This window comes from Lysobacter sp. P5_C4 (assembly GCF_054049695.1).
Genome location: NZ_JBFULX010000004.1, coordinates 277,346 through 331,533 on the forward strand (window position 1 = coordinate 277,346; position 54,188 = coordinate 331,533).

General features: G+C 65.9%; 58 protein-coding genes and 1 tRNA gene (2 of these 59 running past the window's edge). 14 read left to right on the plus strand and 45 right to left on the minus strand.

What is annotated here, in order from left to right:
• The 3 genes in view from ACXJJ8_RS11660 to ACXJJ8_RS11670 are tightly spaced (each overlapping or abutting the next) and all read right to left on the minus strand, a layout consistent with a single transcriptional unit that may run on beyond the window.
• Positions 1-779, minus strand: partial view of a lipase family protein gene (locus ACXJJ8_RS11660; protein ID WP_499030154.1) — the 5' portion only. It extends 289 nt beyond the left edge of the window; 779 of the gene's 1,068 nt are visible here — the first part of the coding sequence; it begins with the start codon at positions 777-779; the stop codon falls past the left edge of the window.
• Positions 766-1,971, minus strand: coding sequence for an LssY C-terminal domain-containing protein (locus tag ACXJJ8_RS11665; RefSeq protein ID WP_499030156.1), 1,206 nt, complete (start codon positions 1,969-1,971; stop codon positions 766-768). The genes ACXJJ8_RS11660 and ACXJJ8_RS11665 overlap by 14 nt, the downstream gene beginning before the upstream one ends.
• Positions 1,971-3,254 (minus strand): LssY C-terminal domain-containing protein, encoded by a 1,284-nt coding sequence (locus ACXJJ8_RS11670; RefSeq protein WP_499030159.1) that lies wholly within the window; start codon positions 3,252-3,254, stop codon positions 1,971-1,973. The genes ACXJJ8_RS11665 and ACXJJ8_RS11670 overlap by 1 nt, the downstream gene beginning before the upstream one ends.
• A gap of 172 nt (positions 3,255-3,426) precedes the next feature.
• Here ACXJJ8_RS11670 and ACXJJ8_RS11675 point away from each other — a divergent pair, with 172 nt between their 5' ends.
• Positions 3,427-4,065 (plus strand): SRPBCC family protein, encoded by a 639-nt coding sequence (locus ACXJJ8_RS11675; RefSeq protein WP_499030161.1) that lies wholly within the window; start codon positions 3,427-3,429, stop codon positions 4,063-4,065.
• Positions 4,066-4,135: 70 nt separating this feature from the next.
• Here the strand turns inward: ACXJJ8_RS11675 and ACXJJ8_RS11680 are convergent, their stop codons facing one another.
• The 5 genes from ACXJJ8_RS11680 to ACXJJ8_RS11700 all read right to left on the minus strand — a co-directional run bounded on the left by ACXJJ8_RS11680 (position 4,136) and on the right by ACXJJ8_RS11700 (position 8,521).
• Complete coding sequence (locus tag ACXJJ8_RS11680) at positions 4,136-5,167, minus strand: zinc-dependent alcohol dehydrogenase family protein (RefSeq protein WP_499030163.1); 1,032 nt, start codon at positions 5,165-5,167, stop codon at positions 4,136-4,138.
• Between the two features lie 16 nt (positions 5,168-5,183).
• Entirely contained in the window at positions 5,184-5,693 is a 510-nt protein-coding gene (locus ACXJJ8_RS11685; protein WP_499030166.1) for a (R)-mandelonitrile lyase, read from the minus strand.
• A 90-nt stretch (positions 5,694-5,783) separates the two neighbouring features.
• Positions 5,784-6,155 (minus strand): cyclophilin-like fold protein, encoded by a 372-nt coding sequence (locus ACXJJ8_RS11690; protein WP_499030168.1) that lies wholly within the window; start codon positions 6,153-6,155, stop codon positions 5,784-5,786.
• A 134-nt stretch (positions 6,156-6,289) separates the two neighbouring features.
• Complete coding sequence (locus tag ACXJJ8_RS11695; protein ID WP_499030170.1) at positions 6,290-7,486, minus strand: MFS transporter; 1,197 nt, start codon at positions 7,484-7,486, stop codon at positions 6,290-6,292.
• Positions 7,487-7,492: 6 nt separating this feature from the next.
• On the minus strand, positions 7,493-8,521 hold the full coding sequence (locus ACXJJ8_RS11700; RefSeq protein ID WP_499030173.1) for an alpha/beta hydrolase: 1,029 nt from the start codon (positions 8,519-8,521) through the stop codon (positions 7,493-7,495).
• A 119-nt stretch (positions 8,522-8,640) separates the two neighbouring features.
• Here ACXJJ8_RS11700 and ACXJJ8_RS11705 point away from each other — a divergent pair, with 119 nt between their 5' ends.
• Positions 8,641-9,534, plus strand: coding sequence for a LysR family transcriptional regulator (locus tag ACXJJ8_RS11705; RefSeq protein WP_499030175.1), 894 nt, complete (start codon positions 8,641-8,643; stop codon positions 9,532-9,534).
• 54 nt (positions 9,535-9,588) lie between these two features.
• Here ACXJJ8_RS11705 and ACXJJ8_RS11710 read toward each other — a convergent pair whose 3' ends face one another.
• From ACXJJ8_RS11710 to ACXJJ8_RS11730, 5 genes are all read right to left on the minus strand, one after another.
• A complete protein-coding gene (locus tag ACXJJ8_RS11710; protein WP_499030177.1) occupies positions 9,589-9,795 on the minus strand; it encodes a DUF1330 domain-containing protein in 207 nt (68 codons plus the stop codon).
• Positions 9,734-9,913, minus strand: a complete 180-nt coding sequence (locus ACXJJ8_RS11715) for a DUF1330 domain-containing protein (RefSeq protein WP_499030180.1) — start codon at positions 9,911-9,913, stop codon at positions 9,734-9,736. Before ACXJJ8_RS11715 ends, ACXJJ8_RS11710 begins: the two co-directional genes overlap by 62 nt.
• Positions 9,910-10,620, minus strand: coding sequence for a DsbA family oxidoreductase (locus tag ACXJJ8_RS11720; RefSeq protein ID WP_499030183.1), 711 nt, complete (start codon positions 10,618-10,620; stop codon positions 9,910-9,912). Before ACXJJ8_RS11720 ends, ACXJJ8_RS11715 begins: the two co-directional genes overlap by 4 nt.
• Before the next feature lie 156 nt (positions 10,621-10,776).
• On the minus strand, positions 10,777-11,364 hold the full coding sequence (locus ACXJJ8_RS11725) for a cobalamin B12-binding domain-containing protein (protein WP_499030185.1): 588 nt from the start codon (positions 11,362-11,364) through the stop codon (positions 10,777-10,779).
• Positions 11,277-11,657, minus strand: coding sequence for a MerR family transcriptional regulator (locus ACXJJ8_RS11730; protein WP_499030187.1), 381 nt, complete (start codon positions 11,655-11,657; stop codon positions 11,277-11,279). The genes ACXJJ8_RS11725 and ACXJJ8_RS11730 overlap by 88 nt, the downstream gene beginning before the upstream one ends.
• Positions 11,658-11,741: 84 nt before the next feature.
• Here ACXJJ8_RS11730 and ACXJJ8_RS11735 point away from each other — a divergent pair, with 84 nt between their 5' ends.
• The 3 genes from ACXJJ8_RS11735 to ACXJJ8_RS11745 all read left to right on the plus strand — a co-directional run bounded on the left by ACXJJ8_RS11735 (position 11,742) and on the right by ACXJJ8_RS11745 (position 13,531).
• Entirely contained in the window at positions 11,742-12,290 is a 549-nt protein-coding gene (locus ACXJJ8_RS11735; RefSeq protein WP_499030189.1) for a fasciclin domain-containing protein, read from the plus strand.
• A gap of 40 nt (positions 12,291-12,330) precedes the next feature.
• The gene (locus tag ACXJJ8_RS11740) at positions 12,331-12,552 is read left to right on the plus strand and encodes a DUF378 domain-containing protein (RefSeq protein ID WP_499030191.1); all 222 of its coding nucleotides are present in this window, start codon (positions 12,331-12,333) and stop codon (positions 12,550-12,552) included.
• Between the two features lie 325 nt (positions 12,553-12,877).
• Positions 12,878-13,531, plus strand: a complete 654-nt coding sequence (locus ACXJJ8_RS11745; RefSeq protein ID WP_499030193.1) for an NAD-dependent epimerase/dehydratase family protein — start codon at positions 12,878-12,880, stop codon at positions 13,529-13,531.
• A 265-nt stretch (positions 13,532-13,796) separates the two neighbouring features.
• Here the strand turns inward: ACXJJ8_RS11745 and ACXJJ8_RS11750 are convergent.
• From ACXJJ8_RS11750 to aspS, 22 genes are all read right to left on the minus strand, one after another.
• A tRNA-Lys gene (locus ACXJJ8_RS11750) sits at positions 13,797-13,872 on the minus strand.
• 42 nt (positions 13,873-13,914) lie between these two features.
• On the minus strand, positions 13,915-14,583 hold the full coding sequence (gene queC / locus ACXJJ8_RS11755) for a 7-cyano-7-deazaguanine synthase QueC (protein ID WP_499030196.1): 669 nt from the start codon (positions 14,581-14,583) through the stop codon (positions 13,915-13,917).
• Between the two features lie 8 nt (positions 14,584-14,591).
• Positions 14,592-15,278 carry a 7-carboxy-7-deazaguanine synthase QueE gene (gene queE, locus ACXJJ8_RS11760; protein ID WP_499030198.1) on the minus strand — a complete coding sequence of 229 codons (687 nt, stop codon included), beginning with the start codon at positions 15,276-15,278 and terminating at the stop codon, positions 14,592-14,594.
• Between the two features lie 28 nt (positions 15,279-15,306).
• On the minus strand, positions 15,307-16,095 hold the full coding sequence (ybgF, locus tag ACXJJ8_RS11765) for a tol-pal system protein YbgF (protein WP_499030200.1): 789 nt from the start codon (positions 16,093-16,095) through the stop codon (positions 15,307-15,309).
• Between the two features lie 3 nt (positions 16,096-16,098).
• Positions 16,099-16,626, minus strand: a complete 528-nt coding sequence (gene pal, locus ACXJJ8_RS11770) for a peptidoglycan-associated lipoprotein Pal (RefSeq protein ID WP_499030202.1) — start codon at positions 16,624-16,626, stop codon at positions 16,099-16,101.
• Between the two features lie 78 nt (positions 16,627-16,704).
• On the minus strand, positions 16,705-17,997 hold the full coding sequence (gene tolB / locus ACXJJ8_RS11775; protein WP_499030205.1) for a Tol-Pal system beta propeller repeat protein TolB: 1,293 nt from the start codon (positions 17,995-17,997) through the stop codon (positions 16,705-16,707).
• 92 nt (positions 17,998-18,089) lie between these two features.
• Positions 18,090-19,025: a cell envelope integrity protein TolA gene (gene tolA, locus ACXJJ8_RS11780; protein ID WP_499030207.1), complete on the minus strand. Its 936-nt coding sequence runs from the start codon at positions 19,023-19,025 to the stop codon at positions 18,090-18,092.
• Complete coding sequence (gene tolR, locus ACXJJ8_RS11785) at positions 19,022-19,468, minus strand: protein TolR (protein ID WP_499030209.1); 447 nt, start codon at positions 19,466-19,468, stop codon at positions 19,022-19,024. The genes tolA and tolR overlap by 4 nt, the downstream gene beginning before the upstream one ends.
• 10 nt (positions 19,469-19,478) lie before the next feature.
• Positions 19,479-20,270 (minus strand): protein TolQ, encoded by a 792-nt coding sequence (gene tolQ / locus ACXJJ8_RS11790; protein WP_499030212.1) that lies wholly within the window; start codon positions 20,268-20,270, stop codon positions 19,479-19,481.
• Positions 20,267-20,698, minus strand: a complete 432-nt coding sequence (ybgC, locus tag ACXJJ8_RS11795; RefSeq protein ID WP_499030215.1) for a tol-pal system-associated acyl-CoA thioesterase — start codon at positions 20,696-20,698, stop codon at positions 20,267-20,269. Before ybgC ends, tolQ begins: the two co-directional genes overlap by 4 nt.
• Positions 20,682-21,743 carry a Holliday junction branch migration DNA helicase RuvB gene (ruvB, locus tag ACXJJ8_RS11800; RefSeq protein ID WP_499030217.1) on the minus strand — a complete coding sequence of 354 codons (1,062 nt, stop codon included), beginning with the start codon at positions 21,741-21,743 and terminating at the stop codon, positions 20,682-20,684. The genes ybgC and ruvB overlap by 17 nt, the downstream gene beginning before the upstream one ends.
• Before the next feature lie 39 nt (positions 21,744-21,782).
• Entirely contained in the window at positions 21,783-22,889 is a 1,107-nt protein-coding gene (locus ACXJJ8_RS11805; protein WP_499030219.1) for a DegT/DnrJ/EryC1/StrS family aminotransferase, read from the minus strand.
• On the minus strand, positions 22,879-23,742 hold the full coding sequence (locus tag ACXJJ8_RS11810) for a Gfo/Idh/MocA family protein (RefSeq protein ID WP_499030222.1): 864 nt from the start codon (positions 23,740-23,742) through the stop codon (positions 22,879-22,881). The genes ACXJJ8_RS11805 and ACXJJ8_RS11810 overlap by 11 nt, the downstream gene beginning before the upstream one ends.
• Entirely contained in the window at positions 23,739-25,298 is a 1,560-nt protein-coding gene (locus ACXJJ8_RS11815) for a glycosyltransferase (RefSeq protein WP_499030224.1), read from the minus strand. The genes ACXJJ8_RS11810 and ACXJJ8_RS11815 overlap by 4 nt, the downstream gene beginning before the upstream one ends.
• Before the next feature lies 1 nt (position 25,299).
• Positions 25,300-26,088, minus strand: a complete 789-nt coding sequence (locus ACXJJ8_RS11820; protein WP_499030226.1) for a PIG-L deacetylase family protein — start codon at positions 26,086-26,088, stop codon at positions 25,300-25,302.
• Positions 26,089-26,197: 109 nt separating this feature from the next.
• Positions 26,198-28,123 (minus strand): potassium transporter Kup, encoded by a 1,926-nt coding sequence (locus ACXJJ8_RS11825; RefSeq protein ID WP_499030228.1) that lies wholly within the window; start codon positions 28,121-28,123, stop codon positions 26,198-26,200.
• 13 nt (positions 28,124-28,136) lie between these two features.
• Complete coding sequence (gene ruvA / locus ACXJJ8_RS11830; protein ID WP_499030230.1) at positions 28,137-28,727, minus strand: Holliday junction branch migration protein RuvA; 591 nt, start codon at positions 28,725-28,727, stop codon at positions 28,137-28,139.
• Positions 28,728-28,763: 36 nt separating this feature from the next.
• Positions 28,764-29,288 (minus strand): crossover junction endodeoxyribonuclease RuvC, encoded by a 525-nt coding sequence (gene ruvC, locus ACXJJ8_RS11835; protein WP_499030232.1) that lies wholly within the window; start codon positions 29,286-29,288, stop codon positions 28,764-28,766.
• A gap of 21 nt (positions 29,289-29,309) precedes the next feature.
• Positions 29,310-30,029, minus strand: coding sequence for a YebC/PmpR family DNA-binding transcriptional regulator (locus tag ACXJJ8_RS11840; protein WP_499030234.1), 720 nt, complete (start codon positions 30,027-30,029; stop codon positions 29,310-29,312).
• A 53-nt stretch (positions 30,030-30,082) separates the two neighbouring features.
• Positions 30,083-30,703, minus strand: a complete 621-nt coding sequence (locus tag ACXJJ8_RS11845) for an alpha/beta fold hydrolase (RefSeq protein WP_499030236.1) — start codon at positions 30,701-30,703, stop codon at positions 30,083-30,085.
• Entirely contained in the window at positions 30,700-31,224 is a 525-nt protein-coding gene (locus ACXJJ8_RS11850) for a GNAT family N-acetyltransferase (RefSeq protein WP_499030238.1), read from the minus strand. Before ACXJJ8_RS11850 ends, ACXJJ8_RS11845 begins: the two co-directional genes overlap by 4 nt.
• The gene (aspS, locus tag ACXJJ8_RS11855; protein ID WP_499030240.1) at positions 31,221-32,999 is read right to left on the minus strand and encodes an aspartate--tRNA ligase; all 1,779 of its coding nucleotides are present in this window, start codon (positions 32,997-32,999) and stop codon (positions 31,221-31,223) included. Before aspS ends, ACXJJ8_RS11850 begins: the two co-directional genes overlap by 4 nt.
• A gap of 116 nt (positions 33,000-33,115) precedes the next feature.
• Between aspS and ACXJJ8_RS11860 the strand changes: the two genes are divergently transcribed.
• Positions 33,116-34,186 carry a GGDEF domain-containing protein gene (locus tag ACXJJ8_RS11860; RefSeq protein ID WP_499030243.1) on the plus strand — a complete coding sequence of 357 codons (1,071 nt, stop codon included), beginning with the start codon at positions 33,116-33,118 and terminating at the stop codon, positions 34,184-34,186.
• Positions 34,187-34,192: 6 nt separating this feature from the next.
• Here ACXJJ8_RS11860 and ACXJJ8_RS11865 read toward each other — a convergent pair whose 3' ends face one another.
• From ACXJJ8_RS11865 to clpB, 3 genes are read right to left on the minus strand one after another with little or no spacing between them, the layout of a single operon-like run.
• On the minus strand, positions 34,193-34,498 hold the full coding sequence (locus tag ACXJJ8_RS11865; protein ID WP_499030246.1) for an FmdB family zinc ribbon protein: 306 nt from the start codon (positions 34,496-34,498) through the stop codon (positions 34,193-34,195).
• Positions 34,499-34,525: 27 nt separating this feature from the next.
• Positions 34,526-36,379 (minus strand): ABC-F family ATP-binding cassette domain-containing protein, encoded by a 1,854-nt coding sequence (locus ACXJJ8_RS11870; RefSeq protein WP_499030248.1) that lies wholly within the window; start codon positions 36,377-36,379, stop codon positions 34,526-34,528.
• Between the two features lie 30 nt (positions 36,380-36,409).
• On the minus strand, positions 36,410-38,992 hold the full coding sequence (clpB, locus tag ACXJJ8_RS11875) for an ATP-dependent chaperone ClpB (protein WP_499030251.1): 2,583 nt from the start codon (positions 38,990-38,992) through the stop codon (positions 36,410-36,412).
• Positions 38,993-39,130: 138 nt separating this feature from the next.
• On the opposite strand from clpB, the gene ACXJJ8_RS11880 reads away from it, so the two are divergent.
• Positions 39,131-39,856: a lysophospholipid acyltransferase family protein gene (locus ACXJJ8_RS11880; RefSeq protein ID WP_499030254.1), complete on the plus strand. Its 726-nt coding sequence runs from the start codon at positions 39,131-39,133 to the stop codon at positions 39,854-39,856.
• A 33-nt stretch (positions 39,857-39,889) separates the two neighbouring features.
• On the opposite strand, the gene pgeF is transcribed toward ACXJJ8_RS11880, so the two are convergent.
• Positions 39,890-40,615, minus strand: a complete 726-nt coding sequence (gene pgeF / locus ACXJJ8_RS11885; RefSeq protein ID WP_499030257.1) for a peptidoglycan editing factor PgeF — start codon at positions 40,613-40,615, stop codon at positions 39,890-39,892.
• Entirely contained in the window at positions 40,612-41,601 is a 990-nt protein-coding gene (gene rluD / locus ACXJJ8_RS11890) for a 23S rRNA pseudouridine(1911/1915/1917) synthase RluD (protein WP_499030259.1), read from the minus strand. The genes pgeF and rluD overlap by 4 nt, the downstream gene beginning before the upstream one ends.
• A 114-nt stretch (positions 41,602-41,715) precedes the next feature.
• On the opposite strand from rluD, the gene ACXJJ8_RS11895 reads away from it, so the two are divergent.
• Positions 41,716-42,585, plus strand: a complete 870-nt coding sequence (locus ACXJJ8_RS11895) for an outer membrane protein assembly factor BamD (protein WP_499030262.1) — start codon at positions 41,716-41,718, stop codon at positions 42,583-42,585.
• Between the two features lie 65 nt (positions 42,586-42,650).
• Here the strand turns inward: ACXJJ8_RS11895 and ACXJJ8_RS11900 are convergent, their stop codons facing one another.
• Both ACXJJ8_RS11900 and ACXJJ8_RS11905 read right to left on the minus strand, forming a co-directional pair.
• Positions 42,651-44,294 (minus strand): NAD+ synthase, encoded by a 1,644-nt coding sequence (locus tag ACXJJ8_RS11900; RefSeq protein ID WP_499030263.1) that lies wholly within the window; start codon positions 44,292-44,294, stop codon positions 42,651-42,653.
• A gap of 9 nt (positions 44,295-44,303) precedes the next feature.
• Positions 44,304-45,368, minus strand: a complete 1,065-nt coding sequence (locus tag ACXJJ8_RS11905) for a DNA topoisomerase IB (RefSeq protein WP_499030266.1) — start codon at positions 45,366-45,368, stop codon at positions 44,304-44,306.
• Between the two features lie 785 nt (positions 45,369-46,153).
• Between ACXJJ8_RS11905 and ACXJJ8_RS11910 the strand changes: the two genes are divergently transcribed.
• From ACXJJ8_RS11910 to ACXJJ8_RS11920, 3 genes are all read left to right on the plus strand, one after another.
• Entirely contained in the window at positions 46,154-46,738 is a 585-nt protein-coding gene (locus ACXJJ8_RS11910; RefSeq protein WP_499030268.1) for a hypothetical protein, read from the plus strand.
• Between the two features lie 41 nt (positions 46,739-46,779).
• Entirely contained in the window at positions 46,780-47,166 is a 387-nt protein-coding gene (locus tag ACXJJ8_RS11915) for a hypothetical protein (protein ID WP_499030270.1), read from the plus strand.
• Positions 47,167-47,249: 83 nt separating this feature from the next.
• Positions 47,250-47,498 carry a hypothetical protein gene (locus ACXJJ8_RS11920; protein ID WP_499030273.1) on the plus strand — a complete coding sequence of 83 codons (249 nt, stop codon included), beginning with the start codon at positions 47,250-47,252 and terminating at the stop codon, positions 47,496-47,498.
• Between the two features lie 121 nt (positions 47,499-47,619).
• On the opposite strand, the gene ACXJJ8_RS11925 is transcribed toward ACXJJ8_RS11920, so the two are convergent.
• Complete coding sequence (locus ACXJJ8_RS11925) at positions 47,620-47,853, minus strand: hypothetical protein (RefSeq protein WP_499030276.1); 234 nt, start codon at positions 47,851-47,853, stop codon at positions 47,620-47,622.
• Between the two features lie 183 nt (positions 47,854-48,036).
• Between ACXJJ8_RS11925 and ACXJJ8_RS11930 the strand changes: the two genes are divergently transcribed.
• The 3 genes from ACXJJ8_RS11930 (at position 48,037) to ACXJJ8_RS11940 (ending at position 50,141) form a co-directional block, all read left to right on the plus strand.
• On the plus strand, positions 48,037-48,366 hold the full coding sequence (locus ACXJJ8_RS11930) for a hypothetical protein (RefSeq protein WP_499030278.1): 330 nt from the start codon (positions 48,037-48,039) through the stop codon (positions 48,364-48,366).
• 262 nt (positions 48,367-48,628) lie between these two features.
• Positions 48,629-49,060, plus strand: a complete 432-nt coding sequence (locus ACXJJ8_RS11935; protein ID WP_499030280.1) for a hypothetical protein — start codon at positions 48,629-48,631, stop codon at positions 49,058-49,060.
• 691 nt (positions 49,061-49,751) lie between these two features.
• A complete protein-coding gene (locus ACXJJ8_RS11940; protein WP_499030282.1) occupies positions 49,752-50,141 on the plus strand; it encodes a hypothetical protein in 390 nt (129 codons plus the stop codon).
• Between the two features lie 285 nt (positions 50,142-50,426).
• Here ACXJJ8_RS11940 and ACXJJ8_RS11945 read toward each other — a convergent pair whose 3' ends face one another.
• A complete protein-coding gene (locus tag ACXJJ8_RS11945) occupies positions 50,427-51,305 on the minus strand; it encodes a TrmH family RNA methyltransferase (RefSeq protein ID WP_499030284.1) in 879 nt (292 codons plus the stop codon).
• Positions 51,302-54,188, minus strand: the 3' portion of a protein-coding gene (locus ACXJJ8_RS11950; RefSeq protein WP_499030287.1) for an efflux RND transporter permease subunit. The gene runs 254 nt beyond the window's last position; only the last 2,887 of its 3,141 coding nucleotides appear in the window; the start codon falls outside the window, past its right edge — the gene reads right to left on this strand; it ends in the stop codon at positions 51,302-51,304. Before ACXJJ8_RS11950 ends, ACXJJ8_RS11945 begins: the two co-directional genes overlap by 4 nt.

Consider the following 54,188-nt stretch of genomic DNA (forward strand, 5'->3'; position numbering starts at 1 on the left):
GAGTAGTAGTGGACCTCGCGCGGCAACGGATGTTGCGCAAGCCACGCTTGGCGCGTCGCGGGCCGCAGGCTCTCCACGCCGCCGCCGTCGCCCGGGCCGCAGGTGGCGCCCGGAAAGTGTTGCAGCAGATCGGCTTGGTATTGCTCGGCATCATCGGCCAGCGCCGAACCTCGGATTGAACCTGCCGCGCTCAGCACGGCCGCCACCCGGCTGCGGATCTCCGGATACGTGACGATCGCTTCGAGGATGTCGGGCGCGCCCTTCGAATAACCGATCAACACCAGGCGCGGCGCTGCCGTCGCATCGAATGGCATGGTCATGATCGCGTCGCGGATCTGGCGCGCGTTCGTCTCGGTACCCGACAATGCATCGACCTTGAGCAACGTCAGGTCGTATCCGAACCGACGCACGTGCTCCGCCGTCGTGCCCGGCGCCTCGAGCCACTTCGCGAAGCACTCGTATCCGATGCCGGGGACCAGTGCCGCGATCAGGTGCCGTTTCGACACCCCCAGATCCACAGGGCGACCCGTGCCGACAGGCTCATCGCCGACGCGGGTCAGCGCCTGTTCGCAGGGGCGGTAGTCCGGAAGCGCGCGCCCGTGCGCCTCCAGCACCGCGCAGTAGGTCTCGCGAAAACGCGCGCGCTTGTCCTGCAGGCCCGCGTGGACCTCGGGCGCGACGTCGGTGGAATACGGCACGCCCGTCGTGGCGCACGCGCCGAGCAACATGCATGCCGCAACGATGATCGCGCGGCCGATGCCGAGGTCATTCGTGTGCATCGCGGCCTCGCTCGATGAAGGGGACCCAGTCGAGAATTTGCACGTCGGACAAGGCGAGCGGACGCGTGCCGAAGAACAGCACCGCGCGGAGACCATCGGTGTGGTACTGCGAGCCCTCGAATGTCGTCGTGGTCGACGCGTCGGCATCGCCGGCACCGGTAATGAACCCGAGCTTCTCCAGGCCGCCCGAGTACATCATGTCCTGCACCATGAAGTTCCTGGCTTCGTCGACATCGGCGTGCAGTACGGTGCTGCGCCCGTCGCCGGATTTGAAACTGCCGCCGACCGGCCGCCCGACCTGCGCGACGTAGACGGGCGTGCCGTCGAACAGCATCGGCGTTGCCCACAGGCGTATCCAAGTCGCTGATGCGCCGGCCTGCGCCTGTTTGCGCCCGACGAAATCCGGGGCCCGTGCGAACACACGCTGGTCCCGATCGACCTCGCGTACATCGCGCCGGTAGTTGCGCCGGATGCCTGCAGCACCGATGTCGGCCATCGTGCCGATCAGCACGGCGTTCAACGGGTCGCCCGCCGCCGACCCGCTGGCGTCGACCGCGCAACACGGCAATCGCTCCAGCGCCGATCGCAGCGCATCGAGGTCCTTGAAATCGACAAGCTGCGCCTGCGGATGTTGGAACGTGAGCGGCGCCGGCCCGTCATGGTCGTCCGGAAGCAGGAACAGGGAGAAGGGAATCAGCGTCTTCCTGCCGAACAGATCGATATTCACGAGCGTCGTCCCACGTTGTGGATTGATGAAGATGACGCCTGCGTGCGTCGCGCCTGGCGGAATTGGATTCTCGAACGCAGCGTCCTGGAGCATCTCGTCGATGCGCGCGTTCGTTCCCCCTGAAAGCGCCCGGTGCATGGACCACGCCACTTCCAGCGGCGAGAAGTAATCCGGGTCGGTTCCCGACCGCAGCAGCCACAGCGGTTGCGACGACCGGTTCTCGACTTCGATCCAGATGGGCTGCACGTTCGCCTTGTCGATGTCGGAGCCGAACATCTGCCGGCTGGTTCGTGCGCCCACGACGAGCGCGCTGACGCGTACGTCGTCCCGCGCCGTCGCCGTCGTGGCGCGCGCACGCAGTGCGGCATCTTCTACGCCTGGCGGGGCTTGCCATGTTGCGCAGCCGACCAGCGCAAGCGAAAGAGCCGCATGTGCAAACACGCGTTGCAGCAGCGACAAGGCCATCACGGCGCACCTTTCGCGGGCGTGGCCCCGAGGATGTTGTCCTCGAAGATTTCGATCTCCTCCAGGGAAGTCGGCGCGTGGTCGAACACCAGTACGAGGCGAAATCCGTCTGTGTAATACGGATCGGTGGTCAGGTTCTCGCGCGGTGCGTCCCGCGGCGCGGCGCCGACGCCCGTGGCGTATCCGATCTTCGTCAGTCCCTGCGAGTACGCCATGTCCTCGCCCAGCGCACCACGCGCTTCATCCACGTCCGGGTCGATCTTGTGCGTGGTGAGCGTGGGCGAATGGACGGTGAGTCGGCTGCCGATGTCGCGGCTGATCTGGCCCACCCAGACTTGCTTGCCCTGGTAACGCATCGGACTCAGCCACAGCCGCAGGTGGTTGCGCTGGTGGATGGTGTCCCGCGCCTTCTGCAATGCGAAGTCCTGGGCGCGTCCAAACAGATACAGATCGCTGATCGGCGCATAGGCATAGGGCTCGCCCGAGATGGCGGACGTGACCATCTTCGTGATCGAGCCGGTCCACTTCTGCTCGGTGGGGCGCCAGCCGCGTCGCACGAATGCGGGAAGCACATCGTCGGACCCGCCGACGACGACCAGGTTGAGGGGATCCCCGTTTTTGTCGCCGTCCTTGTTGGTGACGCAGCACGGCAGGCCCGCGAGCGCCTGCAGAAAGGAGGCCTCGTCGCTGAAATCGACGATCTCCCGGTCACCGGGAATCTCGCCCCTGAAGATGCCGCTGACGTGATAGTCCGCGCGGAACCCGGGAATGATCGTGAGGATCGAGAACGTCTTCGTGCGCTGGTTCGCCACCAGGTCGATCTGGACGAGCTTCCCGCCCTCGTCGAGATGCGTCAGCACGAACCCGGAGGCCGTCGTCCCTGGACGCACGGGATTGTGGAATGCGAGCTCGCCGAAACGCCGATCGAGCGCGACGGCCTGTTCGGGCGAATCGCCCGATGCGAACGTTTCGGCCGCCTCCGAAGCCGGGAAGAAATTCGGATCCAGTCCAGGCGACATCAGGTAGTAGGCGCGGTCGTCGTGATTCTCCACCTCGATCCAGACGGGCTGGATCGACTTCTTCGCCAGGGGCACGCCATACACGACTGCGCTCTCCTGCGCCGACAACGCCGCAGTAGAGACGCGCACGCCGCCGTCGACGCGCGTCACCGCCCGCTGCCTGTAGCCCGCGACATCGTCGACCGCGGCGGGCGTGGAGGCGCAGCCTGCGAGCGCGGCCGACACGACCGCGGCTGCGAGCCACCTGCCAGGCAAGCTCTTCATTCGCAGGAACCAAGCCATGGGGAGGACGGCGCCACCAAAGAAAAGCAACGGTACGCCTGCTGGTCGACGGACACGCCACTGCGCGCCTGCAGAGCTTGTAGAGCGCCGACCGTGCGGCGCACGCAACCGTTCATGTCTTGACCTTGTCACGCCGTTGGCATCGAATCCGTGCATGCCCAGCATTCCACGCAGATTGGGAACACCTCTGGGGTGCGTCATCGTGCTGGCGACGCTGTCGATGCCGGGTGGCGCCCAAGCCCAGCAGTGGCGGACCGTCAGCGACAAGAACGACATCCGGGTGGAGCGCCGGAGCATTCCGGGCGAACGTTACGACGAACTTCGCCTCAGCACATCGCTGAATGTTTCGCCGAAGGCGATCGCGGACTACCTGTTCGGAAAATTTCTCGATAAAAACAACAAGCGCGTCAATCGAACCTTCATACAACGCGGTCGAGAAGTGACCATTTGGTCGGACGTCCTCACCATGCCGATGACCCGCGATCGATGTTACTCCGTGCGCTTCGAGCGGCACGACTTCGCCAATGGCGAGATACGGGTGGAGTTCGCATCCCTTGCCTTCATTGGCAAGAAACCGACGCCGGACTGCATCGCGCTGCGCTCGCGCGGCGAATGGATCATGACGCCGACGCACGCGAAGACACGGTTGACCTACATCTCGCTCACGGATATCGGCGGCAATGTCCCGGTTTTCCTGGCAGACCGTTCGCTTTCGTCGGCCGCGATCCTCAGCATCCGCAAGGTGGTCGCGGGCGCATCCGGCCTGCCCCCGCCTGAGGGAATCGCCGATTGAACCCGCCAAGAGCGCGACCTTGCTGCTTACCTGGGCCTGCAATCCTGCGCATGAGGGAGGACGTGCCCAGTCAAGGTTTGACCATCACCTTGATCGATTCCCGCGCATCCATGGCGCGATAGCCATCCGGCACGTCATCGAGTCCCACGATGCGATCGAAGACGCGCCCCGGCTCGATGCGACCTTCCAGCACATCCGGCAAGAGTTCTTCGATGTATGCGCGCACCGGCGCGGGACCGCCGCTCACGGTGACGTTGGCGTAGAACGCGGGCTGCGCCGACGGGATTGCATCGTAATGCGGCACGCCGACACGACCGATGGCGCCGCCGGGGCGCACGATGTCCAGCGCCGTCTGCATCGACTGCGCGCTGCCCACGCATTCCAGAACGGAATGCACGCCGAAGCCTCCCGTCAGGTCCCGCACGCGGGCGACCGCCTCGTCGCCACGTTCGCTCACGACATCCGTAGCGCCATACAACTTCGCCAGCGTGATCCGATCCGCGTGCCGGCCCATGATGACGATCTGCTCCGCGCCCAGGCGCTTCGCGGCGATGACGCCGCACAAGCCCACCGCACCATCACCAATCACGGCGACGCGCTTGCCGGGCCCGACGCGCGCGCTGAGCGCGGCATGGTGGCCGGTGCCCATGACGTCGGAAAGGCTGAGCAGCGACGCGGTCAGCGCTTCGTCGCCGCTGCCTGGCAACGCATACAACGTGCCGTCCGCCTGGGGCACCCGAAGCGCCTCGGCCTGCGCACCGTCGGCCTGGCCGCCGAAGAAGCCGCCGTGTACGCACGAGGTGTGCAAGCCTTCATGGCAGAAATCGCAGGTGCCATCCGAAAACGCGAACGGCATGATCACGAAGTCGCCGACCTTGATACGTCGCACTTCGGTGCCGATGGCTTCGACGACGCCGATTGCCTCGTGGCCCATGCGGCGGCCGCCCTCGACAGGTTGCAGGTCCTTGTAAGGCCACAGGTCGCTGCCGCAGATGCAGGCGCGGGTGACGCGCACGAAGGCGTCGGTGGGATTGCCGATGCTCGCATCGGGAACGTTCTCGATCCGGACGTCGCCGGCCTTGTACATGACGGTTGCGCGCATTGGAGGGTTCCTCGAATCAGTGTGTGGCAGGACCGGCGTTGTATTCGGCGTCGGTGACCTTCTCCATCCAGTCGACGACCTTGCCGTCCAGCGCTTCCTGGATGGCGATGTGCGTCGTCGCCGTGGTCGGCGTCGCGCCGTGCCAATGACGATGGTTGGGCGGGCACCACAGGATGTCGCCCGCGTTGATCTCGACGATCGGCCCGCCTTCGCATTGCGTCCAGCCCTTGCCGGACGTGACGATCAGCGTTTGCCCAAGCGGATGCGTGTGCCAGGCGCTGCGCGCACCCGGCTCGAACGTGACGAAGGCGCCCGCGACGCGGGACTCGCCGCTGCGCTGGAACTGCATGTCGATGCGGACGTTGCCGGTGAAGTATTCGGCCGGGCCCTTAAAGGACGGCAGAGAGCCGTTGCGGTCGATGTGCATGACGCTGGTGTCCTTCTCGGTTGTATTGGCAGGCGTCGCTGCAAGCGCTACGAGGGGCAGACTCAGCAGCAGCGCGCATGTGTGACGGAAGGTGATCATGGTGAGTGTCCTCGGCGGAGAGTGATCCTTGTGACACCAGGATCGAAGAAGTCTGCTGGCGGCGAATCGCCGCGCCGCATGCTGCGGGTCTCAGGGGGTTCGTGCGGCGGTAGGCGCCGGTTCGATGGTCGCCGTCAACGGGCCCGGCGTGGTCAAGACGTCCAGTCCGCTCTCGATTCGGCCCAGCCGGACCAGTCCTTCCGAATGCCGGAATCCGCGCAGGAAGATAGCCAGATTTCCCCACGGGCCGTAAAACGAGACATCCCCCGCCTCCGGTCGATAGCCTGATGGTTCTGCGGAGACGTCGAGCCGATGCGGCAGATCGGCAATCTTTTCGGTCCCAGTGCCGTAGTCGCTCAACTCCAACGTCAGCGGCAACTGGGCAGCGAAGTCACGCGCCGCGGGTGTGTCGTCGAGAACGATCGGAAGCGTGCGGCGGTCAATCCGTATCTGGACATGCATGGATGGTTTTCTCGCCTGATTCTGTTCTGTAGGTGCTCGGGCGGACGAAGGTTCGCGGGCCACGCACGCCATTGAGACAAGCGCCACGCATGCAGTAATGCCGACTAAGGCTGCGCGCAGCCGCGGATGGACGTCTACGCGCATGCGGTTTCGCATTCCGTGATTGCGCGTTCGACAGGTTCACCTGTCGACCGTGCCGCGACCGCCGCGAACGCGGCCGACAGCAGCAGCATGGTTGCGCTTGCGCCGAACGTCGCGGCATACCCGATCGCATCGAACAGGACGCCGCCGAGCGCCGCGCCCAGGCCGATCGCCAGTTGCACGACGGCGACCATCAGTCCACCACCGGCTTCTGCGTCCTGCGGCAGCGTCCTCGCCAGCCACGTCCACCACGCGACGGGTGCCGCGGTGCCGATCAAACCCCAGAATCCCAGCAGCGCGCCCGTGGTGCCGAGCGAGTGCCCGACGATGGGGAGCACCGCCGCGATGAGCATCATGGCCAACGGAATAACGATCAGCGTGCGATTCAACCCTTGTTCGATGAACCGACCAATCAACATCGTACCGACGACACCCGCCGCGCCGATCAGAAGTAACAATGCAGTCAACGTCGGGGCATCCACTCCGGTCGCGGTTTCGAGAAACGGCCGCAGGTAAGTGAACAACGCGAACTGACCCATGAAAAACAAGCTCACCGCGGTCATGCCCAACGCGACAGGGGCGTGCCTCAGCAGGCGCAGCGGGTTGCGCGAGCCAAAGTCCACCGCCGGCGCCATCTTCGGAAGGCTGATCCACTTCCACGCGAGCGCGAGCGTGGCCACCGGCACGAGGCAGAAGAATGCCCAGCGCCATCCCGCGAACGACGCCACGAAACTTCCCATCGGCGCCGCCAGCACCGTGGCTAGCGCGTTGCCAGCGTTGACGATGGCGAGTGCGCGCGGGACTTGGTCTTCGGGAACGAGGCGAATCGCCGCCGCCGCCGACATCGACCAGAACCCACCGATCGCCACGCCAATGAGCGCGCGCCCGATCATGAAAACGGGATAGCTCGGGGCGAAGGCCGCTACCGTAGACGATAGGATGGTCAGGAACGTCAGCAATGCCAACAGGAGCTTGCGATCGATGCGTCCCGCGAGCGCCGAGATAACGAGGCTCGTCACGAGCGCGAAAGCGCCGGAGACCGAGATCGCGAGACCTGCCTGGCCCTCGGTGATGTGTAGGTCGCTTGCCAACGGCGTAAGCAGGCTGACAGGCATGAACTCGGAGGCGACCAATGAAAAGGCGCCGAGCGCAAGGGCGAACACGCCGCCCCAGTGGGGTTTCGTCTTCATGGCGGTCTACTTCAGGTTGGTGCGGAAGAACGCGGTCAACTTGTCGAACGGGATCAGGTCCACACGGTCATAAAGGTCGACGTGGCCCGCGCCCGGGACGACGACGAGTTCCTTCGGCTGGCCCGCAATCCGATACGCTTCCTCGCTGAACTCGCGCGAGTGCGCGGTCTCGCCCGTGATGAACAGCATCGGGCGCGGGGAGATCGTCTCGATGTCGTTGAACGGGTAGAAGTTCATGAATTTCACGTTGCTCGTGAGCGTCGGGTGCGTGGTGAGCTGCGGCGTCGAACCTTTCGGCGTGTACTCGCCACGCGGCGTGCGATAGAAGTCGTAGAACTCGCGCTCGATGGGCGTAGAGGTCACGGTCAGGGCGCGAACCGTTCCGCTGGTGTATTTCGTATCGCCGCCTTGGAACTCGACGTACCGCTGCTCGGCGGCCTGCGCGATGCTCTGTTTGCGCTGTTCCAGCGTCAGCGAATGGTTCAGCGCATTGCGATTTGCGCCGCCCATGTCGTACATGCTGACCGTCGCGATTGCCTGGATACGCGGGTCGATCTTGGCCGCACTGATGACGAAACCGCCGCTGCCGCAGATGCCGAGCGCGCCGATGCGGGTCCGCTCGACGAACGGCCGCGTGCCGAGGTAATCCACGGCGGCGCTGAAGTCTTCGGCGTAGATGTCGGGCGACACCGCGTTGCGCGGCTGCCCTTCGCTTTCGCCCCAGAAGGACAGGTCGATCGCCAACGTCACGAAGCCCTGTTCCGCCAGCTTTTGCGCGTACAAGTTGGACGCCTGTTCCTTCACCGCGCCCATGGGGTGGCCGACGACGATCGCCGGGCGCTTGATGTTGCGGTCAACGCCGGCGGGTGTGAAAAGCATGCCGGTGACCTTCATCTTGTACTGGTTCTGGAACGTGACCTTCCCTGCGGTCACGGTGCCGCTCTTGTAGAAGTTGTTCGCGCCGTTGGACATGTCTGCACCCGCTGCGGTGAGGGAACTGACCAGCAGGCCCAGCAGGAGGAGGAGCTTCTTCATCGGTGGGACCATCGGACCGGGGGATGCACAGTCTGGTGCGTGACGATCCGTTTGATTAGATACTGAATACCTAAGGGGCCTATTAGCCCGTCTACTCAATTGGCGTGGGAGACTGGGCCATGCCCAAGCGCAACCTCAACGATCTCCTCGCCTTCGTCACCGTCGCACGCGAAGGCAGCTTCACCCGCGCCGCGGCGCTCCTCGGCGTCACGCAATCAGCGCTCAGCCAGGCGATCCGTGGACTGGAAACGCAACTCGACATTCGCCTGCTGACGCGTACGACGCGCAGCGTGTCGCCCACGGCCGCCGGCGAACGGCTAATGCAGGCGATCGGCTATCGCTTCGACGAGATCGAGTCGGAGCTCTCGGCGTTGACCGAGCTGCGCGACAAGCCCGCCGGAACCGTGCGACTGACGTGCGGCGACCACATCCTGCGGCACACCTTGCTGCCGAGGCTGATGCCGTTGCTGCACAAGTACCCCGACATCGCGATCGAGTTCGACGTCAGCTACGGGCTCAGGGACATCGTCGCGGACCGTTTCGATGCAGGCGTCCGGCTCGGCGAACAGGTCGACAAGGACATGATCGCGATGCCGATCGGCCCGAAGCTGCGCATGGCCGCGGTGGCGTCGCCGAAGTATTTCGCAGCCAACCCCCCGCCGAAGAGACCGCAGGAGCTCACCGCGCACCGCTGCATCAACATGCGGTTTCCGACCAAGGGCGGTCTGTACGCCTGGGAGTTCGAGCGTCGCGGCCGCCAGCTAAACGTTCGCGTGGATGGGCAGCTCACATTCAACACCTCGCCGCACATGGTGGCGGCCGCGCTGGATGGATTGGGCATCGCGTTCCTGCCCGAAGACGAGTTCGCGCCGCACCTCGGCAAGGGCCGGCTCGCGCGCGTGCTCGAAGACTGGTGTCCGCCGTTCCCCGGATATCACCTGTATTACGCGAGCCGGCGCCAGCCATCGCCCGCGTTCTCGCTGGTTGTGGACGCGCTCCGCCACCATGGGTGAGGCAATACTCAACGTGATACTTGATGCCTGTTTGGTGGTGGATGCAGTCTTCGGCTAACACTTCTCAGGCGGTCGCATTCCCACTTTCAGGGCAAGGCCGCGGATGATGCGGGCGTCGCGTACCGCCGCGCCTCTGAGGTGACGGACCGCGGCCAGATACTCCGGGCTGCCGTACGCCGCTTCCGCGCGTTCGACGCTCTCAAACTCGACGATCGCTACGCGTTCGCGCAGGCCGTCCTCGTGGATGTAATTGGGGAACACCTGCTCCCAGGACCCTCCCTCCGAATGCGCGGATCGCAGGCTGCGCCGCTTCTGCATACCGATCCACGCCCGACTGGTCGGCGATCGAACGGAAAGTCATCACCCAATAACCTTTCATACGAAACCTCCTGCTTGAGCTGCGTCGGCCAGGCGCGTCAGCAGCTTCACGTAACCTTCGGGACTTTGCGAACCGCTGGACAACAGGCGGTCGGCGATGAAATAGCTGGGCACGCCGTTCATGCCACTGGTACTGATTGCGCCGACGCGTTCGCGAACGGTCTCGCGGCGAGGCAACGCGCGCTCGACGGCACGTTCGCGCATGCCGACATCAGCGGCGATGCGAGCCAGCTCGGCCCGGTCACCGATGTCCCGCCCCTGCTCAAAGTAGGCGGCGAACAATGCGTCGACGAGGCGTTCCTGCACCGGCGCCCCGCCCTCCTCGCGGGAAACGCTCACGAGGGCATGCGCAAGGAGTGTGTTCGATGTGCGCGTCTGTTTCGAATAAGCGAAGCTTGCGCCGACGCGAAGACCGGCTTCGACGGCCCGCGCATCCATGGCGAGTGCGGTGTCCCAGCCGAAGCGCCGGGTCCGGAATTCCCTCCGATCCATGCCTGCCTCGGGCAGGTCGGGATTCAGCAGATACGGCAGCCATTCGACTTCGACATCGACGCCCTTTTCCGCAAGGCGCACGGTCGCCTGGTCGAGGCTGCGCTTGCCGATAAAACACCAGGGGCAAATCAGGTCGATGGCGACCTGCAGTTGCAGCGCTCTACGAGTTTGACTGTTGGCGGCGGCGACGATGGCGACTTTGCTTGAAGTGTTCATGGATTCGGACTCTGGGATCGGGGGGTGCCGGGGCTGCTTGGGTGCCCTTTCGACAGCCCGCAATCTAGGCGCACATGGGGCGCCTGCGAATCCAACGCGTCAGGAAGACACTCTTCCGCGAATCGGTGGAATCGTGCGTGCTTCGTCGCTGAATAACTAACCTCTCCGTGTCATCGCTTGCGTATCGTCCACGGCCTGTATGCGCACGGACCCCAGTTCCTCGGCAAGATAGCGGGCGTTTGCGCCGCCGAGCCACACGGGGACCCCGGGCTCCAATGCGGCATCGAGCTCACGAAGTTCCTCCAGCGCAGACCTGGCCTGGTCCGGATCCACCGAACTGAGTGCAACGCCTGCCACGCCGAGCTTCGACGCGACGCGCACGATTTCGACGGCCGGCAACTCGGTTCCAAGGTAAAGGACGGGCACGCCTGCCTCATGCGCCTGCAAGCCCGCGCCGATAAGACCGAGTTCGTGGCGTTCGCCGGGCAGCGTGGCGAACAGCACCCGCGGCCGTTGTTCGCGCGGCGGAGGGCTCAGCACCGCGAGCAAGCGCATGCGCAACAAGCTGCTGACCAAACGCTCCTGCGCCACCGCGAGCCGACCGTCGGCCCAGCGCAGTCCCACTTCCTCTAACAGCGGCCTGACAACGCGCGCCATCAGGACTGGAATCGGCAGCGTGGCAATGGCCACCGAGAGGTCGCGATCGAAGACGTCGACGCGATAGTCGGCGATCGCATCGAGCATTCGCGCCGGCAGCCCCTCCACGCCGCCGTAGGCCGCTTGCCGGCCGCCTTCCAGCAAGCCATCAAGGGCTTCGTCGTCCAGGGCGGCGAGGTCGCGAATCGGGTGGCCGCGGCGCGTGAGGCTGTTGAGGCGTGAAAGACGCTCGATCGCCGCCGCGTCGTACAGCCGCCGCCCCTTCGCATCCGAACCGGGCGGATCGCGCCATGCCTGCGCTCCCACGCGCGCAGGGTCTCGGTACTCAGCCCTGCGAGGGCAGCCGCGGCTTTGATCGGATACATCGGCGCAATGTACATGCTCTGTACAACCGCACGTTGTACGCGTCATTAACAGAGCAAGGTGAAAACTCTGCCATCCGCCCCGCCTTTTGGAGAACTGTCATGGCATTCCGTAATTCGCCAATTCCCCTCCCCGTTCTCGTTGCCGCCTTGGTCGTCGTCATGTCGACTCCGGTTGCGTATTCCGCGCCCGCTGGCGGCACTGGCGCCAAGGCCAACAACGCACCCGCCCAAGCGCGCGCCGACATTGTCGACACGGCGGTCAGCGCCGGACAGTTCAAGACGCTCGCCGCGGCGTTGAAGGCGGCTGGCCTGATCGACACGTTGAAGGGGCCTGGTCCGTTCACCGTCTTCGCGCCGACGGATGCCGCCTTCGCAGCCCTGCCGGCGGGCACGGTGGAAAGCCTGCTCAAGCCGGAAAACCACGAAAAGCTGGTCGCGATCCTCACCTACCACGTCGTGCCTGGTCGAGTGACCGCGGCGCAGGTTGCAGGCATGGATGCCGCCACAACGGTTCAAGGAGGCGAGATCGCGATCCAAGCGTCAGGCGGTGCCGTGACCGTCAACGACGCCCACGTGGTCAGCGCCGACGTGACAGCCAGCAATGGCGTGATTCACGTCATCGACAAGGTGCTGATGCCCGAGGGCTGATTGCGCAATGGCTGATGACCCATCCACCTGGAGAATTGCAATGAAAAGTTTGAATGTAGTGACGCTGGTGCTGCTCATCGTGGGCGGCCTGAACTGGGGTCTGGTTGGCGCCTTCCAGTTCGATTTGGTTGCCGCGCTCTTCGGCGGTCAGGACGCATTTCTTTCGCGCGTGGTGTACGTCTTGGTCGGCCTGTCGGCGCTTTGGCAGATCTTCGCCCTGACACGCCCCGCGTCTCGCGCACCCGTCTTAGGTAGAGCGTAAGTCAGCGCCCTGTTTTTTGTCGAAAGCCGGACGCCAATTCGCGCCCGGCTTCGACGACTTCTGTGTTGGAGTGCCGCAAAGCAGCCAAGGTAGTCGCCAGTTCGTCCGCTCATCTCGGCGCATGAGGTATCGATGGCGCGGGAGTCGCTTCGCGGCGCCTGTACGCAGGCGGCGTCTGCAGCCCTAAGCGGTTGCATCTCGCAATGACACCAACTTCCTCCCACGCCCGGTTGGACCGACGTGATACGCGCTAGGCAATGGGAACGTGTGATCATTCAAATCAATATGCTTGCTCCGTGACCGCATAATTCAGAGGGAGGGTCCCATGCGCGTCATGATCGTGGGAGGCACCGGCCTAGTCGGCCAGGGCGCATTGTCTGCCTGTCTCGCAGCGTCTGATATCGAACGCATCGTGCTATTGGGGCGACGAGACGTGCACTCTGAGGATTCACGGGTCACCAACTTGGTTGTCCCCGACCTGCTCGATGTCGACGCAACGCACCCCGGGATGATCGGGCTCGACGCCTGTCTGTATTGCGCCGGTGTCGTGCCGGGCTGGTCCGAGGCAGCGTACCGGCACATCACGGTGGACATCACCGTGCACGTGGCGCGCGCGTTCGCCATGGCCAACCCCCAAGGCACTTTCGTTTATGTTTCCGGTGCCGGTGCGGATCCGCGCGCCGCTTTGATGCCACTACGAGTGAAGGGCGAGGTGGAAGCGGCGCTCAAAACCTTAGGCGTGCGCACACTAATGGTGCGGCCCGGTATCGTGCAACCGGTTGACGGCGTGCGCTCAGGGCATGCTCTGCGCGCGGCAGCCTACCTGTTGGCTGCCCCGCTGCTCGACATCGCCACGCGCATGGCCCCAACCGTCATGACCACATCCACGCGCGTCGGTCGCGCGATGCTGGCGGCGCTGCGCGATCGGACTGGCTCTGCGGTGCTTGAAAACGCGGACATCAATGTCACGGGCGGTTAACTCGCGTATCTCCCCCGGCGGAACGCGCACCTCCGCCTGATCCTGATGTAGCGAAGCGGGGGATGACTGTGGGGCTGGCACTATACGAATCGAACCCTCGGCCAAAGTCGTTCCGCGACTTTGGCCGACCATTTCGACAACTGAGAAACCTCGGCCATTTCTGCCCCGCACGGACGTTAGCTGAGACGCGGTGACCGCGATATCCGCCGGGAATTGCGGCCTGGAGGCCGCTCTTATCTCGTGCAGAGAAACGGGGATGACTGTCTGGTGGGCCGTGATGGATTCGAACCATCGACCAGCGGATTAAAAGTCCGATGCTCTACCGACTGAGCTAACGGCCCACATGTTCCAGACGCGGCGCCATCCGGCGCGCGGTGCGCATTCTAGCTTACGTAGCGTGTCGGGTCGTCCACGCCAGCCGCAGCGAAGCCCTCTGCCCGCAAACGGCAAGCATCGCAATGGCGGCAGGCGCGCCCTTGCGCATCGGCCTGGTAGCACGAGACAGTCTGTGCGAAGTCGACACCCAGGCGCAGGCCTTCGCGCACGATGTCCGCCTTCGACATCCGCATCAGCGGGGCGTGGACGCGGAACCCTGCCCCTTCGACACCGGCCTTCGTCGCCACGTCCGCGAGCTTCTCGAACGCTTCGATGAATTCGGGGCGGCAGTCGGGGTAGCCGGAGTAGTCGACGGCATTGACGCCGCAGAACAGGTCCGACGCGCCGAGGACTTCCGCCCAGCCGAGCGCGAGCGACAGCATGATCGTGTTGCGCGCCGGTACGTAAGTGATGGGGATGCCCGGGCCGCCGGATTCGGGGACGTCGATGTCGTCGGTCAGTGCGCTGCCGCCGATCGAACGCAGGTCGACGATCACGGTCTTGTGCGCGGCGGCGCCCAGCGCACTGGAGACACGGTCGGCAGCTTCGAGCTCGGAGGTGTGGCGCTGGCCGTAGCGCACGCTCATCGCGTAGGTTTCAAAGCCCAGTTCGTGTGCCATCGCGAGCACGACTGCCGAGTCCATGCCGCCCGAGACGAGCACGACGGCGCGTTTCATTTCACGATTCAACGCCCGGGCTCCTCGCCCCACAGGGCCTTGTGCAATTGCGTCTGGAAGCGAACGGGCAGGCGGGCTTCGACGATCCAGTCGGCGAGTGCGCGCGGCGCGATCTGCGCATGGCTCGGCGAAAACAGCACGTCGCAGCGTTCGTGGATCCTGTGTTCGAACAGCACCTTGCACGCCCAGTCGAAATCTTCCCGACTGCAGATCACGAACTTCACCTGGTCGTGCGGCGTGAGCAGCGCGAGGTTTTCCCAGCGGTTGCGTTCGACCTCGCCCGAGTCCGGCGTCTTGATGTCGACGATGCGCGAGACGCGCGTGTCCACGTCGCCGATGTCGATCGCACCGGACGTCTCCAACGAGACGACATGACCTGCGTCGCACAGTTTCGCCAGCAACCCGATGACGCGTTTTTGCGACAGCGGTTCGCCGCCGGTGACGCAGACGTGGCGGACGCCGTGCCTGGCGACCTCGAGCAGGATCGCGTCGATGTCCCACCATTGCCCGCCGAAGAATGCGTACGTCGTGTCGCAATAGCGGCAGCGAAGCGGGCAGCCGGTGAGGCGCACGAACACGGTCGGCCAGCCCGCATCCCGGGCTTCGCCCTGCAGCGACAGGAAAATTTCGGTGAGCTTGAGGCGCTCCGCCGTAACGGCGGGGGCCGCGTCGGTGGCGGGAAGGACTGCGGACATGGGGGCCATTTTACAGGCCCCCCGCCGGTTAGCGGACCTTGCTCAGCTGGATCGCGCGGAGGCGGTCATCGGCCGTGCGGGCGGCATCGGTGCCCGGGTATTGCTGGGAGACGCGGGCCAGGGTGGCTTCCGCGGCATCCATCTGCTTCAGGCCGAATTGCGACAGGCCGACCTTGAGCAAGGCGCCCGGGGCCTTGTCGTGCGTCGGGTACTGGCTCAGCAGGGCCTGGAACTGTTCCTGGGCGAGTTCGTAGTTCTGCGTGACGTAGTAGCTCTCGCCGAGCCAATACAGCGCGTTCGGCGTGTACGTGCCCGCCGGGTAGTCATGCAGGAATTGCTGGAACTTCTGCGCCGACTGCACGTAGTCGCCGGCTTTCAACACGTCGAAGGCCGCGTTGTAGGCAGTGCGTTCGTCGGCCGATTGCGCGACGCGGCCTGCATCGCCGCGCACGGTCGGCGGGCGTTCGACGGCCACCGTCGCGCCGCGCGACGCCGACGATGCACTCACCGGCACCGCGGTGGCACCGCCGCCGGTTTCGATCCGCGCGAGGCGCGCATCCAGGTCGCCCCAGCGCGCGTCGTAATCGGCCTTCATCTGCGCGTTCTGCTGCTGCGCTTCCTCGAGTTGCGAACGCAGCGCCGTCACTTCCGAACGCAACTGCGAAACCTGGTTGAGCAGGTCGACGTTGCCCTGGTTGTTCGCCGCCTGTTGCTCCAGCGAGGTCACGCGATCGGCGAGGCTGGCGCGTTGCGCGAACGCGGGCGCGGCGGCCACGAGGGCCGCCGCGAGGACACAGAGGGCGATCGGGCGCCGCATGTCTTACTTCGCCGTGTAGACGATCTCGACGCGACGATTCTTGGCCCAGCAATCTTCGGTCGATTCGTTGCAGGTCGGGCGTTCTTCGCCGTAGCTCACCACGGTGATCTGGCTGCCCGAGCCGCCGTTGGCCTGCAGCGCGGAGGACACCGCGTTGCCGCGGCGCTCGCCGAGGCCGAGGTTGTATTCGCGGCTGCCACGCTCGTCGGCGTTGCCTTCCAGCGACATGCGCGAGGACGGACGATCGCGCAGGTACTTGGCGTGGCACGCCATCGCGGCCTGGAATTCGGGACGCAGCGCATCCTGGTCGAAGTCGAAGTAGACAACGCGCTGGCGCAGGCAGGCATCGGTGTCGAGGGATTCGGGCGTGAACGCACCCGCGACCGCGGGCGTTTCGGTCACCGGCGCCGTCGTGCTGGGCGCGACCGGCTGCACCGGCTCTTCCTTGACCTTCTTGGAGCAGGCCACGACCGCCGTGCAGAGCATGGCGGCCATCATGATGCGACCGAACTTCTGTGTCGTTGCGTTCATCGTCGTTCCTCGTCTTCTCGCAGTGTGGGGCGGCCGTGTCGTGGGACGCGGCCGTGGGTCCGAAAATACTACGCCCGTTCAGCGTTTCAGCCGGTACGGGCCCCAGGCCGGTTCCTGGACGCTCGCGCCCTGCACCGGCAGCTTCGCGCGGGCGCGGCCGTCGGCGGACACGGTGTACAAAACACTCCGTCCGCCTTCTTTCGCGGCGTACAGCAGCATCGATGCGTTGGGGGCGAAGCTCGGCGATTCGTCGAGGTTGCCCGGCGACAACGGCGTCCACCGATTGCCCATCGTGCGGTCCATCAGCGCGATGCGATAGGTGTTGCCGTTGCCTTGCGCGGTGGCGATTTTCTTGCCATCGGCCGAAACCGTGGCGCGTGCGTTGTAGCTGCCCGCGAAGGTCAGGCGCGTCGCACCGCCGCCGCCCGAGGAGGCCTGGTAGATCTGCGGCTTGCCGCCGCGATCGGAGGTGAAATAAATCGTGCCGCCATCGGCGCTCCACACCGGCTCGGTGTCGATGCCGAAGTGATTGGTGATCTGGCTCAACTGCTTGCTGCCCAGGGTCATCACGTAGACCTCGGGATTGCCGCTCTTGGAGAGCGTCATCGCGAGCTTCGTGCCGTCGGGCGAGAACGCCGGCGCACCGTTGATGCCGCGGAAACTCGCGATCAGTTCGCGCCCGCTGCTCGTCAGGTTCTGGATGTAGATCGAGGAATTTCCGCGATCGAAACTGACGTAGGCCAGGCGCTTCCCATCCGGGCTCCACGACGGCGAAAGAATCGGCTGCGGCGAACTCACCACCGCCTGCGAATTGAAGCCGTCGCTGTCGGAGACCATCAGTTGGTAGTGGCGATTGTTGCCGGTGCCGCTCGCGGTGACGTAGGCGATGCGCGTCCAGAACGCGCCACGCACGCCGAGGATTTTCTCGTACACCGAATCGGCGACCTGGTGCGCGAGGTCCCGCGCCGCGGTGCCGGGGGCGATCTTTGCTTCGCCGAGAATGCGCTGTTGTTTGGAGACGTCGAACAACTCGTACTCCACGCGCAGGTTGCCGCCTTCGGGCATCACGCGGCCGGCGAGCAGGAACTCCTGCTTCAACAGGCGCCACGTGGCGTAGTTCACTTCGCTCGAACGCGTCGGGCGTTCGACGAGGTCGCGGTCGGGCAACACGCGGAAGGCGCCGGACCGCGCGAGATCCGCGGCGACGATGCCCCCGATTTCGTTCTCGCCCGTGGAGCCGGCGAAGGGAACGACCGCGATCGGCAATGCCGAGGCTGTGCCGCCGACGACTTCGGCGTCCACCTGGGCCAGAGCGGCCAAGGGGAACAGGAGCAGGACGGTGGCAAGGAGCCGGCGCAGCGTTCGGGTCATCGGGGATTCCTGAATGGAGCGGGTTAGTTAACAGCTTGGCCGTGAAATGTGGAACAAAGATGAACGACGACGGACCCGCGGGTCGAGCCGCGTCATTCCGCGCGGAAACCCAGGCGCAGTTCGGGCTGGAAAACCCGCTCGAATCCGGCGTAAGGCAGCGGCTGGGCCTTGAGCACGGCGGCTTCGACCGAGCGCCGCGTGAGTTCGTCGTACGGGCAGCCCGGGAGCACTTCGACCGACGCCACGCGCCCGCCCCGCTCCATCTGGATGCGGATCGGGCACATGCCGTTGGGCACGTCGTCCGGCCTGCTCCAGTTCTGGCGGATCTGGTCGACGATGGCCTGCAACCAGCGCGAACGCAGCGTGTCGGCATCGCCGCCCGAGCCCGGTTGCGGCGCGGCATCGGCATTGGAGTCGGCCTGCGCGGCGGCATCGGCGGCGTTGCGCGCGTCGGCGATCTGCTGCAGTTTCTTTTCGCGCAGCGTCAGTTCCCGATGATTCGCTTCGCGCTCGCGACGCACGTCTTCGAGCTGCTTCTGGCGCATCTGTTCCATCGCGCTCAGGCGACGCTCGCGTTCGGCTTGTTGCTGGCGTTCCTGCGCGGTGGTGTCGATCTGTTCCTGGCGTTGCTTGGCTTCCTGCACCTTTTCCGCGGGCGGTTTCGGCGAGGGCGCCTGCGTCACTTCTTCCTGCTCGATCGGGGCGGGCTGCGCGATCACTTCCTGCGCGACCGGCTGCGGCGGCGTCGGCGAATCCTCCGGGCGCGGTTCGGGCTTGGGTTGCTCGACGGGCGCGGTTTCCCGTGGCGCGGGTGTCGCCTGTTCGGGCCGCTTCGCCAGCGCGCGTTTCATCGACACCGACAACGCGTTCGGATCGATGAGCGTGGCATCGATGACGGGCCCGCGCTGGATTTCGTCGGCCTCGCTCCACGTCCAGAACAGGCCGAAGTACATCAACGCGAACAACAATGCGTGCAGCGCAATGGCCGCAACGATGGACTGCACCGTATCGGCGCGCGTCTCCTTCACTTCCTGACGGCTCCGGTCGGCTGGCTCATCAGCCCCGCGCGCGGCACGTTGGCGCGCGTCTGCAGCGCGGTGAGCACGTCGTAGACCTTCTGGTAGGCGACATCGTTGTCGGCCGCCACGTACACCGGCGTGTCCTTGTTGTTGCGCACGAACGCGCCGACCTTCAACACGAGCTCATCGAGCGTCGTCGGCGTGTTTTCCTCGCCCTGCAACTTCAGCCAGAGCTTGCCTTCGCTGTTCATGCTGATCACGACCGGCTCGTGCTTCTGCTCGACCGGGCGTGCGTTGGACTGCGGAAGTTCGATGTCGACGCCAAGGTTCAACAGCGGCGCGGTCACCATGAAGATGATCAGCAGCACGAGCATCACGTCGATGTACGGCACGACGTTGATCTCGGCCTTGAGTTTGCGCTTGCGATGGCGGCGCGAGGACATGGCGGTCATTGCCCGCTCCTTATTCGTCGGCGTGTGCCTGGCGCTGGAGGATCGATGAGAACTCTTCGGAGAACGCGTCGTAACGCGTGGCGATGCGTTCGACCTTGGTCGCGAAGCGGTTGTAGGCCCACACCGCCGGGATCGCGGCGAACAGGCCCATCGCGGTGGCGATCAACGCCTCGGAGATCCCCGGCGCGACCGTCGCGATCGTCGCTTCCTTCACGTTGGCCAGGCCCTGGAAGGAAATCATGATGCCCCACACCGTGCCGAACAGGCCGACGTAGGGGCTGATCGAACCGACGCTGGCGAGGAATTCGAGGTTGTGCTCCAGCCCGTCGACTTCGCGCGAGGTGGTCGCGCGCATCGCGCGTTGCGCGCCTTCCAGCTGGATGCGGCTGTCGACGCCGCGGCGCTGGCGGATGCGGTTGAACTCGCGGAAGCCGGCTTCGAAGATCGCTTCCAGGCCTTCGGCGACGCGGCCGCGTTCGGTGGCGCCGGAATACAACTTCGACAGCTCGGCGCCCGACCAGAAACGCTCTTCGAATTTTTCGGTGTCTTTCTCCGCGCGGTCGAGCACGCGCTTCTTGCGGAAGATGATCACCCACGAGGCGACCGACGCGAACAGCAGCAGCAACATCACCAACTGCACCGGGATGCTCGCGTGGAGGACGAGGTCGAGGACGTTGATGTGGCCGGCCGACGCGGCACTCGCCGCCTGCCCCGCCTGGTCTGCGATCGACACGGTCTGCGCGGGCGCCTGTTCCGGCAAGGCCTGGGTGGCGGCGTCCTGCAACATCAGGATGGGCGTCATGCGGGGGTCTCCACGAGGCAGGTCAATGCGTCGAACAACGGTTGGGGGATGGCAACGGGTTTGAAGCGGGAAGCCGACAACGCAGCGACACGGACCTGCGCATCGAGCAACAGTTCCCCATCGCGGCGTATTTCCTGCGCGAGCACGAGACTTGCGCGACGGCATCCGCGCAACGCGACGGACACCTGCAACGCATCGTCCAGCCGCGCCGGGAGGCGGAAGTCGATCTGCATCGCCCGCACCGCGAACACGAGGTCGTGTGCGTTGCGCAGGCGTTCCTGGCCGTGCCCCTGCGCGCGCATCCATTCGGTGCGCGCGCGTTCGAGGAAGGCCAGGTACTGCGCGTGGTAGACCACGCCACCGGCGTCGGTATCCTCCCAATACACCCGTGTCGGCCAACTGAACACGGGCTCATTCACCGCTTGCATCATCGAGATCCGTCGGTGCAGGCGAGGCGAAGAGGTCTTGTGCGCCGGTCTTCGGGCGCAGGCCGAGGTGGCGGTACGCCTTCGCCGACGCCATGCGCCCGCGCGCGGTGCGGACCAGGTAGCCCTGCTGGATGAGGTAGGGCTCGATTACGTCCTCGAGCGTGCCGCGTTCCTCGCTCAGCGCAGCGGCGAGCGATTCCACGCCCACCGGGCCACCATCGAAGGATTCGACGATGGTGCGCAGCAGGCGGCGGTCGAGTTCGTCGAAACCCTGCGGGTCGACTTTCAGCATCTGCATCGCCGCGTCGGCGACGTCGCGGTCGATGATGCCGGCCGCGCGCACCTGCGCGAAGTCGCGCACGCGCCGCAACAGGCGGTTGGCGATGCGCGGCGTACCGCGCGAACGGTTGGCGATTTCCGCCGCGCCTTCGGGCGAACACTGGATGCCGAGGATGGTGGCCGAACGGCGCACGATGCGCGTGAGTTCTTCGGGCGTGTAGAACTCCAGCCGCTGCACGATGCCGAAGCGATCGCGCAGGGGCGCGGTGAGCAGGCCGGCGCGCGTGGTCGCGCCGATCAGGGTGAAGGGCGGCAGGTCGAGCTTGATCGAACGGGCCGCGGGGCCTTCGCCGATCATGATGTCGATCTGGAAATCTTCCATCGCCGGATACAGCACTTCCTCGATCGCCGGCGAGAGGCGATGGATTTCGTCGACGAACAGCACGTCGTGCGGCTGCAGGTTGGTCAGCAGGGCCGCGAGGTCGCCCGCCTTCTCGATCACCGGGCCCGAGGTCTGGCGCAGGCCGACGCCGAGTTCGTTGGCGATGACGTGCGAGAGCGTGGTCTTGCCCAGGCCCGGCGGGCCGAAGATCAAAACGTGGTCGAGGGCTTCCCCGCGCGCTTTCGCCGCCTCGATGTAGATCTGCATCTGCTCGCGGACCGGCACCTGGCCGAGGTATTCGGAGAGCTTCTTGGGGCGGATGGAGGCTTCGATGGCCTCGTCTTCGCGCGTGGCGGTGGACGTGATGACGCGGGAGTCGTTCATGCCCCCATGTTCGCGCCCTTTGCGCGCGGGCGCAAAACTTCAGGCGGCGACGGCCAGGACCTCGGCGGCCGCTTCGACCACGCGGGCCAGCGCGGCGTCGTCGAGCGCCGGATGCAGGGGCAGGCTGAGGACCTGCGCGCAGGCATCTTCGGTGGCGGCCAGGTGCGTCCAGCGGCAGCGCCCGGCGAAGGCCGGCTGGCGATGCAGCGGCACGGGATAGTGGATCGCGGTGCGGATCCCGGCGTTGCCCAGCGCGGTGGCGAAGGCATCGCGTGCTTCGGTGCGGATCGTATACAGGGCCCAGGCACTCTCGGCGCCGGGGCGCACGACAGGGCGCGCCAGCGCTTCGGGCAATGCGCGCGCGTAGAACGCCGCGATCGCGCGGCGACGCGCGAGATCGGCGTCGAAGCGATCGAGTTTCACCAGCAACTGCGCGCACGCCAGCGTATCCATGCGGCCGTTGAAGCCCAGGCGGGTGTGTACGTATTTCGCGGACTGGCCGTGGTTGCGGATCTCGCGCAGCGCGCGCGCGAGTTCGGGGTCGCGCGTGAACAAGGCACCGCCGTCGCCGCAGCCGCCCAGCGGTTTGGACGGGAAGAAACTCGTGCACGCGATGTGGCCGAACGCACCGCTGCGCGTGCCGTGCAGCGTGGCGCCGAAACTCTGTGCCGCGTCTTCGATCAGGGTCAGTCCCTGCGCGTGCGCGAGCGTTTGCAGCGCGGGCATGTCGGCCGGCTGGCCGTACAGCGACACGGCGATGATGGCGCGCGTGCGCGGCGTGATCGCATCGCGCGCGGCCTCGACGGCGAGCGTATACGTCGCCGCGTCGATGTCGGCCAGCACCGGGATCGCGCCGAGCAGCAGCACGGCTTCGACCGGTGCTGCGAAGGTGAAGGCCGGCAGGATCACTTCGTCGCCGGCGCCGACGCCGGCCGCCATCAAGGCCATCACCAGGGCGGTCGTTCCCGACGTGCAGGCGATCGCTTCGCCGCCGACCCATGCGCCGAGGCGCGCTTCGAGCGCGGCGACCTCCGGACCGTCGAGATACTGTCCATGGCGATGCACGCGCTCGCACGCGGCCAGCAGTTCGTGCGCGATCGGCGCATGCAGTGCGACCGCATCGAAGAATGCGACCTCAGGCCGCACGCGTGGCTTCCAGTTCGCAGGCGGCCCGTTCGACGCGATCCAGCAGGCGATGCACCTGGAAGGCCTGTTCCAACGACGCCAGCGGCGCGGCCTGGTCCATCGTGGCGCGCAGGAACGCGCGGGCCTGCGCGGTCAGCGCATCTTCGTCTTCGCGCACTTCGTCCAGTGGCAGCACGCCCTGGCCCGCCACGTGCACGGCGCGCTCGGCGCGCGTGGCGATGCGGCTCGCGGAGAGGTCGACGTCCATGCCGTTCGGGAAACGCAGGCGGCAACGGATCGCTTCCCAGCGTTCGTAGTGGCGGCGCGCATCGAGGATTTCGACGTGCGTCGGCGCGGCCTGGGCCAGCGCGCAGAGCCAATCCAGGTCGTGAGCGAGCAGGTCGCGCAACACGTCGCTTTCGCGCGGGACGTCCAGGGCGTGCGAGGAATGCCGACGGATCGCGAGCGTCGCCGGCGGCGGCGCGGCGAGCAGCGATTCGATCACCGGATTGAAGCGCTCGCTGAAGGCCACGCGCATGCACGTGCCATCGATGTCGGATGCGGCGATCAGCGCGGCCGCGTCCTGCGCGCTCGCGCCGGCCGGCTTCTCGATCAGGCAATGCACGCCGCGGCGCGCGAGCGCGCAGGCGACCTGCGCGTGGCGCGCGGACGGCACGGCGACGATCGCGTGGCGGATCCCGGGTTCGAGCATTTCGATCGTCGCGTGCCACGTCGCGCCCAGCGCGGCGACCTCTTCGGCACAACCGGCGTCGGGATCGACGACGGCGACCAGGCGGAACTCGGGCATCGCGGACAGGGTGCGCGCATGCAGGCGCCCCATGCGACCGAACCCCACGACGGCGACGGGCGTCATGCGAACTTCGCCCGCAGGCGGCGATACGTGCTCACCGCGCGCCATGCGCGCGAGCGATGCAGTTCGTCGCGCACGCGGTGCGCCTCCTCGATTTGCGCTTGCAGCGCCGTGATCTGCGCCGTCGCCTCGGCGAGTTCGCGCGTCGCCTGCGCCTGCCCGCGCAAGGCCTGCGTGAGATCCAGTGCGGTCTGTGCCTGCGCGCGCAGCGCGTCGGCGAGCGCCTCGGCCGTGCGCGCCTGCGCGCGCGTGGCCGCCAGCGTCGCGTCCGTGGCTTGCTCGCGCGCGGCGAACGCGGCGTCGCGCTCGATGCCGGCGTCCAGCGAACGCTGCAGCGCGCGCGCCACCCGCGCTTCCATTTCGTCGTGGGCCTTGAGCGCGACGGCGCGTTCCACGACCGCGGCTTCGCGCGCGTCGACGGCGGCCTGGATGCGTTTGTTGGCGACGGCCGTCGCTTCGGCGGCGGCTTCGCCGAGCGCTTCGAGCGCCTGTTCGGCATCGCGGCGCGCGGCCTGCGCTTGTTCCACCGACTTCACCATCGGCGACACCGTGTCGCGCAGGTAACGCGCGGCGGCTTGCGTGCAGGCTTGCGGATCGGGGAAGCGGCCGGCCTCGATGGCTTCGCGATATTGGACGACGAGGGCGTCGGCGAGCGTGTCGTAGTTGGCCTCGCTGCGCACGCGGTCGCGGATGCGCGCGGCATCCACGGCGTCGTAAGCGGCGATGGCTTCGAGCACGCCGGCTTCGGTGACCGGCGCGGCCTGCATCGTGCGGATGCCGAAATTCAGCGCGCGCAGGCGGTCGAAATTCGACGAAGCGACGATGCCGCCCAGGCCCGCGCGGTCGGCGACGACGGTCGCGCAGCCGACGGCCATCGCTTCGAGCGCGCAACGCGCCTTCGCGAAGACGATGTCGTAATCGCGCAACAGGGTTTCGGGTGCATCGCTGGCGCTGCCCGAGCACAACCCGGCGATGTCGGTGGCGATGCCGGCCTGCCGGCAGGCGCGCTCGATGGTCGCGGCCCACGCATCGCGCGTGGCGTAGTTGCTGAAGACCAGGGCGCGGCGCGGCGTCGCGGGAAGCGGCGCGCGCGCCTGGAAGCGTTCGATGTCCACGCCGTTGTACAGCGTGCGGATGCGCGTGCGGTCGACGCCGGCGGTTGTGGCCAGTCGTTCGGCGCACAGATCGTCGACGGCGATCCAGCGCGCGATGGTCGGGAAGAGCGGCGGCGTCTCTTCCCACGGCATCCAGCCATGGCACAGCGCCACGACGGGCGTGCCCGCGAAGTGCAGCGCGGCCGTCATCGTCTCGACGTGATGCTGGCCGTGGATCACGTCGGGCGGGACGTTCAGCGCCGACAGATCATCCACCACGGGCACGGTCGCGCGACGCAGCGACTCGGCCACCTCGCCGAGCACGGTGCTGTAGACGACCGGCTGGTGGCCGCGGCGCAGCAGCGCGCGCGCGAGGTCGAGCACGTACAGCTCCGACCCGGCCCGCATCGCCGCGGTGTTGTTGGTGATGAGGACGCGCAAGCCGCCCTTCGATGCCTTGGCCACCTCAGGCCTCCATTGCGCGCAGCAACGGCGCGAAGTGGGGCTCGAAACAGATCGCGGTCTCGTACAAGCCCTCGGCGACCTTCTTGCGGCCGTAGGCTTCGTAGAACGGCGCGGTCGTGGCGAAGGCGGCGAACGTCGCCGCGGTGTCGGCCGGCGAAATCACTTCCTCGCGGAATGCCTCGCGGCCGAAGTGCGCGATCATCTGTTCGGTTTCCTCGACCAGGGCGCCGCCCGCGCTCGCGGCGTAGGCGCGCGCGAAGTCGAGCTTCTCATCCAGCGCGGCATCGTCGAGCGAAACGTGCACGCTGTCCGGCAACGGCACGCCCGGCAGGATGACGGGGTAGGTGTAATGGCGCATCGGGCTTGCGCGGCGCTGGTTCGCCAGGCGCACGGCAACGGCCACGATGGCCGCGCACAGGTCGTGCGTCGGGTTGTAGCCTTCGGGCGCGTCGCTTGCGACGCAATCCACGCCCGTTTCGACGAACCAATCGGCGAGGCGGTGCGCGATGTCCCGGAACGGCGCTGCATCGCCGGCGCGCATGGCGGCGTAAACATCGCGATCGCCGAGCACGCCGAAGACCGGGCCGGTGGCGGCGCCGATTTTGTCGAGCAGTTCGATGGTTTGCGGGAGGCGGCCGCGTTCGCCGCTCCCCGATCCGTCCGTCAGGACCGCGACGGCGGGGCGCACCTGGCGCATCCAGCCGAGCAATCGCAATTCATGCCCCGGGTGGCCGACGACGACCACCCACGTGCGCGCACTTTCGCGCGCCGCGTTGTCCAGCATCCCCATTTCCCCTTGCCTTCCGCCCATCGCCTGGACGGGCGGAGACAGGATCGCATTGCGCGCCGCCGGACGCCATGCATCCGACCGGAAATCGTGAACGCGTCCGCGCGCCGGTTCAGATTTCGACTTGCGCGCCCAGCTCGACCAGGCGGTTGCCCGGAATCCGGAAGAAGCCCGTCGCCGGGGCCGCATTGCGATGCAGGAAGGCGAACAGGCGGTCGCGCCAGACCGGCATGCCGCGGTGGCGGCCGGCGACGATGGTTTCGCGGCTGGCGAAGTAGGTCGTGTCCATGGGGTCGAACGGGATGCCCAGGCTCTCGCCCATGTCGCAGGAGCGCATCAACGCCAAGGGGACGTCGGGGACTTCCATGAAGCCGAAGCGCACGGTGATGCGATAGAAGTCGTCGCCGATCGCTTCGATCTTCAGGCGCTTGTCCTTCGGCGAGTGGGGCACGTTGAGGGTCTGCACGGTCAGGAACACGTTGCGCTCGTGCAGCACCTTGTTGTGCTTGAGGTTGTGCAGCAGCGCGTGCGGCACCATGCCCGACTGCGCGATCAGGAAGATCGCCGTACCCGGCACGCGCGTGGGCGGCGCGAGCATCAGGCCGGGCAGGAAGGAGTCCAGCTCGATGCCCTCCTTCCGGATTTCTTCGTACAGCAACTGCCGGCCGCGACGCCAGGTGCGCAGGATGGTGAACACCAGGATCGCCAGCACCACCGGGAACCACGCGCCGTCGAGGAATTTCACGCCGTTGGCGACGAGGAAAGCCACGTCGATCACGCCGAACAACACGCACAGCGGCATCACCCAGGTGCGCGCCTTCGGCCACATGGCGCGCGCGACGATGAAGAGCAGCAAGGTATCGATCAACATCGTGCCCGACACCGACACGCCGTAGGCCGAGGCCAGGCCGGTCGAACTGCGGAACATCAGCACCACCGCGATCACCGCGAGCATCAGCACCCAGTTGATCCACGGCACGTAGATCTGGCCGATCGTGTCCTTGGAGGTGTGCTGGATGCGCATGCGCGGGATGTAACCCAGCTGCATGGCCTGGCGCGCGACCGAATACGCACCGGTGATCACCGCCTGCGAGGCGATCACCGCCGCCGCGGTGGCGAGCACGATCATCGGGATGCGCACCATCTCCGGCACCGCGAGGTAGAACGGGTTGCGCGCGACGCCCGGATCGAGCAGCAGCAGCGACCCTTGCCCCATGTAGTTGAGCATCAGCGCCGGCAGCACGAACCAGTACCACGCATGCCGGATCGGCCGCGCGCCGAAGTGGCCCATGTCCGCGTACAGCGCCTCGCCGCCGGTCACCGCGAGCACGACCGCGCCGAGGATGAAGATCGCGTGGCCGCCGTGCGTCAGGAAGAAATTCATCGCCCACCACGGGTTGATCGCGTGGAAGACCTCGGGGTTGTGGCGGATGTTGATCACGCCGATCGCCGCGAGCGCGAGGAACCACACGACCATCACCGGCCCGAACACCTTGCCGACGCTCGCCGTGCCGAAGCGCTGGGTAAAGAACAACAGGACGATGATGACGAGCGTCGCCGGCACGATCCAGGTGTCCAGTTGCGGCGCGACGACCTCCAGGCCTTCGATCGCGGACAACGTGGTGATCGCCGGCGTGATCACGCCGTCGCCGAAGAACAGCGACGCTCCGAAGATGCCGAGGATGCCGACGGCGTACGCCGAGCGCGACCCCTTCGGCAAGGTGCGCTGCGCCAGCGCCATCAGCGCCATGATGCCGCCCTCGCCTTCGTTGTCGGCGCGCATGATGATGGTGACGTACTTGAGCGTCACCACGATCATCAGCGCCCAGAACACGAGCGAGAGAATGCCGAGCACGGTGTCGTGGTTGGCCACCAGTCCGTAGTGCGGCGAGAAGGCTTCCTTCAGCGTGTACAGCGGGCTGGTGCCGATGTCGCCGAACACGACGCCGACCGCACCCACGGCCAGCCCGAACACGCCGGTCTTGCCGCCGTGGTGCGCGTGCGCGTGCTTGTCTGGAGCTTGGCGGGTATCGGCCATGGACCGGGGTGCCTCAGCGGAGCGCGGACTTTAGCGCCTTGCGGATGATGGTCGCGGCGTCGTCGCCCGACGCAGCCGCGTCGCGCACCATTCGCACCGCTTCGGCGGGCTTGTACCCGAGTTGCTGGAGCGCCACGGTGGCCTCGGACTGCGGATCGGCCGGCACGCCGGGCGAACCGAGCGGGCCGCCGCCACCGCCGAGATCGGCCGCGCGGTCGCGCAGTTCGACCACCATGCGTTCGGCGGTCTTCTTGCCGATGCCGGGGATGCGCGTGAGCGCGGTGACATCGCTGGTCTGCACCATGCGCGCGAAGTCCTCGACGCTCACGCCCGACAGGACCGCGAGCGCGATCTTCGCGCCGATGCCCGACACCCGTTGCACGTCGCGGAACAGGCGGCGCTCGTTCTCCCGCAGGAAACCGTACAGCGACACGCTGTCTTCCTTCTGCGCGTAATGCGTGAACAACGCGACTTCGCGGCCGATGTCGGGCAGGTCGTAGAACGTGCTCATCGGCGCTTCGAGTTCGTAGCCCACGCCGTTGACGTCCACCACCAGCCACGGCGGCTGCTTGTGCACCAGGAGTCCCTTGAGGCGTCCGATCACGTGGCGTTGTCCAGGAGGTCGATCAGTTGAGTTCGATCAGCGGCGGCGGCGCAACAGCGCCACGCTCGCGCCGGCGCGCAACGCGGTGGCGCTCATGTGCGCATGCGTGAGTGCGACGGCCAGTGCATCGGCGGCATCGGGTTGCAGTTTCGTGTCGGGCAACTTGAGCAGCAGGCGCACCATGTGCTGCACCTGGGTTTTCTCGGCGGCGCCGCGGCCGACCAGCGATTGCTTGATCAGGCGCGGCGCATATTCGTGCACCGCAAGGTGCCTGCGCACGACGGTGGCGAGCGCCGCGCCGCGTGCATGACCCAGCTTCAGCGCGGAGGACGCGTTCTTGTCCATGAAGACGGTTTCGATGGCGACCTCGTCGGGCCGCCAGCCGTCGATCACCGTTTCCAGGCCTTCGCACAGACGCCCGAGGCGCGCGGGGAAGTCGGCGGCGTCGAGCAGCACGATCGCTTCGCAATGCACGAACGTGCACCGCCCCGCGTCGTCGACGTCGATCACGCCCACGCCGGTGCGTTGGGAACCGGGGTCGATGCCGAGGATGCGGGTCACGTTTTGAGTCTACGCCGGTGCTTACGCGTTGAGGTCGGCGTTGGAATAGACGTTCTGCACGTCGTCCAGGTCTTCGAGCCAGTGCAGGAGCTTGCCGACCTGCTCGGCGGTCTCGCCCGAGACGGCGATGTCGTTGTCGGCGCGCATGGTCACTTCGCTCAGGTCGGCCTTCAGGCCCGCGCCTTCCATCGCGGCCTTGACGCTTTCGAAGGCGTCCGGCGCGGTGAGGACGTCGATGGCGCCGTCTTCGGGATAGACGACGATGTCGTCGGCGCCGGCGTCGATCGCCAACTCGGTGATGCGGTCTTCGTCCGCGCCGGGCGCGAAGGAAAGGACGCCGAGCTTCCTGAACATGAACGCGACCGACCCATCGGTCCCGAGGTTGCCGCCGAACTTGCCGAATGCATGGCGCACGTCGGCCACGGTGCGGACCTTGTTGTCGGTGAGGCAGTCGACGATCACCGCGACGCCGCCGGGCGCGTAACCCTCGTAGCGGATCTCTTCGTAGGTGATGCCTTCCAGTTCGCCGGTCGCCTTCTTGATCGCGCGCTCGATGACGTCCTTGGACATGTTCACCTGCAGGCCGCGGTCGATGCCCGCGCGAAGGCGCGCGTTGGTGGCCGGGTCGCCGCCGCCGGCGCGTGCCGCGACGCCGATTTCGCGGATCACCTTGGTGAAGATCTTGCCGCGCTGCGCGTCGACCGCGTTCTTGCGGGCTTCGATGGAAGGGCCACGACCCATGCTGGAAACCTTGGTGCTGCGTTGCGAGGCGCGGATTCTACAGGGCGGGGCGGTCAGGCGCCCTGCCCTTCGAATCGGCCCGTGGTGAGGAAGGCGATGGTGCGATCGGCGGCTTGTGCCGAAAAGAGCAGGCCGCTGTGGCTGGCCCCGACGACGACGTGGTCTTTCACCCCCGGCAGGTGGGTTTCGGACACCGCGACCGTGCCGTCGTGTTCGTCCGTAAAGCCCGCGAACAGCGCGCCGAGCCCGTGCGGCGCGTTCCCGGCGACCACGCCGACCTCGGTGGCGCCCGCCCAGTCGGGGAAGCCTTCGCGCAGCAGCGTGGCGCTCTGGCCCAGGAGGACCGCGGCCATGGGCAAGCGCAGCAGGCCCGACGCCGCGCCGCTGCCGCTGAGCGGCGAACCGATGCAGACCAGCCGCCCGACCTTGAGCTCCGGCGCCTGGCGCAGCGCCTGCATCGCGATCAGGCCGCCGAGGCTGTGCGCGACGAGATCGACTTCCCGGTCGCCGATGCAATCGATCAAGGCCTGTACCGCACGGTCGGGGCCGTCGGCCACGCTCATGTAGGAGAAGACTTCGGTGTCGTAACCGGCGTCCTGCAACCGATGCGCGAGCCAATGCATGGCCATGCCCGGCATCCACAGGCCATGCAGCAGGACGACGGTGCGCTTCACGCGGCGGCGCGGCGCAGGATGAATTCGGGATCGCGCACGCTGCCGACGAGGAATTCGTAATTGCCGACCTTCTCGAACCCCAGGCGTTCGTAGAATCGCTGCGCGCCGAAGTTCTGCGAATACACCCCGATCCACAGCGTGGTCGGGCCGTCCTTTTCCAGCCAATCGAACGCGGTCTGGATCAGGCGCGAGCCCAGGCCACCGTTCTGCGCTTCGGGCAACAGGTAGATGCGCTTGAGTTCGCCGTCTTCGGGGCGCACGTCGGCGTGCGGCAAGGTGCAGGGACGACCGGCGAGCGCGTAACCCACCGCTGCGCCGTTGCGCTGCGCGATCCACATCGCGCACTGCGGATCGGACAAATACTTTTCGTGTTGTTCGACCGAGTAACTGTCCTGCAGGAATTGCGCGAGATCCGCCGGCGGATACAGATGCCCGAACGCAACGACGAACGCGCGCTCGGCGACATCCGACAACAACGCGGCGTCGTCGGGCGTCGCGCGGCGGATCACGTCGCTGCTCATTTCACCGGCTTCTCGCGCACCTGCACGTGCACTTCGGCCAGCTGCGCATCCGGCACCGGCGACGGCGCGCCGGTCATCAGGCACTGCGCGGTCGTCGTCTTCGGGAAGGCGATGACGTCGCGGATCGATTCGGTCCCCGCCATCAGTGCGGCGATGCGGTCGATGCCGAAGGCGATGCCGCCGTGCGGCGGCGCGCCGTACTTCAGCGCGTCGAGCAGGAAGCCGAACTTGCCTTCGGCTTCTTCCGCGCCGATGCCGAGCAGTTCGAACACCGCGCTCTGCATCTTCGAATTGTGGATGCGGATCGAACCACCGCCGATCTCGTTGCCGTTGAGCACCATGTCGTAGCCGCGCGACACGGCGGTCTTCGCGTTGGCGCGCAGGTCTTCGATGGAATCGACGGCCGGTGCGGTGAAGGGATGGTGGAGCGCCACGAAGCGGTTTTCCTCGTCGTCCCATTCGAACATCGGGAAGTCGGTGACCCACAGCGGCGTCCAGCCGTCGGCCACCAGGCCGAGGTCCTTGCCGAGCTTGATGCGCAGCGCGCCCATGAAGTCGGACGCGGACTTGTGGGTCGCAGCGCCGAAGAAAATGGCATCGCCGCTCTGTGCGCCGGTGGCCTTGAGGATCGCGGCGAGCGTCGCGTCGTCGAGGAACTTGGCGATCGGCGAATTGATGCCTTCGCGGCCCTTGTCCAGGTCGTCGACCTTCATCCACGCCAGGCCCTTCGCGCCGTACTTCGCCGCGTGCGCGGCGTAGTCGTCGATCTGCTTGCGCGAGAACTGCGCGCCGCCGGGCGTGCGCAACGCAACAACGCGGCCGTCGGCGTGGTTCGCCCAATCGGTGAAGACCTTGAATTCGCAGTTCCTGACCAGTTCGGCGATGTCGGTGAATTCCATCGCATTGCGCAGGTCGGGCTTGTCCGAACCGTAGCGGCGCATCGCTTCCTCGTAGGTCATGCGCGGGAAGGGATTGGGCAACTCGACGTCCATCACTTCGCGGAACACCACGCGGATCATTTCCTCGACCGTGTCCTGCACGTCGCGCTCGGACACCCACGCGAACTCCATGTCCAGCTGCGTGAATTCCAGCTGGCGATCGGCGCGCAGCGCTTCGTCGCGGAAGCAGCGCGCGATCTGGTAGTAACGGTCGAAGCCCGCCATCATCAGGATCTGCTTGAACAACTGCGGCGACTGCGGCAGCGCGTAGAACTCGCCATGGTGCATGCGCGCGGGCACGAGGAAGTCGCGCGCGCCCTCGGGCGTGGCCTTGGTGAGGATCGGCGTTTCGATGTCCTGGAAGCCGCGCGCGTCGAGCCAGCGGCGCAGCGACTGCACCAGCTGGATGCGCGTGCGCATCATCCGCTGCATTTCCGGTGTCCGGAGATCGAGATAGCGATACTTCAGGCGGATGTCCTCGCCCGGGTTCTCGTGTGCGTGGAAGGGCAGTGGCTCGGCCTTGTTGAGCAGTTCGATCGCGGTGGCGACCACTTCGACCTGGCCCGTCCTGATCTTCGGGTTCACGCTCTGGCGGCGGCGCACGGTGCCGGTGATGCGCAGGCAATCCTCGTAGCCTACGCGCGCGGCCGCTTCGATGACCGCGGCATTGCCGGCGGCCTCCGACGGTTCGGCGACGATCTGGACGATGCCTTCGTGGTCGCGCAGGTCGATGAAGCACAGGCCGCCGAGGTTGCGGGCGACGTCGGCCCAGCCGCACAGGGTGACGGTCTGGCCGACCAGCGCCTCGTCGACGAGGCCGCAGAAGTGGGTACGCATGGGGGTTCCGTTCGAGTTGCACCGGCGCGCGCGCCGGAAAGGGCGCCATTCTAGCCCGTCCTCCTCCGGCCGCTGGCCCCGTTTGGCTTGGGAGAAGGGGTCGCGAGGGGCAGCCGATGGTGTTTCCGCCGGAACGCGAGGCGGTGTACGTGCAGCGGATGTTCGGCTGGCAGGGGACGCGCCTGCGGCGGCTGGTGCTCTTCGCGCCGTTGTTCTTCCTGACCTTCATCGGCATCCAGGCGCTGCTGATGCCGGCCCCCCTGCTCGACTGGCTGCAGGCGCCCCTCACCTGGGTCGGGTTCTTTTCGCTGGCCGCCATCGGCCTGTGGATGCGGACCGTGCGCAGCGCCGACCTGTTCGCGTGGGCGGGCGTGGCGCTGCAGACCTTGTTCCTCGTGTTCTGCGCCTTGAGTACCCACCCGGGGCACGGCGGGCTCGCGCTCCTGCTGCCGATGTTCGTGGCGACGCCGCTGGTGACCGCGCCGTTCTGGGCACGCGCCCGGACGGTGTTCGTCGCGATCGTCTGCGCCTATCTCGCCGGCGCCCTCGCCTTGTGGCACAGCCATGCCGGCAGCACGGTGTGGCTGGCCTATGGCATCCAGGCGGTGGTGGGTGGCGTCATCGCGATGGCGATGCACGCGACGGTCGACAATGCGCGCCGCGGGTATTTCCTGGCGGAAGAAGAACTCGAACAGCGCGCGCGACTGGATGCACTGACCTCGGTGCTCAATCGCCGCCACTTCATCGAATCGGGCGAAGCGCTGCTGATGCACATGCGCCCCGGTCAAATCCTCAGCGCGTGCTTCGTCGACCTCGACCACTTCAAGCGCGTGAACGACGAAGGCGGCCACCGCATCGGCGACCAACTCCTCGCGGCGGTCGCGCATTGCCTGCTGGATTTGCAGGGCGAAGGCCGTTTGATCGGACGCGTGGGCGGCGAGGAGTTCGCGTTGCTGCTACCGGGCATGCATGCGCCGGAGGCGGAGCAGTACATCGCCGTGGTGTGCGAACGCATCGGTGCGCTCGCGGTGGATGGGTTCTCTTGCACCGCGAGCGTGGGGGTCGCGGAGTGGCACGGGGGCGAGACGCTGTCGGACTTGCTGCATCGCGCGGACCTGGCGCTGCTTGCGGCGAAGCGCGGTGGGCGGAATCGGATCGTGCAGTGGAGCGCGGGTATCGCGGCCTAGTGCGCGTCAGTCGGAGGACGCCGACGTCGGTTTCGGCGGTGCCGGCTTCGCTTCGGCAGGCTTCGCTTCGGCAGGCTTCGACTCCGCCGGCTTGCTCGCCTCGCCCGTCAAATTCTTCTTCTTGTCGCCGTCCTTCTTGAAATCCGTTTCATACCAACCGCTGCCGGACAGGCGGAACGAGGGCGCGGTGACCTGGCGCTTGACGGTTTCCTTCCCGCAGTTCGGGCACGTCGTCGGATCGGCATCCGACATCTTCTGGAGACGGTCGAAGGTGTGGCCGCAGTGGGTGCATTCGAAGGCGTAGATGGGCATGGCGGTCGGATTCGGTTTCGTTGGAGGTCAGGCGGCGTCGTACAACGCGAGCAAATCGGCTTCGGCACGTTCCAGGTCCCCACGCAGCTTCGATTGCTGCTTGCCCAGGTCGGTTGCGCGGCCGTCCGCGTAAGCCTTCGGATCGGCGAGCTGCGCATCGACCCGTGCGATCTCCGCTTCCAGCTCCGCCACGCGCGCTTCGGCCTTTTGCAACGCGTGCGTGTTGCGCTTCTTCGCGGGCGCTTTGGGCACCGGCGCGGGGGCGGCAGGTTGCGCTTTCGCGGCCTTCTCGGACTTCGACGACTCGCTGCCCGGGCGCGAACGCAACCACGCCGCGTATTGATCCAGGTCGCCGTCGAAATCCTCGACCTTGTGGTCGGCCACGCGCACGAAGCGGTCGCAGACCAGGCCGATCAGGTGCCGATCATGCGACACCAGCACGATTGCGCCATCGAAATCGCTCAGCGCTTCGGCGAGCGCCTCGCGCATGTCGAGGTCCAGATGGTTCGTCGGTTCGTCGAGCAGCAACACGTTCGGTTGTTTGAACGCGATCATCGCCAGCGCCAGGCGCGCCTTCTCGCCGCCGGAGAATCCGTCGATCGATTCGAACGCGCGGTCGCCGGGGAAATTCCACTTACCGAGGAAATCGCGGAACACCTGCGTCGGCAGATCGCCCGCGACCTTGCGCAGGTGGTCGATCGGCGTCTGCCCGGCCATCAGCGATTCGACGGTGTGCTGCGCGAAATAACCGATGCGCATGTCGGGATGTGCGATGCGCTCGCCCGCCAGCAGTGGCAGCTCGCCGACGAGCGTTTTCACCAGCGTCGATTTACCCGCGCCATTCGGGCCGAGCAAGCCGACGCGATCGCCCGCTTCCAGGCCGAAGTTCACGTTGGCGAGAATCTGCACGTCGCCGTAACCGGCATCGACGTCGCGCAGGCGCACCAGCGAGGTCGGCAGCCGCTGCGGTTCCGGGAAGGTGATGTGCAGCGAACGTTCGGCGCGCACCGCTTCGGTGCCGGCGAGCTTGGCCAGGCGCTTCATGCGCGACTGTGCCTGCTTGGCCTTGCTGGCCTTGGCCTTGAAGCGATCGATGAACGACTGCAGGTGCGCGCGCTCGACCTGTTCCTTTTCGTGCGCGATCTGCTGCTGGCGCAACTGCTCGGCGCGCTGGCGTTCGAACGCGGTGTAGTCGCCGGTGTAGAGCTTCGCGCGTTGCTCGTGCAGGTGCAGCGTGTGCGTGCAGATGTTGTCGAGGAATTCGCGGTCGTGCGAGATCACCAGCAGCGTGCCGGGGTAGCGCAGCAGCCATTGTTCGAGCCACAGCACCGCGTCGAGGTCCAGGTGGTTGGTGGGTTCGTCGAGCAGCAGCAGGTCGCTCGGCGTCATCAGCGCGCGTGCGACGTTGAGGCGCACGCGCCAGCCACCCGAGAACTCCGATACGGCTTTCGCGTGCGTTTCCGGCGGAAAACCCAGTCCGTGCAGCAGGCGGCCGGCGCGCGCGGTGGCGTCGTAACCGTTGAGTTCTTCCAACTTGTGATGCGCGAGGGCGACCGCTTCCCAGTCTTCGTTCGCGAAGGCGTTGGCCTCCATCTGGATCGCGTCGTGCACGGCCTGGTCGCCGGAGAGCACGAAGTCGATCGCCGAATCCGGCAGCGACGGGGTTTCCTGCGCGACCGTCGCGATGCGCGCCTTGCCCGGCATGTCGATGTCGCCCTTGTCCGGCTCCACCTCGCGCATCATCGCGGCGAACAGGGAGGACTTGCCGGTGCCGTTGCGCCCGACCACGCCCACGCGGTACCCCGCGTGCATCGCGAGGTCCACGTTGGACAAAAGGAGGCGCTCGCCGCGGCGGAGCGAGAAATTGCGGAAGGAAATCATAAGCCGGCCATTTTAGCAGCCGCGGGACCCTCAGCCCTTGCTGAACACCAATTTCCCGCCCTCGGCCTCCACCTCGATCCCATCGCCGCCCACGAATTCGCCGGCGAGGATCTTCTGCGCCAGCGGATTCTCGAGCTGCTGCTGGATGGCCCGCTTCAAGGGCCGCGCGCCGTACACCGGGTCGAAGCCCACGTTGCCCAGCAACGTGAGGGCCGAATCGGCGATCTCGATCCGGATGCCCCGCTCGGCCAGGCGCTTGCCGAGGTATTGCGTCTGGATGCGCGCGATCTCGCGGATCTGCGCCTTGTCGAGCGGATGGAACACCACGATTTCATCGAGCCGGTTGATGAACTCCGGCCGGAAATGCGCCTGCACCACGCCCATCACCGCGGCCTTCATCTGCGTGTAGGCCTCGGGTGTTTCACCCGAGAGCTCCTGGATCATCTGCGAGCCCAGGTTGGAGGTCATCACGATCACGGTGTTGCGGAAATCGACCGTGCGCCCCTGCCCGTCCGTCAGGCGCCCGTCGTCGAGCACCTGCAGCAGGATGTTGAAGACATCCGAATGCGCTTTCTCGACTTCATCCAGGAGGATCACGCTATACGGGCGGCGGCGCACCGCTTCGGTGAGATAGCCGCCCTCTTCGTAACCCACGTAGCCCGGCGGCGCACCGATCAGGCGCGCGACCGAGTGCTTCTCCATGAACTCGCTCATGTCGATGCGCACCATCGCGTCGGGCGAATCGAACAGGAAATCGGCGAGCGCCTTGGTCAGTTCGGTCTTGCCCACGCCCGTCGGGCCGAGGAAGAGGAACGAACCATTCGGCCGGTTCGGATCCGACAGGCCCGCGCGCGAACGCCGGATCGCATCGGACACCGCGCGCACCGCTTCGGCCTGGCCGACCACGCGCTTGCCCAGCACCGATTCCATCTGCAGCAGTTTCTCGCGCTCGCCTTCGAGCATCTTGGTGACCGGGATGCCGGTCCAGCGCGAAACCACTTCGGCGATCTCTTCTGCGGTGACCTTGTCCTGCAGCAGCGTGAAGCCCTTGGATTCGACTTCCTGCGCGGCATGCAACTGCTTCTCCAGCTCCGGCAAGCGGCCGTACTGGATCTCGCTCATCGTCGCGAAGTCCTGCTTGCGCTGCGCGGCTTCGAGTTCGAGCCTGGCCTGCTCGATCTGTTCCTTGATCTTCGTCGCGCCCTGCAGCGTGGCCTTTTCGGCCTTCCACACCTCTTCGAGATCGTTGTATTCGCGTTCGAGGCGGTCGATTTCGTCCTGCAGGTCCTGCAGGCGTTGCTTCGACTCGGCGTCCTTCTCCTTCTTCAAGGCCTCGCGCTGGATCTTCAGCTGGATCAGCCGGCGTTCCTTGCGGTCGAGTTCCTCGGGCTTGGAGTCGATTTCCATGCGGATGCGCGAGGCCGCCTCATCCATCAGGTCGATCGCCTTGTCGGGCAACTGGCGGTCGCTGATGTAGCGGTGCGAGAGCGTCGCCGCGGCGACGATCGCCGGATCGGTGATTTCCACGCCGTGGTGCACCGCGTAGCGTTCCTTGAGACCGCGCAGGATCGCGATGGTGTCCTCGACGCTCGGTTCGCCGACGAACACTTTCTGGAAGCGGCGCTCCAGCGCGGCATCCTTCTCGACGTACTTGCGGTATTCATCGAGCGTCGTTGCGCCGATGCAATGCAACTCGCCACGCGCGAGCGCGGGCTTGAGCATGTTGCCGGCATCCATCGAGCCCTCGGCCTTGCCCGCGCCGACCATCGTGTGCAGTTCGTCGATGAACAGGATGATCTGGCCTTCGTTCTTCGCCAGGTCGTTGAGGACGGCTTTCAACCGTTCTTCGAATTCGCCGCGGAATTTCGCGCCCGCGATCAGCGCGCCCATGTCGAGCGACAACACGCGGCGCCCGCGCAGACCTTCGGGCACTTCGTTGTTGATGATGCGCTGCGCGAGGCCTTCGACGATCGCGGTCTTGCCCACGCCCGGTTCTCCGATCAGCACCGGGTTGTTCTTGGTGCGGCGCTGCAGGACCTGGATGGTGCGGCGGATCTCCTCGTCGCGGCCGACGACCGGATCGAGCTTGCCCTTCTCCGCGCGCTCGGTGAGATCAATGGTGTATTTCTCCAGCGCCTGGCGCTGGTCTTCGGCGTTTTCGCTCTGCACTTTCTCGCCTCCGCGAATCGCGTCGATGGCGGCTTCGAGTTTCTGCTTCGTCGCACCGGCGGTCTTGAGCGCACGGCCGGCTTCGCTGCTGTCGTCGGCCAGCGCGAGCAGGAACAGTTCACTGGCGATGAAAGTGTCGCCGCGCTGCTGGGCAAGCTTGTCGGTGACGTTGAGCAGGCGGGCCAGGTCGTTGCCGACGCTGACGTTGCCGGCCTGGCCGGACACCTTCGGCAGTTTGTCCAGCGCCTCGCCGATGCGCTCGCGCAGCAGCGGCACGTTGACGCCCGCCTGCGTCAGCACGGAACGGCCGGTGCCGCCCTGCTGGTCGAGCAGCGCGGCCAACAGGTGGACCGGTTCGATGACGCTGTGGTCGCGGCCTACGGCCAGCGATTGCGCGTCGGACAGCGCTTCCTGGAAGCGCGAGGTCAGCTTGTCCATTCGCATGGGGATGGAACCTCTTGGATGCATGGGCCGGCGCGGCGGCCGACGAATAGCGTGGAGATGCGGGCGTGGAGGCCGGATGCAAGCGCCCCGGGCGGGTATCCTGTCGGCCGGTTTTCAGGCTCGGCGGGTTCGGTTCGCATGGCGCGGTGGATGTGGGGGGCGCTCAACGCGCTGCAGGCGGTGTTCACGGTCGCAGTGACACTCGTGGGGTTTCCGTTGGCGTTCCTGTTGGGCGTCACGCTGGGGCCGCGCCTGCCATTGCGCATGGCGGCCTGGTATTGGGCGCCGCTGTTGTTCGCCGGCGCCGGCGCCAAGCTCGAAATCCAGGGCGCCGAGCGCATCGACTGGTCGCGGCCGATGGTGCTCGTCGCCAATCATCAATCGATGATCGACATCCCGGCCTTGTTCCGCGCCGTGCCGGTGCCCTTGCGCTTCGTGCTCAAGCGTGAAGTCGCCTCGATGCCGATCGTGGGATGGTACGCGCGGATGATGGGGATGGTGTTCATCGATCGCGGCAATGCGCGGGATGCGAAGCGGCAGCTCGGCGCCGCGGCGGATCAGTTGCGTGGCGATGCGACCTTCGCCGCGTTTCCGGAGGGCACGCGTAGCAAGGACGGTGTCGTCGGTCCGTTCAAGGCCGGTGCGTTGCAGGTGGCGCTGGAAGCCGGCGTGCGCGTGTTGCCGGTCGCGATCGAAGGCGCGGGCAAGGTGCTGCCACCGTCGGGGTTTTTGGTGCGCCCCGGGGTCATTCGCGTGTGGTTCGGTACGCCGATCGAAACGGCGGGGTTGGCTGCGAACGAGCGGAATGCGCTGACGCAACTTGCGCGGGAGCAGATTGTCGGGATGCTTGGGGGGCGTGGGTAAGGCGCGCTCGGGCACTTGTTGGCGCGTCGGCCTTCATCGAATCCAGGCAAGCGTCGCCATGCGGCCCGTCGTTTGATCGCGGCGATGCGAGAAGAAGTTGGCATCGGCGATCGTGTCGAATCCGCCGCCGTGTACGTCCGTCACGCCTGCGGCGGCGAGGCGTTGGCGCGCGAGGGCGTACAGGTCGACGCGCCAGTGGCCTTCGCGTGTCGGCACGAAGGCGGATTCAGACGCGTTGTCGTGCGAGAGGAAGGCATCGTGGACTTCGCGGCCGATTTCGTAGGACTGCGGGCCGGCTGCGGGGCCGAGCCAGGCCACGATGTCTTCGCGTCCGGTGCGCATCGCATCGAGTGTCGCTTCGAGGACGCCGTTGGCCAGCCCGCGCCAACCCGCGTGCGCGGCGGCGAGTTCCTCGCCGGTGCGCGAGGACAACACGACGGGGAGGCAGTCGGCCGTGAGGATGGCGAGGACGGTGCCCGGGATGCGGGTGAGCGCAGCATCGGCTTCCGGTTCGTCGGTGCCGGGTTCGATCGCCACCTGGGTGCCATGGACCTGGCGGAGCCAACGCGGCGCGGCCGGAATCGCGAAGTGGTCGGCAAGGTCGGCGCGATTGCGTTGGACCGTCGCGGCGTCATCGCCACTGCGCGATCCCAGGTTGAAGGTATCGAAAGGCGCGCGCGAATGGCCGATGCCGTGGCGCCGCGTGGTGAACGCTTCGACGCGACCGGTCAACGGCCAGTCCGCCCGCACCGGGGTCAACGACCGGACTCCGTTGCGGCGCGCTGGTCGTCGCGCAGGGCATCCATCAATGCGCGCATGTCGGCGGGCACCGGCGCGGTGCAACGGATTGGTTCGCCCGTGGTCGGGTGCGCGAACTCCAGCGTCTCGGCGTGCAGCGCCTGGCGCTTGAAACCGCGCAGCGCTTCGATCAATTCCGGCGTCGCGCCGCGCGGCAGTTTCAGCGGGCCGCCGTAAAGTGGGTCGCCGACGATGGGGTGCTTCAGGTGCGCCATGTGCACGCGGATCTGGTGCGTGCGGCCCGTTTCCAGGCGGCATTCGAGCGCGGTGTGCGCCCGGAAGCGTTCGCGCAGGCGGTAATGCGTGATCGCTTCGCGGCCGTCCTCGCGCACGGCCATGCGGATGCGGTCGCGCGGGTGGCGGTCGATCGGCGCGTTCGCCGTGCCTCCGGAAACCAGGGCCCCGACGACGACGGCCAGGTACTGGCGATGCACACCGCGCGCGGAGAGCTGTTCGACCAGCGCGGTGTGCGCTTCCAGGGTGCGCGCGACGACCATGACGCCGGAGGTGTCCTTGTCGAGGCGGTGCACGATGCCCGCGCGCGGCAGGTTGGCCAGCGTGGGGTCGCGGTGCAGGAGCGCGTTGACGAGCGTGCCGGACGGGTTGCCGGCGCCGGGATGCACGACCAGGCCCGCGGGTTTGTCGAGGACGAACACGGCCGGGTCTTCGTAGAGGACATCGAGGGGGATATCCTCGGCCACCGCATGGGTCTGCACTTCCAGCACCACGGTGAGGGACACCGATTCGCCGCCGCGGACCGCATCGCGCCCGCGCACGAGGCGGCCGTCGAGCAGGGCGTCGCCCGACTTGATCCACTCCGACAGGCGCGAACGCGAGAATTCGGGGAACAAATCGGCCAAGACGGCGTCGAAGCGACGGCCCGCAGCCTCGTCGGGTACGACGACGGTGCGCGCGGCGTCGCCGGCGGGGGGATCGTTGGGTGTCATCTGCACTCCGGTTCAGCCGCCGGTGGCATGGCCCGGTCCGGCGTGGTTCTTCGGGCTGGTATTATCGGCCCTTCGTGCCTCTCCGGCGCCCCCTCACGAACCTGCGTCCCGCCCATGACCCCACGTTCCATGCTGCGCCGCCCCCTCCTCCTGCTGTTGCTCGTGGGCCTGATGCTGTCGATGTCGGGCTGCGGATCGATCAGCAAGCTCTGGAAGAAGAAGGACGCCAACGAAGGCCAGCCGGTCGAAGCGCTGTACGACAAGGCGCACGAACAGATGCTGGAAGAGCGCTGGGCCAGTGCCTCGGAAACCTGGCAGCGCCTCATCGCCCAGTACCCGTACGGCCCGTATACCGAGCAGGCGCTGATGGAAATGGCGTATGCCCAGTTCAAGGCCGGCAAGCACGATGACGCGGTGTCGACCATCGACCGCTTCATCCGCACGTACCCGACGCACCGGAACATCGCCTACTTCTATTACCTGCGCGGCCTGTCCAACGCCACGCGCAATGCGATCTTCCTGGCGCGCGTGTTCTCGTTGCAGACCAGCAACCGCGATCTCAGCACGCCGATGCAGGCGTACAACGATTTCTCGATCGTCGTCGAGCGCTACCCGAACAGCCGCTACGCCGCCGACGCGGCCCAGCGCATGATCTCGCTGCGCAACCTCTTCGCGAAGCACGAACTCGACACGGCGCTGTATTACCTGCGCCGCGGTGCGGACGTCGCCGCGATCACGCGCGCGAAGTACCTGCTGGAAACCTATCCGCAGAGCGCCTCGCAGGATGATGCGGTGGCCACGCTGGTCGTCGGTTACGAACATCTCGGCAACCAGACGCTCGCCGCCGACGCCAAGCGCGTGTTGCAGGCCAACGAGCCGAACCACCCGTATTTCTCCGGCGATTGGCCGGATTACCCGTCGACGTTCCGCCGCCTCAACCCGTTCGCGGGTGAGAAGTCGGCTTCCGAGCACCACGGAGACTGAGGGCGACGCGCCCTCGAACAGGAACGGCGCCCTCGGGCGCCGTTTTCGTTTCAGCCCGCGCCGGGTCAACCGTAGCCGTTCGTGATCGGGTAGCGCCGCTCGCGCCCGAAGGCACGACGCGACACCTTCGGCCCCGGCGCCGCCTGGTGACGCTTCCATTCGCTGATGCGCACAAGGCGCACGACGCGTTCGACCGTTTCGGCGTCGAAACCCGCCGCGATGATTTCCTCCGGCGATTGCTCGAGGTCCACGTGCCGCATGAGGATCGCGTCCAGCACGTCGTACGGCGGCAGGGAATCCTGGTCTTTCTGGTTCTCGCGCAATTCCGCGGACGGCGGGCGATCGATCACCGCCGTCGGGATCGCCATGCCGCCGTTGGGCGCCGAACCACCGGCGGCATTGCGCCACTGCGCGAGCGCGAAGACTTCGGTCTTGTACAGATCCTTGATCGGCGCGTAGCCGCCGCACATGTCGCCGTAGATCGTCGCGTACCCCACTGCGTATTCGCTCTTGTTGCCGGTCGTGAGCAGCAGGCCGCCGAGCTTGTTCGCCAATGCCATCAGGAGCACGCCGCGACTGCGCGACTGCAGGTTTTCCTCGGCAACGTCCACCGGCCTGCCCTCGAACATCGGCGCGAGCGCTTCGAGGAAACCGGCGAAGGGTTTTTCGATCGACACCGCCTGCAGCTTCACGCCGAGCGATGCGCATTGCTCGGCCGCCAGGTCGTTCGACATCTCCGCCGTGTAGCGCGAAGGCAAGCGCACCGCGGTGACGTTTTCCGCCCCGAGCGCATCGACCGTCAGCGCGAGCACCATCGCCGAATCGATGCCGCCCGACAGCCCCAGCCAGACGTTGCGGAAGCCGTTCTTGCCGCAGTAATCGCGGATTCCGCGCACGATCGCGCGCCAGGCGAGCGCGTCGCGGCTTTCTTCGTCCTCGACCGGCCATGACACGGGCAGGAACTTGCGCGTGCCGCCATCGAAATCCGCGACGAGCCAATGATCCTCGAACGCACGCGCCGCCGGATGCACGCGGCCGTCGCCATCGGCGATGACCGACGCACCGTCGAACACGACCGCGTCCTGCCCGCCGACGACGTTGAGATACGCCAGCGCGCAACCCGATTCGCGCACGCGGTCGGCGATGAGCGCGTCGCGCTGCGCGTGCTTGTCGCGCTCGAACGGCGAGGCGTTGGGCACGAGCACCAGTTGCGCGCCCAGTTCCACCGTGCGCGCCAGCGGTTCGGGAAACCACAGGTCTTCGCAGATCACCAGGCCGACCTGCGTGCCGTCGATCTCGAAGACGCACGCTTCGCCATCCGGATCGACGTCGAAGTAACGACGCTCATCGAACACGGCATAGTTCGGTAGCTCGCGCTTGCGGTAGGTTTGTTCGATCGCGCCGTCGCGCAACACGCTCGCGGCGTTGTACACGATCGCCCCCACTGCCTGCGGCCAGCCGACCACGGCGACGATGCCCTGCGCCGACTGCGCGATGCGCGTGATCGCCGCTTCGCAATCGGCGAGGAAGCGCGGCCGCAGCAGCAGGTCTTCCGGCGGATAACCGCTGACCGCCAGTTCCGGGAACAACACGATGTCGGCGCCGTGGCGGTCGCGGGCCTCCGCGATCAGGGCGGCGATGCGGTCGGCGTTGGCCACGACGGCCCCTACCGGGAAGTCGAACTGCGCGAGCGCGATGCGGAGCGTCATGTGCGCAGTCTAGCGAACCGGCGTGGCGTTGCCGCGGTGGGCGGCGCGCAGCACGCGCAAACCGGCCTGCTCCCATTGCCTGGGGCCCCGTGCGTTGGCGCAGGCCCGTTGCAAACTCCCGTCTTCCCACGCGGTGAACACGCCGGGGTCGATGTACGACTTGCGGCAGACCGCCGGCGTATTGCCCAGCCGTTTGGCGACGCGATCGATGACCGTGTTGCGCAGCGCATTGGCCACGCGCTGGTTGAGGCTGCCGTCGTCCTTCCGCGGCACCGGTTCGTCGGCCAGCAGGCGCAGCGCGGAGATCGTGCCGCCCCAGGTGCGGAAGTCCTTCGCGGTGAAGTCGGCGCCCATCGCTTCGCGCAGGTAGTCGTTCACCGTGCCCGAGGCGACCGGCTGCGGTTTGCCGTCGTCGTCCTGGTATTGGAAGAGTTGCTGCCCCGGCAGTTGCTGGATGCGGCGGACCAGGCGCGTGAGGCGTGCATCGTCGAGGACGATTTCATGGTCCTTGCCTGCCTTGCCGCGAAACGAGATGCGGGCGCGGCCGCCCTTGAGGAATTCGATGTGGCGGTTGCGCAGCGTGGTGAGGCCGAAGGAGTTGTTCGTCTCGGCGTAGTGGTCGTTGCCAACACGCACGAGGGTGCCACCGAGGAGGGCAACGACGATCGCGGCGACTTTTTCGCGCGGGAGGCCGTCGAGTGCGAGGTCGCGTCGCAGGGCGCGCCGCAGTTTCGGCAGGGCCTTGCCGAAGTCGATGATGCGGTCGAATTTCTCGACGCCGCGCACGTGGGACCAGCCGGGGTGGTAGCGGTATTGCTTGCGTCCGCGGGCGTCGCGGCCGGTGGCCTGGATGTGCCCGTTGGGTTTGGTGCAGATCCAGACGTCGGTCCAGGCGGGCGGGATGGCGAGGGTCCGGATGCGTTGGATCGTTTGTTTGTTCCGGACCGTTCGGCCTTTCACATCGATGTACGCAAACGACTTGCCGGCGCGTTTGCGGCGCAGGCCGGCGTCGGCGTCGCCTACGTAGGTCAGGCCGCCCTGGGCTGCGGATTTCACGTTGGGGTCGATGCGCATCCGCCGGAGGCTGGGGGGTGGGGCGTCAAGCGGTTGTCATTTCCGTCGCTACTTCGAGAGGGGCACCAGCATTGGCGCGCCGCCCGAACGTGAGTAGTTCCAAATTTTTTTGGGAAAAAAATTTGAAACTACTCACGCTGGGGCATCACCTTGCGGGTCGCTTCGATCGGAGGTCTTCGCCCGAGCGTCGTCGGGGGCTGCAAAGCAAGCTTTGCAGGGAGCCGATCATTTTCGGGTTGGCGACGCGCTTGCCCCGGTCCTGGTTGGGGACAGGCTCCAGCGAAGCATAGATCTCCACGGCGCATTGAAGTCGCACGCGTCCGCTCTCGACCCAAAGCCGACATTCGATCTGTCGTCCCGACGGGTCCGGTACCATCTCCAGATGACCGACACCATTCGATGCCGAGTTCACGGCGACCAAGAGCAAACGTTCGTTTGCCAACACTTGGCGAGGGCCCTGGACACCGGCGAGAGAGTTGGTTTCTTTTGGGCAAGTGGCGAGGACGGGGGGCGTGGCGACGCATGGTGCTCGATATGCGAGGAAGCGCGGATTCGGGAGGGTGGAGAATCAGGTAACTGGAACGACCGGTCCCAGAAGATCGCCGAAATCAAGATTCTCTGCGGGTCCTGCTACGACCGCGTTCGCGCACTGCACGGGTTCTAATGTCCGCTTCTGGCCGAAAGCGAACATCGGCTCGGCGTCCGCTTACGACCCAAAGCGGACATTCGCCCTGACAGTTACGATTGGACCGACCCGCATTCCATCCAAACTAGGGCGTCACGGCATGCTTCGTCCCGCGATACTCGCCTTGCGTACGATGGCAACTGTTGCGTGCTCGAGTTCGCGCGTTGCTGTCACACTCGAAGAAGCCTCGATTCGCAGTGTGGAAAACGAAGAGATTTTCTCCGGGTTCATCCCAGCCGAGCGGCGGCACGTTCAACGGCAGGTCGTTGAGTTCCGGATATCCAGCCAAACGGACGTCATCAAGTATTTCGAGGACCGGCGCCTCCAGATTCAGGTGCGTTGCCATGTCGACGGCAACACCAACGGCAAGGCATACGAGACCATTGGCTTCGGGCCACGGATTGACCGCATGGAAAACGACAGGGCGCTGCGCAACTCCACCAACAAGCCTGGGCGCTTCTATTACGTCGTGTATTCGTTCGTCGACCTTAAGGCCTACGACGTCGAGTACAAGGAAGGGAAGCCCGCAACCACCTTGGACCTGGAGGCCGATCGCTTCGAGTCATTGAGGTGCCGCATTGTCGGTGTGGAAATGGGAGCCTTGATCTTCCCGCGCTCCAACGATTTCGGCGTCTCTGCGAAGGAGTTCCATGAGTTGGCGCGGTTGTCCGCTTCTGGCCGATAGCGGACACAAGCTAAAGAATTTCCGAGATCCCGGAGACCCACATGCCGTTTCGCTTAAGCCTGTACCGTGCCGCCGATGGTCTTGGCCCCATGCATACGTGGGAGCGCGAGCACCGGCAACCACTAGGCGTGCGGGATGACATCCAGGCCGCACTGGAACGCGTTCTCAAAGGGATTCGCTGGGAGGAATCCGACGGCCTGCTCTTCGCCTCCTGCCCCTTCGACGGCGAGGTTCACGCCTGCGAAATTTGGCTCTTCGGTGAGCCGTCCGAGGAACTGCTCGACATCGGTGTTTATTCGTTACCCCCGGCGATCCGCGCGATCATGTCGGGGCTCGACCTCAATTACTGCTACGCGCGGGAGTCTGGGGACCTTTACTACCCGTTTAATGCGGGCGCTCACTGGCCCAACCTAGCCCGCACCGACTGACTTCCGCTTCTGGCCGATAGCGGACATGCCGACAACTGATAGCTGTATGTTTTCCGCAGCCTCATCTCACAGCAGCCCATGTAATGAGACCTTCTGTTCAAATTGCTGTGGCAATCGTCGTCCTGTTGGTGGGCGGCGCCTGCTTTTACTTCGGTATCTCGGGGATTCTCGACGGCTCGGTTGAGTTCCCGAGCAAGACGGATTCGAGGGAAGTCATTCGCGCCGCCTCTCCCAAGACGTTTGTCGCATGCGTCGTGTTCTGGTTGGTGGCGGGCGTCGGATCTCTATTGCTGGCGCTCAAGAACTTCCGAGAAGCCACTCGCCGCGGCTAGTCGCCAATGTCCCCTCTTGGCCGATAGCGGAAAGTCAGGAGGCGGGGGCGGTGCGAGGTGATGGCAAGTCACCTAGTGACCGCTTTCAACCCAAAGCGGACACTGGGCGATCCCAATAGCGCTACCCGCGAAGGCGGTTGATAGCGGTTACGGCGAGGAAGGCTCCCGCCAACACGCAGACTGCGATGAGGACCAGGGCGAGATCGCCGCTTACAACCGAATGGCTTCGGTATCGAAAGACCAACGTGCCTGATTCGATGGATTCCAGAAGCGAGCGACCGCCCAAGAACAGCATGACGACGCCAGCTAACAATGCGGAACCTTGTCCGAGCGGATCCTTGTTGAAGTCCTTCATCCTCGCGCCTTCCCCAACCGCAGGTTTCGTCGCATTGTGCCTCAGCAGCCGTTTTGCGAGTGTCCGCTCATGGCCGAAAGCGGACATCGAGCCTCAGTGACCGCTTTCGACCCAAAGCGGACACTGGGTTGTTAGCCGGTCTCGGCTTGCATAAGCTCAACCCAAATGGCGCCGGAAGCATCAATGGAAACCATTCTGTTCAAACTTTCGTTTGTGGCCCTGGTCCCATTGTTGCTGGTCTATTTCTACAGCTACAGCCAGTTTTATGAGGCAGTTAAACGCCAAGAGCACGAGTGGCTTCAATACAAGAACGAACCGAGCGTCTTTTACGCAAATTTGCCTAGGCGTTTCGACGCTAACGTCAGCATGCGCCTGCTTGGCGTTGCGTTTAGTCGTCGCGCCAAACAACTTGATGCGTCGGCTTACAGCTACGCTCGCGCGATTCGCATCATCCTCCCGCTCTACGTCGTGGCATTTGCGATTCTGGTGTGGTCGATATCCGCAGACGCATGAACCATGCCGCCTTCATGCAAACAGAGCCATGCGCGGCCAGTTCAGGTGTAGGCGAATGTCCGCTTCTGGCCGAAAGCGGACATCGGCGGCGGCTTCGGGCCGCAGGTGACAGCGAGTCACGTAGTGACCGGCTTCGACCAAAGCGGACAAGGTTGGCCAACATATGTGGCGGTCAGTCGTTACCGGACGAGAGCTAAGGGCTCACAATTAGTTCAGCCGACGCTGCATCATGGGCGTCACAACTCAGGTGCCAGGGGGCACTATGAAACTAACTCACACGCTTGTGCCTGTACTCGTCGTCATCGCGGGGTTGTCTGCTTGCTCGACGGTGCCCGTTTCAGGAGCTTCCGCACTGTCAGTTCCCGCTGATCGCATCTACCGGGCCGAATATATCGGCGCAGCTTCCGAGGCGGAGCAAGCGACGGTAGTTTTCCGGCGGGATGCTGGCTTCAGCGGTGCTGGATGTAGCCACGACATTTTTGTAGACAATGTAAAGGTATTCGCCATCCGCCACGGCGAAGAACTCACCATCCACCTGCCGGCAGGACCGCACTTCTTCCGTCTTGAGACCGGCGGCGGCCTCTGTCCGAACATTGCAACTTCGCAAGATGCAGTTCTCCCGGCCGGCGGTAGGCAGGTTTATCGCATCTTGCTGCCGTCGGACGGCAACTTGCGCATGACGCGGATCGAGTGACTCTGACGCACCGCCCCACTTCCTTCCACGCTGTCCGCTTTCGACCCAAAGCGGACCTCTGGCTGACTTTGGATTGATGGGCGTTCATAGGACTGATTGGTAGGGGCGGCAGTCGGTTCGGGGGCCAGGGGTTAGGATGGCGAATAACCGCACCAACGACGTTGGAACGAGTGCCTTGGAAATGAAATTCCGCTTATCCCGATCCGGATTGGTATCGGCCATAGGGTTCCTTTGCTACTGCTCGTACTTTCTCTGGCTATTCGTTCAGGGGGCCGGCCAAGCCCCCATATTCATCTTTCTAGCAACACTTCCAGTCTCGCTTCTCGTCAATCCGTTGGTGGACTGGCTGCAAATCTCGCTGCATTGGGCTGATCCACTTCGGGTGAACGCCGAACTGGCGTTGTCGATTTGCTTAGGAATCGTTCTCTACTACGCAATCGGCCATCTCATTGGCATTTATGTAAAGAAGCTGTCTTAGCGTTGCGGCCCGCGCTTCTCGAACCTACTGTCATTCGTTGGCGAGCAGCTCCGTCGTGGGGCTAGCGACGAGTGGGCGAGTGTCCGCTATTGGCCGATAGCGGACATCGAGTCCCAGCGTCCGCTTTCGACCCAAAGCGGACATTTGATCAGGCCATAGCCGAACGCTCGCGCTGACGCCTGCGACCGCATGTTGATCTGGTAAGTTGGACCGATGACCCGACTTTTTCTGGCAGTTCTGCTAACGCCGCTGGCACTGCATCTGCCGTTTCTGATCCCACCGTATGAAACGTTCACGTTCTGGTGGTTTCGACTGTTGTTGTCCTTCAGCTACGCGGCGATGTTCTTATTCGGCGTCCCGCTACTTTGGCTGTTCGTGCGGAAGCGTTGGACTTCCTGGTGGCAGTGCATTGCGGCAGCCCTCGCAGCGGCCACACTTTTTCTGCTCCTTTGGTTCTTCGTCCTGACGAACTGGGAGCACTTCCTGCTCAATGGCCTTCGCGTATCGCTCTATGCGTGGGCCATGGCGGTGGTGGCCGGGGGATTGTTCTGGCTTATAGCCTTCTGGCGGAACCCACGCTTCACCGCCTCCGAAACATCGTAGGCGCTTAGCGGTTCGCTCTGATTGCAGGCTTGGCGAGTGTCCGCTTCTGCCGATAGCGGACACCAGTTGGCAAGGTCGCGACGCTCTGGCGAAGACGATCGGCTATCTGCAAAGCTTGCTTTGCAGCCCCCAGTGAAGGCTCGGCGAACGCCCTCGATCGAAGCGATCCGAATGGTGATGCCCCAGCGTGCGTAGTTTCAAATTTTTTTCCCAAAAAAATTTGGAACTACGCATGTTCGGGCGGCGCGCCAACAGGTTTCGAGCGCGCGCTACTCGCGAACGCTCCTAACGCCGAGCCCACTCCGCCAGCAACACCGCAGTCGCAGCCGCCACATTCAAGCTCTCGACTTTCCCGCTCCCGGGAATCGACACGCGCAAGTCGCACAACCCCGCCAGCGCACTCGACATCCCCTCGCCTTCCGCACCAAGCACGTAAACCACGCGTTCCGGAATCGGTGCTTCGAACAACGGCAAACCATCGCGAACCACCGTCGCCACGAGCGAGAACCCCGCGCCCCGCAACTGCGACAACGCATTGTCCTCGCGCCCCAACCGCACGAACGGCACCACTTCCGCGCCACCTTCGGCGACACGCGCCGCCGCGCCCGACAACGCCAGGTTCGAATGCTTCGGTAACAGGATCGCAGACACGCCGAAATGCGCGGCCGAACGCAGGATCGCGCCGACGTTGTGCGGGTTGCCGACGCCATCCAGCCACAACGCACACACCGGCCCGGCCGGCAAATGGTGCAGCCATGTCGTCAACGTCGCCTGCGGCTCGCGCAACAGATCGGCAACGACACCCTCGTGGTGCTCACTGCCGGCGAGGCGACGCAAGTCGTCGTCTTCGACCACCCGATATCCGATGCGATTCGCCACGCACCAACGCAACATCGGCTGCAACTGCGGAATGCGCTCGTTGACCAGATACAACTTGCGCAAGGACTCCGGACGACGATGGAACGCCGCCTTCACCGCATTCACGCCGTACAGGCGCAACTCGGTGTCGCGATGCTCGCGCGCATGCTGATGCTCTTCCGACGGCGGCGCTTCTTCCCGCTGCACCGGCGGGCGCGGCGCACGCACTTCGCGCGGCGGGCGCGCATCGGGCTGCGCCGGACGCTTGGGTCCGCGCGATTTCCAGGGCGATTCCCGCTCGCTCACGTTGCCTCCTCGACCGGATGCGTGTCGCCCACCGGGCGAACGCTGGCTTCCAGCGCCTTCAGTTCGTGCGCCACCGCTTCGGGCGAACGCGTGTACGGCGCAAGCAGCGCATAGAACGCCGGCACGACGAACAAGGACAGCAGCGTCGAGAAACCGACGCCGAAGATCACCACGATGCCGATCGTCGCACGGCTCGCCGAACCCGGGCCGCCCGCGACGACGAGCGGCACCGCGCCGACCATCGTCGCGATCGAGGTCATCAGGATCGGGCGCAGGCGCACGCCGGCCGATTCGACGATGGCCTGGTGCACGCTGCGGCCTTCGTCGCGCAACTGGTTGGCGAATTCGACGATCAGGATGCCGTTCTTCGCGGCCAGGCCCACGAGCATGACGACGCCGATCTGGCTGAAGAGATTCAGCGTGCCGCCCGTCACCCACAGACCGATCAGCGCGCCGAGCACGCCGAGCGGCACGGTCAGCATGATCACGAAGGGATGGATGAAACTTTCGAACTGCGCCGCGAGCACGAGGTACACGACGAGTAACGCGAGCGCGAAGGTGAGCAGGACCGCGCCGCCCGCCTGCTGGTATTCGCGCGACTCGCCCTTCCAGTCGATCTGCGCCTGCTCGGGCAATTCCTGTGCGACCACTTGATTGAGCCACGTGATGGCATCGCCCATGCGATAGCCGGGCGCCAGGCCCATGCTGATCGTCACCGCGCGCAGGCGGTTGAAGCGGTTGAGCGAGCCGGCTTCGGCGACGTCCTGTAGCGTCACCAGGTTCGACAACGGGATCAACGCATTGTCGCGCCCGCGCACCTGGATCGCGGCGAGGTCGGCGGGCGTTGCGCGGCCGGTCTTGTTCGCCTGCACGACGACGTCGTACTCCTCGCCGCCGCGCACGAAGGTCGTGACGCGCCGCGAACCCATCATCGTTTCCAGCGCATGCCCGATGGATTCGACGCTCACGCCGAGGTCGGATGCACGCCGGCGGTCGATCTGCACGCGCATCTGCGGGCGCGTTTCCTTGTAGTCGCTGTCGGCGCCGACCAGGCCCGGGTTGCCTTCGATGCGTTCGAGCAAACGATCGCGCCACTTCGCCAGTTCCGCATAGTCCGGGCCACCGAGCACGATCTGCACCGGCTGCCCACGCGTGCGCACCAGGCCGCCGGCGACCTGCGTGGAGATCTTCATCCCGGGCATCTTGTCGAGTTTCTTCTTGAGGTCCTGCGCGACGTCGGCCGTGTTTTCCTTGCGCTGCGACCAGTCCTTCAGGAACACGCTGAAGCGCGCGGTGTGCATTTCCTCGCTCGCACCGAACCCGCCGGGCACGCGCGCGTTCGCGCGTTCGATCGGGCCATGGCCGATTTCCGGCGCGATGATCTTCTCGGCCTGCTTCACTTGCTGCACGGTGTAGTCGTAGCCCGCGCCTTCCGGGCCGGTGAGCGTGACGTTGAAGCTGCCGCGGTCTTCCGGCGGCGCGAGTTCGGACGGCACGAATTTGAACAGCACGAAGCTGGCGGCCAACGCGGCGATCATCAGCAGGCCGAAGCGGATGGGCCGCTCGACGTTGCCTTCGATGAAGCGCTTGTAACGCGTGGTCACCCAATCCAGGCGCTTGTTGACCCAGCGATGCACCGGGTTGCCCTTCTCTTCCGAATGCGGGCGCACGAGCTTGGACGACAACATTGGCGTGAGCGTCAACGCGACGAACGCCGACAGCGCGACCGCACCGGCGAGCGCCACCGACAACTCGCGGAACAAGCGCCCCGTGTTGCCTTCCATGAAGCCGATCGGCAGGAACACCGCAACGAGCACCGCGGTCGTCGCGATCACTGCGAAGGCCACCTGCCGCGTGCCGCGCGCGGCAGCGACGAGCCGGGGCTCGCCGAGATCCGCGCGGCGCTGGATGTTTTCCAGCACCACGATCGCATCGTCGACGACCAGGCCGATGCACAACACCAGCGCGAGCAGGGTCAGCAGGTTGATCGAATAGCCGAACAGATACAGCGGCAGGAAGGCGGCGATCAGACAGACCGGCACGGTCACCGCGGGGATCAGCGCGGCGCGCACGCTGCCGAGGAAGATCCAGATCACGATCAGCACCAGCACCACCGCTTCGATCAGCGTGTGGTAGACGCGCTCGACCGAGGCGTCGATGAAGGTGGTCGTGTCGAAGGCGACGAAGATCTTCGTGCCCTGCGGCAACGAGGGCGAGATGCGCTCGGCTTCCGCACGCACGGCGCGCGCGACGTCCAGCGCGTTCGCCGTGGACGTGCGCGCGACGCCCAGGCCGATGTTGTTCTGGCCGTTGGAGTGGTAGTACGCGCGGCGTTCGGCGGACGCCAGTTCGACCTTCGCGACATCGCCCAGGCGCACGACGTAGCCATCGGGTCCCTTGCCGAGCGGGATCTGCGCGAAGTCTTCGGGCTTCTGGTAATCGCGGGCCACGCGCAGCGTGAAGTCGCGTTCGGCCGATTCGATGCGGCCGGCCGGCAGTTCGACGTTCTCCTGCTTCAGCGCGTTCTCGACGTCCTCGACGGTGAGCGCGCGTGCGGCGAGCGCATCGCGGTCGAGCCACACGCGCATCGCGTAACGCTGTTGGCCGCCAATGCGGACGGCCGCGACGCCATCGATGCTCGAGAGTCGGTCGACGACATAACGCTCGGCGTAGTCCGACAACTGCAGCGAATCCATCGATGTCGAGCTCATGTTGAGCCAGATGATCGGATCCGAATCGCTTTCCACCTTGCTCACCTGCGGCGGATCGGCTTCTTCCGGCAGGCGGTTGAGCACGCGGCTCACCGCGCCGCGCACGTCGTTGGCCGCGCCTTCGATGTCGCGCGAGAGCGTGAATTCGATGGTGACCGACGCGCGCCCGTTG

Bases quoted from the DNA above. Each gene is read 5' to 3' on its own strand.
- pal (WP_499030202.1), bottom strand. From the start codon at position 16,626: ATGAACGCAACGACACAGAAGTTCGGTCGCATCATGATGGCCGCCATG.
- ACXJJ8_RS11915 (WP_499030270.1), top strand. From the start codon at position 46,780: ATGCCGTTTCGCTTAAGCCTGTACCGTGCCGCCGATGGTCTTGGCCCC.
- ACXJJ8_RS11880 (WP_499030254.1), top strand. From the start codon at position 39,131: ATGGCGCGGTGGATGTGGGGGGCGCTCAACGCGCTGCAGGCGGTGTTC.
- ACXJJ8_RS11910 (WP_499030268.1), top strand. From the start codon at position 46,154: ATGCTTCGTCCCGCGATACTCGCCTTGCGTACGATGGCAACTGTTGCG.
- ACXJJ8_RS11940 (WP_499030282.1), top strand. From the start codon at position 49,752: ATGACCCGACTTTTTCTGGCAGTTCTGCTAACGCCGCTGGCACTGCAT.
- ACXJJ8_RS11700 (WP_499030173.1), bottom strand. From the start codon at position 8,521: ATGAAGAAGCTCCTCCTCCTGCTGGGCCTGCTGGTCAGTTCCCTCACC.
- ybgC (WP_499030215.1), bottom strand. From the start codon at position 20,698: ATGCAAGCGGTGAATGAGCCCGTGTTCAGTTGGCCGACACGGGTGTAT.
- ybgF (WP_499030200.1), bottom strand. From the start codon at position 16,095: ATGCGGCGCCCGATCGCCCTCTGTGTCCTCGCGGCGGCCCTCGTGGCC.
- ACXJJ8_RS11685 (WP_499030166.1), bottom strand. From the start codon at position 5,693: ATGATCACCTTCCGTCACACATGCGCGCTGCTGCTGAGTCTGCCCCTC.
- ACXJJ8_RS11895 (WP_499030262.1), top strand. From the start codon at position 41,716: ATGACCCCACGTTCCATGCTGCGCCGCCCCCTCCTCCTGCTGTTGCTC.
- ACXJJ8_RS11810 (WP_499030222.1), bottom strand. From the start codon at position 23,742: ATGACGCCCGTCGCCGTCGTGGGGTTCGGTCGCATGGGGCGCCTGCAT.
- tolR (WP_499030209.1), bottom strand. From the start codon at position 19,468: ATGACCGCCATGTCCTCGCGCCGCCATCGCAAGCGCAAACTCAAGGCC.
- ACXJJ8_RS11900 (WP_499030263.1), bottom strand. From the start codon at position 44,294: ATGACGCTCCGCATCGCGCTCGCGCAGTTCGACTTCCCGGTAGGGGCC.
- ACXJJ8_RS11695 (WP_499030170.1), bottom strand. From the start codon at position 7,486: ATGAAGACGAAACCCCACTGGGGCGGCGTGTTCGCCCTTGCGCTCGGC.
- ACXJJ8_RS11725 (WP_499030185.1), bottom strand. From the start codon at position 11,364: ATGCTCGATGCGATCGCCGACTATCGCGTCGACGTCTTCGATCGCGAC.
- queE (WP_499030198.1), bottom strand. From the start codon at position 15,278: ATGTCCGCAGTCCTTCCCGCCACCGACGCGGCCCCCGCCGTTACGGCG.
- ACXJJ8_RS11720 (WP_499030183.1), bottom strand. From the start codon at position 10,620: ATGAACACTTCAAGCAAAGTCGCCATCGTCGCCGCCGCCAACAGTCAA.
- ACXJJ8_RS11665 (WP_499030156.1), bottom strand. From the start codon at position 1,971: ATGGCCTTGTCGCTGCTGCAACGCGTGTTTGCACATGCGGCTCTTTCG.
- ACXJJ8_RS11820 (WP_499030226.1), bottom strand. From the start codon at position 26,088: ATGGGGATGCTGGACAACGCGGCGCGCGAAAGTGCGCGCACGTGGGTG.
- ACXJJ8_RS11925 (WP_499030276.1), bottom strand. From the start codon at position 47,853: ATGAAGGACTTCAACAAGGATCCGCTCGGACAAGGTTCCGCATTGTTA.
- ACXJJ8_RS11825 (WP_499030228.1), bottom strand. From the start codon at position 28,123: ATGGCCGATACCCGCCAAGCTCCAGACAAGCACGCGCACGCGCACCAC.
- rluD (WP_499030259.1), bottom strand. From the start codon at position 41,601: ATGACACCCAACGATCCCCCCGCCGGCGACGCCGCGCGCACCGTCGTC.
- ACXJJ8_RS11905 (WP_499030266.1), bottom strand. From the start codon at position 45,368: ATGCGCATCGACCCCAACGTGAAATCCGCAGCCCAGGGCGGCCTGACC.
- ACXJJ8_RS11740 (WP_499030191.1), top strand. From the start codon at position 12,331: ATGAAAAGTTTGAATGTAGTGACGCTGGTGCTGCTCATCGTGGGCGGC.
- ACXJJ8_RS11715 (WP_499030180.1), bottom strand. From the start codon at position 9,913: ATGAAAGGTTATTGGGTGATGACTTTCCGTTCGATCGCCGACCAGTCG.
- ACXJJ8_RS11935 (WP_499030280.1), top strand. From the start codon at position 48,629: ATGAAACTAACTCACACGCTTGTGCCTGTACTCGTCGTCATCGCGGGG.
- ACXJJ8_RS11680 (WP_499030163.1), bottom strand. From the start codon at position 5,167: ATGCGCGCAACCGTCATGTACAAGGCCGGCGACGTCCGGATCGAGAAC.
- tolB (WP_499030205.1), bottom strand. From the start codon at position 17,997: ATGACCCGAACGCTGCGCCGGCTCCTTGCCACCGTCCTGCTCCTGTTC.
- ACXJJ8_RS11670 (WP_499030159.1), bottom strand. From the start codon at position 3,254: ATGAAGAGCTTGCCTGGCAGGTGGCTCGCAGCCGCGGTCGTGTCGGCC.
- ACXJJ8_RS11745 (WP_499030193.1), top strand. From the start codon at position 12,878: ATGCGCGTCATGATCGTGGGAGGCACCGGCCTAGTCGGCCAGGGCGCA.
- ACXJJ8_RS11675 (WP_499030161.1), top strand. From the start codon at position 3,427: ATGCCCAGCATTCCACGCAGATTGGGAACACCTCTGGGGTGCGTCATC.
- ACXJJ8_RS11930 (WP_499030278.1), top strand. From the start codon at position 48,037: ATGGAAACCATTCTGTTCAAACTTTCGTTTGTGGCCCTGGTCCCATTG.
- ACXJJ8_RS11705 (WP_499030175.1), top strand. From the start codon at position 8,641: ATGCCCAAGCGCAACCTCAACGATCTCCTCGCCTTCGTCACCGTCGCA.
- ACXJJ8_RS11870 (WP_499030248.1), bottom strand. From the start codon at position 36,379: ATGATTTCCTTCCGCAATTTCTCGCTCCGCCGCGGCGAGCGCCTCCTT.
- ACXJJ8_RS11850 (WP_499030238.1), bottom strand. From the start codon at position 31,224: ATGAGCAGCGACGTGATCCGCCGCGCGACGCCCGACGACGCCGCGTTG.
- ACXJJ8_RS11865 (WP_499030246.1), bottom strand. From the start codon at position 34,498: ATGCCCATCTACGCCTTCGAATGCACCCACTGCGGCCACACCTTCGAC.
- queC (WP_499030196.1), bottom strand. From the start codon at position 14,583: ATGAAACGCGCCGTCGTGCTCGTCTCGGGCGGCATGGACTCGGCAGTC.
- ACXJJ8_RS11840 (WP_499030234.1), bottom strand. From the start codon at position 30,029: ATGGGTCGTGGCCCTTCCATCGAAGCCCGCAAGAACGCGGTCGACGCG.
- ACXJJ8_RS11860 (WP_499030243.1), top strand. From the start codon at position 33,116: ATGGTGTTTCCGCCGGAACGCGAGGCGGTGTACGTGCAGCGGATGTTC.
- ruvB (WP_499030217.1), bottom strand. From the start codon at position 21,743: ATGAACGACTCCCGCGTCATCACGTCCACCGCCACGCGCGAAGACGAG.
- ACXJJ8_RS11690 (WP_499030168.1), bottom strand. From the start codon at position 6,155: ATGCATGTCCAGATACGGATTGACCGCCGCACGCTTCCGATCGTTCTC.
- tolQ (WP_499030212.1), bottom strand. From the start codon at position 20,270: ATGACGCCCATCCTGATGTTGCAGGACGCCGCCACCCAGGCCTTGCCG.
- clpB (WP_499030251.1), bottom strand. From the start codon at position 38,992: ATGCGAATGGACAAGCTGACCTCGCGCTTCCAGGAAGCGCTGTCCGAC.
- ACXJJ8_RS11730 (WP_499030187.1), bottom strand. From the start codon at position 11,657: ATGTACATTGCGCCGATGTATCCGATCAAAGCCGCGGCTGCCCTCGCA.
- ACXJJ8_RS11735 (WP_499030189.1), top strand. From the start codon at position 11,742: ATGGCATTCCGTAATTCGCCAATTCCCCTCCCCGTTCTCGTTGCCGCC.
- aspS (WP_499030240.1), bottom strand. From the start codon at position 32,999: ATGCGTACCCACTTCTGCGGCCTCGTCGACGAGGCGCTGGTCGGCCAG.
- ACXJJ8_RS11920 (WP_499030273.1), top strand. From the start codon at position 47,250: ATGAGACCTTCTGTTCAAATTGCTGTGGCAATCGTCGTCCTGTTGGTG.